At 62.7% G+C, this 57671-nt stretch carries 48 protein-coding genes and 1 pseudogene (1 of these 49 cut by a window edge); 27 read left to right on the forward strand and 22 right to left on the reverse strand.

The window, feature by feature from the left end; translation table 11 throughout:
* Positions 1-584: 584 nt before the first annotated feature.
* Positions 585-1658 carry a porin gene (locus NCS02_RS27555; protein ID WP_250520173.1) on the reverse strand — a complete coding sequence of 358 codons (1074 nt, stop codon included), beginning with the start codon at positions 1656-1658 and terminating at the stop codon, positions 585-587.
* A gap of 426 nt (positions 1659-2084) precedes the next feature.
* Between NCS02_RS27555 and NCS02_RS27560 the strand changes: the two genes are divergently transcribed.
* Genes NCS02_RS27560 through NCS02_RS27625 form a run of 14 tightly spaced genes read left to right on the forward strand, consistent with a single transcriptional unit; the run spans position 2085 to position 15246 of the window.
* Positions 2085-2402: a non-heme iron oxygenase ferredoxin subunit gene (locus NCS02_RS27560; protein ID WP_008345991.1), complete on the forward strand. Its 318-nt coding sequence runs from the start codon at positions 2085-2087 to the stop codon at positions 2400-2402.
* A 1-nt stretch (position 2403) separates the two neighbouring features.
* A complete protein-coding gene (locus NCS02_RS27565; protein ID WP_175980345.1) occupies positions 2404-2712 on the forward strand; it encodes a recombinase-like helix-turn-helix domain-containing protein in 309 nt (102 codons plus the stop codon).
* A 17-nt stretch (positions 2713-2729) separates the two neighbouring features.
* Positions 2730-3788, forward strand: coding sequence for an aromatic ring-hydroxylating dioxygenase subunit alpha (locus NCS02_RS27570; RefSeq protein ID WP_250520175.1), 1059 nt, complete (start codon positions 2730-2732; stop codon positions 3786-3788).
* On the forward strand, positions 3781-4533 hold the full coding sequence (locus NCS02_RS27575; protein WP_250520176.1) for an SDR family oxidoreductase: 753 nt from the start codon (positions 3781-3783) through the stop codon (positions 4531-4533). Before NCS02_RS27570 ends, NCS02_RS27575 begins: the two co-directional genes overlap by 8 nt.
* A 33-nt stretch (positions 4534-4566) precedes the next feature.
* Positions 4567-5094 (forward strand): cupin domain-containing protein, encoded by a 528-nt coding sequence (locus tag NCS02_RS27580; RefSeq protein WP_008345999.1) that lies wholly within the window; start codon positions 4567-4569, stop codon positions 5092-5094.
* A 7-nt stretch (positions 5095-5101) separates the two neighbouring features.
* Positions 5102-5962, forward strand: a complete 861-nt coding sequence (locus NCS02_RS27585; RefSeq protein WP_250520177.1) for an alpha/beta fold hydrolase — start codon at positions 5102-5104, stop codon at positions 5960-5962.
* Entirely contained in the window at positions 5959-6819 is an 861-nt protein-coding gene (locus tag NCS02_RS27590) for an IclR family transcriptional regulator (RefSeq protein ID WP_008346003.1), read from the forward strand. The genes NCS02_RS27585 and NCS02_RS27590 overlap by 4 nt, the downstream gene beginning before the upstream one ends.
* Complete coding sequence (locus NCS02_RS27595) at positions 6816-7631, forward strand: SDR family oxidoreductase (RefSeq protein WP_250479332.1); 816 nt, start codon at positions 6816-6818, stop codon at positions 7629-7631. Before NCS02_RS27590 ends, NCS02_RS27595 begins: the two co-directional genes overlap by 4 nt.
* Positions 7624-9291: a thiamine pyrophosphate-binding protein gene (locus tag NCS02_RS27600; RefSeq protein WP_250520178.1), complete on the forward strand. Its 1668-nt coding sequence runs from the start codon at positions 7624-7626 to the stop codon at positions 9289-9291. Before NCS02_RS27595 ends, NCS02_RS27600 begins: the two co-directional genes overlap by 8 nt.
* Complete coding sequence (locus NCS02_RS27605; protein WP_008346008.1) at positions 9284-10108, forward strand: aspartate dehydrogenase; 825 nt, start codon at positions 9284-9286, stop codon at positions 10106-10108. Before NCS02_RS27600 ends, NCS02_RS27605 begins: the two co-directional genes overlap by 8 nt.
* 14 nt (positions 10109-10122) lie before the next feature.
* Positions 10123-11613, forward strand: coding sequence for an aldehyde dehydrogenase (locus NCS02_RS27610; protein ID WP_250437496.1), 1491 nt, complete (start codon positions 10123-10125; stop codon positions 11611-11613).
* A 10-nt stretch (positions 11614-11623) separates the two neighbouring features.
* Positions 11624-12589 (forward strand): VOC family protein, encoded by a 966-nt coding sequence (locus NCS02_RS27615; protein ID WP_008346011.1) that lies wholly within the window; start codon positions 11624-11626, stop codon positions 12587-12589.
* Positions 12582-13799, forward strand: a complete 1218-nt coding sequence (locus tag NCS02_RS27620) for an NAD(P)/FAD-dependent oxidoreductase (protein WP_250523375.1) — start codon at positions 12582-12584, stop codon at positions 13797-13799. The genes NCS02_RS27615 and NCS02_RS27620 overlap by 8 nt, the downstream gene beginning before the upstream one ends.
* Positions 13800-13827: 28 nt before the next feature.
* Entirely contained in the window at positions 13828-15246 is a 1419-nt protein-coding gene (locus tag NCS02_RS27625) for an MFS transporter (RefSeq protein ID WP_250520180.1), read from the forward strand.
* A gap of 294 nt (positions 15247-15540) precedes the next feature.
* On the opposite strand, the gene NCS02_RS27630 is transcribed toward NCS02_RS27625, so the two are convergent.
* Positions 15541-17868: an ImcF-related family protein gene (locus tag NCS02_RS27630; protein WP_250520181.1), complete on the reverse strand. Its 2328-nt coding sequence runs from the start codon at positions 17866-17868 to the stop codon at positions 15541-15543.
* A gap of 836 nt (positions 17869-18704) precedes the next feature.
* Between NCS02_RS27630 and NCS02_RS27635 the strand changes: the two are divergent.
* The 4 genes and pseudogenes from NCS02_RS27635 to tssE all read left to right on the forward strand — a co-directional run.
* Positions 18705-19799: pseudogene (locus NCS02_RS27635) on the forward strand (OmpA family protein); the annotation flags it as partial.
* Between the two features lie 98 nt (positions 19800-19897).
* Positions 19898-20383 carry an Hcp family type VI secretion system effector gene (locus NCS02_RS27640; RefSeq protein ID WP_008346030.1) on the forward strand — a complete coding sequence of 162 codons (486 nt, stop codon included), beginning with the start codon at positions 19898-19900 and terminating at the stop codon, positions 20381-20383.
* Positions 20384-20507: 124 nt separating this feature from the next.
* Entirely contained in the window at positions 20508-23168 is a 2661-nt protein-coding gene (gene tssH / locus NCS02_RS27645) for a type VI secretion system ATPase TssH (RefSeq protein WP_250520182.1), read from the forward strand.
* Positions 23169-23179: 11 nt separating this feature from the next.
* Complete coding sequence (gene tssE / locus NCS02_RS27650) at positions 23180-23605, forward strand: type VI secretion system baseplate subunit TssE (RefSeq protein WP_033536886.1); 426 nt, start codon at positions 23180-23182, stop codon at positions 23603-23605.
* A 29-nt stretch (positions 23606-23634) separates the two neighbouring features.
* On the opposite strand, the gene NCS02_RS27655 is transcribed toward tssE, so the two are convergent.
* The 4 genes from NCS02_RS27655 to sauS form a co-directional block, all read right to left on the reverse strand.
* A complete protein-coding gene (locus NCS02_RS27655; protein WP_250520183.1) occupies positions 23635-25236 on the reverse strand; it encodes a tetratricopeptide repeat protein in 1602 nt (533 codons plus the stop codon).
* 82 nt (positions 25237-25318) lie between these two features.
* Entirely contained in the window at positions 25319-26659 is a 1341-nt protein-coding gene (locus NCS02_RS27660) for an MFS transporter (RefSeq protein WP_008346035.1), read from the reverse strand.
* Between the two features lie 50 nt (positions 26660-26709).
* Positions 26710-28323, reverse strand: a complete 1614-nt coding sequence (locus tag NCS02_RS27665; RefSeq protein WP_250520184.1) for an AMP-binding protein — start codon at positions 28321-28323, stop codon at positions 26710-26712.
* On the reverse strand, positions 28320-29783 hold the full coding sequence (gene sauS, locus NCS02_RS27670; protein ID WP_250523376.1) for an acylating sulfoacetaldehyde dehydrogenase: 1464 nt from the start codon (positions 29781-29783) through the stop codon (positions 28320-28322). Before sauS ends, NCS02_RS27665 begins: the two co-directional genes overlap by 4 nt.
* Before the next feature lie 189 nt (positions 29784-29972).
* Between sauS and NCS02_RS27675 the strand changes: the two genes are divergently transcribed.
* On the forward strand, positions 29973-30752 hold the full coding sequence (locus tag NCS02_RS27675; protein ID WP_008346040.1) for an IclR family transcriptional regulator: 780 nt from the start codon (positions 29973-29975) through the stop codon (positions 30750-30752).
* 42 nt (positions 30753-30794) lie between these two features.
* On the opposite strand, the gene NCS02_RS27680 is transcribed toward NCS02_RS27675, so the two are convergent.
* The 5 genes from NCS02_RS27680 to NCS02_RS27700 all read right to left on the reverse strand — a co-directional run bounded on the left by NCS02_RS27680 (position 30795) and on the right by NCS02_RS27700 (position 37421).
* Positions 30795-32234, reverse strand: a complete 1440-nt coding sequence (locus NCS02_RS27680; RefSeq protein WP_008346042.1) for an amino acid permease — start codon at positions 32232-32234, stop codon at positions 30795-30797.
* An 84-nt stretch (positions 32235-32318) separates the two neighbouring features.
* The gene (locus NCS02_RS27685; protein WP_250507851.1) at positions 32319-32708 is read right to left on the reverse strand and encodes a nuclear transport factor 2 family protein; all 390 of its coding nucleotides are present in this window, start codon (positions 32706-32708) and stop codon (positions 32319-32321) included.
* Positions 32709-32751: 43 nt separating this feature from the next.
* Positions 32752-34185, reverse strand: a complete 1434-nt coding sequence (locus NCS02_RS27690) for an NAD(P)/FAD-dependent oxidoreductase (RefSeq protein ID WP_175980327.1) — start codon at positions 34183-34185, stop codon at positions 32752-32754.
* 522 nt (positions 34186-34707) lie between these two features.
* The gene (locus NCS02_RS27695; RefSeq protein WP_250520186.1) at positions 34708-36438 is read right to left on the reverse strand and encodes a cobaltochelatase CobT-related protein; all 1731 of its coding nucleotides are present in this window, start codon (positions 36436-36438) and stop codon (positions 34708-34710) included.
* Positions 36435-37421 (reverse strand): AAA family ATPase, encoded by a 987-nt coding sequence (locus NCS02_RS27700; protein ID WP_250520187.1) that lies wholly within the window; start codon positions 37419-37421, stop codon positions 36435-36437. The genes NCS02_RS27695 and NCS02_RS27700 overlap by 4 nt, the downstream gene beginning before the upstream one ends.
* Before the next feature lie 152 nt (positions 37422-37573).
* On the opposite strand from NCS02_RS27700, the gene NCS02_RS27705 reads away from it, so the two are divergent.
* The 7 genes from NCS02_RS27705 to NCS02_RS27735 all read left to right on the forward strand — a co-directional run bounded on the left by NCS02_RS27705 (position 37574) and on the right by NCS02_RS27735 (position 46530).
* Positions 37574-38326 (forward strand): IclR family transcriptional regulator, encoded by a 753-nt coding sequence (locus tag NCS02_RS27705; RefSeq protein ID WP_008346053.1) that lies wholly within the window; start codon positions 37574-37576, stop codon positions 38324-38326.
* 122 nt (positions 38327-38448) lie between these two features.
* On the forward strand, positions 38449-39297 hold the full coding sequence (locus NCS02_RS27710) for an IclR family transcriptional regulator (RefSeq protein ID WP_250520188.1): 849 nt from the start codon (positions 38449-38451) through the stop codon (positions 39295-39297).
* 305 nt (positions 39298-39602) lie between these two features.
* The gene (gene xsc, locus NCS02_RS27715) at positions 39603-41369 is read left to right on the forward strand and encodes a sulfoacetaldehyde acetyltransferase (RefSeq protein WP_051078970.1); all 1767 of its coding nucleotides are present in this window, start codon (positions 39603-39605) and stop codon (positions 41367-41369) included.
* 65 nt (positions 41370-41434) lie between these two features.
* A complete protein-coding gene (pta, locus tag NCS02_RS27720; RefSeq protein ID WP_250520189.1) occupies positions 41435-42448 on the forward strand; it encodes a phosphate acetyltransferase in 1014 nt (337 codons plus the stop codon).
* Between the two features lie 9 nt (positions 42449-42457).
* Entirely contained in the window at positions 42458-43282 is an 825-nt protein-coding gene (locus NCS02_RS27725) for an IclR family transcriptional regulator (RefSeq protein WP_250441603.1), read from the forward strand.
* A gap of 218 nt (positions 43283-43500) precedes the next feature.
* Positions 43501-45174 (forward strand): GMC family oxidoreductase, encoded by a 1674-nt coding sequence (locus NCS02_RS27730; protein ID WP_250520190.1) that lies wholly within the window; start codon positions 43501-43503, stop codon positions 45172-45174.
* Positions 45175-45216: 42 nt separating this feature from the next.
* Positions 45217-46530, forward strand: coding sequence for an MFS transporter (locus tag NCS02_RS27735; protein ID WP_372492603.1), 1314 nt, complete (start codon positions 45217-45219; stop codon positions 46528-46530).
* Between the two features lie 8 nt (positions 46531-46538).
* On the opposite strand, the gene NCS02_RS27740 is transcribed toward NCS02_RS27735, so the two are convergent.
* From NCS02_RS27740 to NCS02_RS27755, 4 genes are all read right to left on the reverse strand, one after another.
* On the reverse strand, positions 46539-46772 hold the full coding sequence (locus NCS02_RS27740; RefSeq protein WP_250520191.1) for an ElyC/SanA/YdcF family protein: 234 nt from the start codon (positions 46770-46772) through the stop codon (positions 46539-46541).
* A gap of 162 nt (positions 46773-46934) precedes the next feature.
* Positions 46935-47561, reverse strand: a complete 627-nt coding sequence (locus NCS02_RS27745) for a dual specificity protein phosphatase family protein (RefSeq protein ID WP_250520192.1) — start codon at positions 47559-47561, stop codon at positions 46935-46937.
* Complete coding sequence (locus tag NCS02_RS27750) at positions 47554-48057, reverse strand: hypothetical protein (protein WP_250441606.1); 504 nt, start codon at positions 48055-48057, stop codon at positions 47554-47556. The genes NCS02_RS27745 and NCS02_RS27750 overlap by 8 nt, the downstream gene beginning before the upstream one ends.
* The gene (locus tag NCS02_RS27755) at positions 48054-49202 is read right to left on the reverse strand and encodes an MGDG synthase family glycosyltransferase (protein WP_250520193.1); all 1149 of its coding nucleotides are present in this window, start codon (positions 49200-49202) and stop codon (positions 48054-48056) included. The genes NCS02_RS27750 and NCS02_RS27755 overlap by 4 nt, the downstream gene beginning before the upstream one ends.
* Positions 49203-49501: 299 nt before the next feature.
* Here NCS02_RS27755 and pdxR point away from each other — a divergent pair, with 299 nt between their 5' ends.
* Complete coding sequence (gene pdxR / locus NCS02_RS27760; RefSeq protein WP_175980320.1) at positions 49502-51019, forward strand: MocR-like pyridoxine biosynthesis transcription factor PdxR; 1518 nt, start codon at positions 49502-49504, stop codon at positions 51017-51019.
* Between the two features lie 10 nt (positions 51020-51029).
* Here the strand turns inward: pdxR and NCS02_RS27765 are convergent, their stop codons facing one another.
* The 7 genes from NCS02_RS27765 to NCS02_RS27795 form a co-directional block, all read right to left on the reverse strand.
* Entirely contained in the window at positions 51030-51563 is a 534-nt protein-coding gene (locus NCS02_RS27765; protein WP_250520194.1) for a cytochrome b, read from the reverse strand.
* Positions 51560-52621 carry a catalase family peroxidase gene (locus tag NCS02_RS27770; RefSeq protein WP_008346074.1) on the reverse strand — a complete coding sequence of 354 codons (1062 nt, stop codon included), beginning with the start codon at positions 52619-52621 and terminating at the stop codon, positions 51560-51562. The genes NCS02_RS27765 and NCS02_RS27770 overlap by 4 nt, the downstream gene beginning before the upstream one ends.
* 162 nt (positions 52622-52783) lie before the next feature.
* Entirely contained in the window at positions 52784-53821 is a 1038-nt protein-coding gene (locus tag NCS02_RS27775) for a hypothetical protein (protein ID WP_008346076.1), read from the reverse strand.
* A 2-nt stretch (positions 53822-53823) separates the two neighbouring features.
* Entirely contained in the window at positions 53824-55380 is a 1557-nt protein-coding gene (locus NCS02_RS27780) for an MBOAT family O-acyltransferase (protein ID WP_250520195.1), read from the reverse strand.
* A 195-nt stretch (positions 55381-55575) separates the two neighbouring features.
* Complete coding sequence (locus NCS02_RS27785; protein WP_033536923.1) at positions 55576-55905, reverse strand: ribbon-helix-helix domain-containing protein; 330 nt, start codon at positions 55903-55905, stop codon at positions 55576-55578.
* Positions 55906-55995: 90 nt separating this feature from the next.
* A complete protein-coding gene (locus tag NCS02_RS27790; RefSeq protein ID WP_008346081.1) occupies positions 55996-57579 on the reverse strand; it encodes a GMC family oxidoreductase in 1584 nt (527 codons plus the stop codon).
* A 36-nt stretch (positions 57580-57615) separates the two neighbouring features.
* Positions 57616-57671, reverse strand: partial view of a twin-arginine translocation signal domain-containing protein gene (locus tag NCS02_RS27795; protein WP_008346083.1) — the 3' portion only. The gene runs 586 nt beyond the window's last position; 56 of the gene's 642 nt are visible here — the last part of the coding sequence; the start codon falls outside the window, past its right edge; the stop codon is at positions 57616-57618.

Here is a 57671-nt window from a genome sequence, read left to right on the forward strand (position 1 = left end):
CGATAGCTCAATTCCAAACGGCATAGCGGGCACACTGAAATCGTTGCCCGCGACATCAGCGAGTGCCACGGCCCCCGCTTGAAGATTGATAAGCCCAATCGGATATTGCGTGTCGCCTGGGTAGGTCCGCACGTTCCCCTTAATCGATAGCTTGCTGATGGTCACAGTTGCGGTCGTCGAGGAAGCGCCAACCGTGACCGCGCGCTCGTCGCTCGCGCCCGAGCTGTTGACGTTCAGAATGGCGTTACCGTCAACAACGATCGCTTGAACTGTGCATGCTGCCGCTGGCGCACACGCGACACAACCCGCAACTTCGCACTCTGCGATGGAAAGCAAGGTTGAGCGGGTCGGCTTCGCCTTCATCGGTTCGCGAGGAGATGCTCGATGTGCCCGTCGAAGCGTGCCGGGTTCGGGCCGCTGCGCGAGCCGCGCATCGCCGCCCAATCCAGAACCTGACGGACCGTACCATTTCCGTGGTAATGGTTAATTTTGCAAAGAAAGTAGGCGCCGCCCCGCACAGGGGCAGTGCCAATAGACCGACGCGAATACGGGATCCGGCGAAAACCAAAACCAAAACCAAAAAATCAAAACGAGTGATGAATCCCCGCCAGCACGATGACTTGATTCGCCGTACTCGACACCCCAGCGGTAAAGAAAGCCGCCTTCACCCCCCCAGTAGCATGCTCATAAAGCGCATTGACATAAAGCTGCGTCGACTTCGACAACATATAGATATCGCCGATTTCGAACTGCGTCCATCGTCCGCCCGCGAACGTCGTCGTCGCCGCGCCGCCCGCGATCCAGTTCCACGCGACCGGTTTAAAGGTCAACCCCGCATCGTATGACTGAAACGTATCGGACTGCCCGTTCGATTGCAGCTTCACGCGCGTATAAAGCGCATGCACGACGAACTTGCCGATCTCATACGACGCACCCGCGCCCATCTCCTCCTGCTTGTCCGCCATGTAAGTCGCCGCCGGCTGACCCTGAAACGTCGTCAGACCGGTCGTCGCGATCGCGGGCGTGCGATTGTGCTCGTTCGAATACGTGGCCGCCGCCTTGAACGGACCGTTCGCATACGTAATGCCGAAGCCGTAGTTGCGGCCCGTCGAGAAGTTCGTCGTGTTGCCGAGGCCCATCATCGCGCCCGCAGAGAAGCCATAGAAGTTCGCCGAGCGGAATTTCACCGAGTTGTCGTAGGGCACCACGCCCGTATCCGCCAATTGATCGATGTTGCCCGGATGAAACGCGTACCAGCTCGCCGCGAGATACGCGGTCGATAGCGGTCCGAGCATGTCGAAGCTGAACGGCGTCTGATGACCGAGCGTCAGCGTGCCGACGTTTTCCTGCTCGAGCCCGAGATACGCCTGCCTATTCCAAAGCGTGCCCGCCTTCGCGAAGTTGCCCGTGTTCGTGTAGAAGCCGTTCTCGAGTTGCGCGACGGTCCTGAGCCCGCCGCCCAAATCCTCGACCACGCGAAAGCCCCAGCGATCCGGCTGCATGTTGCCCTGCTCCTCCATCCACTTCGGATGGCCGCCGACGTTGTTGATATACGCGATGCCGGCATCGAGACTGCCATAGAGCGTGACCGTGCTTTGCGCGGCCGCGCCGGTCGCGACCCCGGCCCCGATGAGCCCCGCTGCGATGATGTGCTTCACCCTTCGTTCTCCTGATCGTGTGGTTCGAGCGCGGGCCTCGCCCGCTTTCCTGTTCCTGCTGATCGCAGTTGTTGCCCTTCCCCAGCAAGACGTCCCGCCACTCGTTTGCGTTCCATATATGGATCGCCGTCCTGCCTATGGAAAGTATAGTGAGCTTTCCCGCGCCAAAAAAATAAATTTGTGATGAAGCCGGGTAGACCCTGAGACGACGCGGACACGGCGCATCTGCCGGGCAAAAGGGCTTACGGATCAATGACAAACGGGCGTTCTTACTTTATCCGCGAGCTTAAAACCGCGTCGACTTAAGTGTTTTCACCTAGATATCTACTTTTATATTTTTTCCGAGCCAGTCGACTCCTATAATCACCATACACGAACTGTTGTTCCTTTAGTGGAACACAGACGAACCAGAGGAAAGGGTGAAAGATGTCTGAACAATGGCGCTGCGCCGGGCATGCCGGCGATCTGTCGGAAGACGCACCAATCGAATTCAAGCTCGATGACGGCGCGGAAATCGGAATCTACAAAGTGGGCGACGCGCTATATGCGCTCGAGAACGTCTGCCCGCACGCATATGCGTTGCTGACGCAAGGCTTCGTCGATGGCGACACCGTCGAATGTCCGCTGCACGAAGCGGTGTTTCACATCCCCACGGGCAAATGCCTGAAAGAGCCCGGCGGCCGCGACCTGAAGACGTATTCGGTGCGCCTCGCCGGCGAGGAAATTCAGATCAAGGTGGCGTGACATGGAAAAAGTCGTGAACTTCAACCCGCATCTCAAGCCGTGGCTCGCGCCGCAGCCGAACAACGTCGCCGGCAAGGGCGTGATCGAAAAGCCGGGCGAGACTGAAAACTTCATCTGGCAGACGCGCAAGGCCGAGCCGACGCAATACGAAAACGACTTCGGCGATGCGCTCGAACGCGTCTTCGAAGCGGGCGCGCTGGAACTGGAACAGGTGGTCGCGGGCTTGAACAAGGACGGTTTCCGCACGCCGGAAGGCACCGCATGGACCGCCGACCGCCTCGCCGCCGAACTGCGCACGCTCGCCGAATAAAGAAGGAGCTTCTTCCCATGACCTCCCCTCACCAAACAGTCGCCGCCGATCCCGTTCAGGCCTATCTCGATCGCGGCTTGCGCAATTACTGGTATCCCGTGGCGCCGAGCTGGCAAGTGGCGAATGCGCCCATCGGCTTGACGCGACTCGGCGATCAGATCGTGCTCTGGCGCGACAACGAAGGCAAAGTGCATGCGCTCGAAGATCGCTGTCCGCATCGCGGTGCGCGTCTGTCGCTCGGCTGGAATCTCGGCGACAGCGTCGCGTGCTGGTATCACGGCATCGAAGTCGATGGCAGCGGCACTGTGCAGAAAGTGCCCGCCGTGTCCGCGTGCCCGCTCGAAGGCCAGAAGTGCGTGAAGTCGTACCCCGTCGAAGAACGCGCGGGCGCGATCTTCCTCTGGTTCGGCGACGACGCCAACAAGGAACCCGCGCCGCTCGTGCTGCCCGAAGAACTCGTCGCCGAGGAATACGCGAGCTTCCTGTGCATGTCGCACTGGAAGTGCAATTACCAGTACGCGATCGACAACGTGATGGACCCGATGCACGGCGCGTATCTCCACGCGACATCGCATTCGATGGCCGAGGGCGACAAGCAGGCCGACATGCGCGTGCGCAAGACCGAAACTGGCTTGATGTTCGAGAAGGTCAATCAGCGCGACGTGAACTTCGACTGGGTGGAGCTCGGCGAAACCGGCTGCCTGTGGATGCGCCTCGCGATTCCGTACAAGAAGAAGTTCGGGCCCGGCGGCAACTTCGGGATCATCGGTTTTGCTACGCCCGTCGACAACGACAACTGCCAGGTCTACTTCTGGCGCACGCGCAAGGTCTCCGGATGGCAGCGCGATGCGTGGCGCTTCCTGTATCGCAATCGTCTCGAAGGACTGCACTGGGCCGTGCTCGAACAAGACCGCTATGTGCTCGAAAGCCTGGCGCCGAACGCACGCGATCACGAATTCCTCTATCAGCACGATGTCGGCATGACGCGCGTGCGTCGCATGTTGAAGCAGCGCGCGCAGCAACATCTCGCCGCGCTCGAAGCATTGCCGAAGAACACGGAGCACGCTCATGCGTGATGCGTCGAAAGCGCTCGACGGCCGTCGCGTGATCGTGACCGGCGGCGCTCGCGGACTCGGCGCGGCCTTCGTGCGCGCGCTCGTCGGGCAAGGCGCGCACGTCGCGTTCGGCGATGTGCTTAGCGAAGAAGGCGAAGCACTTGCGCGCGAACTGCGTGACGTGCACTTCTTCCCGCTCGATCTGAACGAACCGCGAAGCATCGCCGAATTCGTCGAACAAGGCACGAATGCGTTGGGCGGTCTCGATGCGCTCATCAACAACGCCGCGATCACAAACTCGGGCGGCAAGTCCGCCAGCGAGTTCACACCGCAAACATGGGATGCGGTGATGAACGTGAACGTGCGCGGCACTTGGCTGATGAGCGTCGCGTGCCTGCCGCATCTGAAGGATTCGGGACGCGGCGCGATCGTGAACATCGCATCCGATACGGCGCTGTGGGGCGCGCCGAAGCTGCTCGCATACGTCGCGAGCAAGGGCGCGGTGATCGCGATGACGCGCTCGCTCGCCCGCGAGTTCGGCGCGGACAACGTGACCGTCAACGCGATCGCGCCCGGCCTCACCGAAGTGGAAGCCACCGCATATGTGCCCGCCGAGCGTCACGAGTATTACCTCAAAGGCCGCGCATTGACGCGCGCGCAAGTCCCCGACGACGTGAACGGCCCCGTGCTGTTCCTGCTCTCGGATGCGGCGCGCTTCGTAACGGGCCAGTTGCTGCCGGTGAACGGCGGCTTCGTGATGAATTGATTCGCTCTATTTGATTGGAACCTGGAGAAAGCAATGGCCGATGCAGACATCGAACGCAAGTCGTGGGATCAGCCCGCCGAAGCGAGCTTCGCACAATGGATGGACACGCGCGTCGCGCGCCTCGAAACGCGCCGTTACGACTGGGACGCGCTCAAGTTCCAGGCCGACTACGACCCGAAGTATCGTCGCGCGCAGATGCGTTATGTCGGCACGGGCGGCACGGGTGTATCGAAGGACATGAACACGATTCCCGCAGGCAGCTTCACGTTTTCGACGATGGTCATTCCCGCCGGCAACATCGGGCCGAGCCATATTCATATCGACGTGGAAGAGATTTTCTTCGTGCTGCGCGGAAAGATGAAAGTCGTCTGCGAGAAGGACGGACAAACGTGGGAAGCCGTGCTCGGCGAGCGCGATCTCATTTCAGTGCCGCCGGGCGTGTATCGCACGGAGATCAACATCGGCGAGGAAGACGCGCTGATGTGCGTGATGCTCGGCGCGCCGAAACCCATCACGCCGACGTATCCGCCGGATTCGCCGCTGGCGAAGTTGAAGCGCTGAGGCTCGCATGAACATCCAGACGCTCGCGTGCTTTCCCGACACGCATATCGAAACCGCGCACGGCATCACGGGTTATCGCGAGGCAGGTGCGATGCATCGGCGCGCGCTGCCCGTCGTGCTGCTGCATGGGATCGGGTCGGGCGCGGCGTCGTGGGTCCGGCAGATCGGCGCGCTTGGTGTGAAGCGGCGTGTCATCGCATGGGACGCGCCGGGGTATGGCGAATCTAGTTGCATACGTAACGATTCGCCGCTTGCGCTCGATTACGCGCAAGTGTTGCGCGCGTGGCTCGATGCGCTCGATATCGATCGATGCGTGATCGTCGGCCATTCGCTCGGCGCGATCATCGCGGGATCATTCGCCGTGCATACGCCACAGCGCGTCGCGGGCCTGCTGCTGATATCGCCGGCTGCGGGTTATGGCGCTGCATCGAAGGAAGTGCGCGATTCGAAACGCGATGCACGTTTGAAGATGCTGAACGAACTCGGCCCGCAAGGACTCGCACGCGAGCGCAGCGCCAACATGCTTTCGCACTACGCCGACGATGAAGCGCGCGAATGGGTCCGCTGGAACATGGCGCGCATCGTCCCCGCAGGCTATGCGCAAGCGACGCATCTGCTTGCCAACGCCGATCTCGCAGCGGATATCGCGCGCTTTCACGGATGCATCGCGGTCGCCGTCGGCGCGGACGATGCGATCACGCCGCCCGACGCATGCGAGCGCATCGCGCAGGCCGCGCGGGTCAATCTGCAAGTGATGCCGCGTGCGGGCCATGCAGGCTACGTCGAATCACCCGCTGCATACACCGCATTGATCGATGCGTTTTGCGAAAGCATCGAATGCCACACGAAAGACGGAGTACCGCAATGACATCCCTCGCCACGGAAGAAGCCGACAAGGGCGAACCGACTTACATCGTGCCGGGACTCGAACGCGGATTGAAGATCCTCACCGAGTTCTCGCCGCGCGAACCGGTGCTTGGCGCGCCCGAATTGTCGCGACGCCTCGGCATTCCGCGCACGACGGTTTTCCGCCTGTTGCAGACGCTCGAATCGCTCGGCTTTCTGGAGCGCGCGGACAAGGACCGCAACTATCGGCTGGGCGTCGCCGTGCTGCGTCTCGGCTTCGAATATCTGAGCTCGCTCGAACTCACCGATCTCGGCCTGCCGATCATCGAAGCATTGCGCGACGCGACCGGTCTCACGAGCCACATTCTCATTCGCGATGGGCGCGATGTCGTGTTCGTCGCGAAAGCGCAGAGTCACGCGCCTATCTTCAGTTCGGTGAAGGTGAACGTCGGCACGCGCCTTCCCGCCCATGCGACGACGCACGGCCACGTTCTGATGGGCGATCTTTCGCTCGATGAACTTCGCGCGCTCTACCCGGAAGCGCATCTCGAACGCTTCACGACGTCCACGCCCGAAACGGTCGAAGAGCTCTTCGAGCGCGTGAAGGAAGACGCCGAACGCGGCTACGCGACAAGCCAGTCGTCGTTCGAGCGCGGCATATCGGTCGTCACCGCGCCCGTTCGCAACGACACGGGACGCATCGTCGCCGTCATCACGACGACGATTCCGCGTCCCGAGATCGACGCAGCGTTGCTCGACAGCGGTCTCGTCGACAAGGTTCGCGAAGCCGCCGATGCGCTCTCGATGCGTCTCAACTATCGCCCGGGCGCGCGTGCGTCCGCGTCGAACCGCTACATGAAATCTCTGGGGTTGCAATGATTCGAATCGATCTCTCGGACCAGGTCGCTGTCGTCACCGGCGGTTCGTCGGGCATCGGTCTCGCGACGGCGAAGTTGTTCTTGCAAGCGGGCGCATCGGTGGCCATTTGCGGGCGCGACAGCGAACGTCTGCAAGGCGCGCAGGCAACGCTCGCCGATGAATTCCCGCAAGCGCAACTGTTCGCCGCGCGTTGCGACGTGCTTGACGCGGACCAAGTGAACGCATTCGCATCGCAGGTAATGCAACGCTTCGGCCGCGTCGACATGCTCGTGAATAACGCGGGTCAGGGCCGCGTCTCCACATTCGCCGATACCCCCGACGACGCCTGGCGCGACGAACTGGAACTGAAGTACTTCAGCATCATTCGTCCGACGCGCGCCTTCTTGCCGATGCTGAAAGATGCGCCTTCGCCCGCGATCGTCTGCGTGAACTCGCTGCTCGCGCTGCAACCAGAGCCGCATATGGTCGCGACTTCATCGGCGCGCGCGGGCGTGTTGAGTCTCGTGAAATCGCTTGCGACGGAACTCGCGCCGCAACGCATCCGCGTGAATTCGATTCTGATCGGCATCGTCGAATCGGGGCAATGGAAGCGTCGCTATCAGAACTACTTGAACGAAAACGCCGATAACCCCACGCGCCAAAGCTGGGAAGAATGGACCGGCGAGCTCGCGCGCAAGAAAAACATTCCGCTCGCCCGCTTCGGCTTGCCCGAAGAAGCGGCGCAGGCGCTCTTCTATCTCGCAACAACGCTGTCGTCGTACACGACCGGCAGCCATATCGATGTTTCCGGAGGCTTTGCTCGTCATGTCTGAAAAAACCACGGTCGGCGAACTGATCGCCGCGTTCCTCGAACAATGCGGCGTCCGCACGGCGTTCGGCGTGATCTCGATTCACAACATGCCGATCCTCGATGCGATCGGGCGTCGCGGCAACATCCGCTATGTCGGCGCGCGCGGCGAAGCGGGCGCCCTGAACATGGCCGACGGCCTCGCGCGCGTATCCGGCGAACTCGGCGTCGCGTTCACGTCGACGGGCACGGCTGCCGGCAACGCAGCGGGCGCGATGGTCGAAGCGCTGACCGCGGGCACGGCGTTGCTGCATATCACCGGGCAGATCGAAACCGAGTATCTCGATCAGGATCTCGCGTATATCCACGAAGCGCCCGATCAGTTGTCGATGCTGCAATCCATCTCCAAGGCGGCGTTTCGCGTACGCACCGTGGACACCGCGTTGCCGACGATTCGCGAAGCCGTGCGCGTCGCGCTCACTGCGCCTGCGGGCCCGGTGAGCGTCGAGATTCCCATCGACATTCAGGCCGCTGAAATCGAATGGCCCGCCGATCTCGCCGCGCCGCACGTCGGCATGCTCACGCACGACAGTCTGCGCGTGAAGCAGCTCGCCGATGCGCTCACGAACGCGAAGCGTCCGTTGCTATGGCTCGGCGGCGGCACGCGTCATGCGCGCGGCGCGGTCGAGCGCCTCGTGAAGCTCGGCTTCGGCGTGGTGACGAGCGTGCAAGGTCGCGGCGTGCTGCCGGAAGATCATCCGGCGACGCTCGGCGCATTCAACGTGCATCCGTCCGTCGAAGCGTTCTACAAGACCTGCGATGCGCTCGTCGTCGTCGGCTCGCGTCTGCGCGGCAACGAAACGCTGAAGTACAAGCTCGCGCTGCCGCAGCCGCTTTATCGCATCGACGCCGATGCGCTCGCCGATAACCGCGGCTATCGCAACGAACTCTTCGTGCATGGCGATGCATCGCGCGTGCTCGATGAACTCGCGACGCTGCTCGAAGGCCGCATCCGCATCGATGCCGCGTTCGCGAGCGATCTCGCGGCAGCGCGCGAAACGGCCGTCGCGGAAGTGTCGAAGGGACTTGGACCGTACAAGCGTCTCGTCGATTCGCTGCAACGCGCGGTGGGCCGCGATTACAACTGGGTCCGCGACGTGACGATTTCGAACAGCACGTGGGGCAATCGCCTGCTGAAGATTTTCAATCCGCGCGCGGGCGTGCATGCGCTCGGTGGCGGCATCGGGCAAGGCACGCAGATGGCGATCGGCGCCGCGCTTTCGGGCGCGGCGAAGAAGACTGTCGCGCTCGTCGGCGATGGCGGTCTGATGGTCAATGTCGGCGAGCTCGCAACCGCCGTGCAGGAAAAGGCCAACGTCATGATCGTGCTGATGAACGATCAATGCTACGGCGTGATCCGCAACATTCAGGACGCGAACTACGGCGGACGCCGCATGTTCGTCGATCTGCATCAGCCGGATTTCGCGCAGTTCTGCGCGAGCCTCGGCCTTGCGCATCGCCGCATCACGTCGCTCGATCAGGCCGATGACATCGTGCGCGAAGGGCTCGCGATCGATGGCCCGGTGCTGGTCGAAGTGGACATGCTGTCGGTCGGCTCGTTCGCGACCGCGTTCGCCGGGCCGCCCGTCAAGAAGGAAGAGCCGAAGGAGCCGGAATATGCGTGATCCCCTCCATGCACGGCAAGCGATCGACATCGCGATGATCGGCTTCGGCGCGATCGGTTCGGCGGTGTATCGCGCGCTCGACAACGATCCGCTCGTTCGCATCTCGCATGTGATCGTGCCGGAACGCGATCGCGACAACGTGCGCGCGGTGCTCGGCGATAACGTCGATGTCGTGTCCCACGTCGATGCGCTCGCCAGTCATCCGGAATTCGCGCTCGAATGCGCGGGACACGCGGCGCTCGTCGATCATGTCGTGCCGTTGCTGAAGTCCGGCACGGATTGCGCGGTCGCATCGATCGGCGCGCTGTCGGAAGCCGGCTTGCTCGATGCCCTCGCCAATGCCGCCAATGAAGGCGCGGCCACGATCACGCTGCTCTCGGGTGCGATCGGCGGCGTCGATGCGCTCGCCGCCGCGAAGGAAGGCGGCCTGGACGACGTGCAGTACACCGGCCGCAAGCCGCCGCTCGGCTGGCTCGGCACGCCTGCTGAAACGCTCTGCGATCTGAAGTCGCTGACTGAAGAGAAGGTCATCTTCGAAGGCACTGCGCGCGATGCGGCGCGTCTCTATCCGAAGAACGCGAACGTCGCGGCGACCATTGCGTTAGCGGGACTCGGGCTCGATGGCACACGCGTGCGTCTCATCGCCGATCCGGCTGTCGAGCGCAACGTGCATCGCATCGTCGCACGCGGCGCGTTCGGCGAGATGTCGCTGGAAATGTGCGGCAAGCCGTTGCCGTCGAATCCGAAGACATCGGCGTTGACTGCATTCAGCGCGATCCGTGCGTTGCGCAATCGCGCCGCGCGTTGCGTCATCTAAGGAGCTTCAGAAAGATGAATCATCCCGACACTTCGCTCGTAGCGTCCGGCGATATCTATATCGGCGGCGAGTGGCGCAAAGGGCGCGGCAATCAGTACGCGAGCATCTATCCCGCCGATCAATCCGTCAACGCGGAGATCAGCACCGCCGATGCCGACGACGCGCGCGAAGCCGTCGAGATCGCGGATCGCGCTTACAGGCAGGCCGATTGGGCCGGACTGAAGCCGCATCAGCGTGCTGCGGTTCTGCATCGCATCGCGAATCTGATCGAAGCGCGTCATGAAGCGCTCGCGCAATTGCAGCGCCGCGACAACGGCAAGCCGATCAGCGAAACGCGCGCCCTGGTCACGAGCGCGGCCAACACGTTCCGCTACTTCGCAGCGTGCCTCGAAACGCTCGAAGAAGAACTCACGCCTTCACGCGGCGATTATCTGACGATGAGCGTGCACGAACCGCTCGGCGTCATCGCGGCAATCACGCCGTGGAATTCGCCGATCGCATCCGATGCGCAAAAGCTCGCGCCTGCGCTCGCGGCCGGCAACGCGGTCGTGCTGAAGCCCGCTGAAGTGACGCCGCTGGCATCGCTTGCGCTCGCGCGCATCTGCGAGGAAGCGGGCGTGCCGAAAGGCGTCGTGAGCGTGTTGCCCGGCAAGGGCTCGGTCATCGGCGATGCGCTCGTGCGTCATCCGCTCGTCAAGAAGGTCGCGTTCACGGGCGGCACCGAAGTCGGTCGCGGTATTGCGCGTCTTGCCGCGGAAAAGCTGATGCCGGTATCGCTCGAACTGGGCGGCAAGTCGCCGACCATCGTCTATGCCGATGCCGATCTCGATCACGCAGTGAACGGCGTGCTGTACGGCATCTTCAGTTCATCGGGCGAATCGTGCATCGCGGGATCGCGGCTCTTCGTCGAACGCAAGGTGTACGGCGAGTTCATGTCGCGTCTCGTCGATCGCGCACGCAGGCTGCGCGTCGGCGATCCCACGCGCGAAATCACGCAGATGGGTCCGCTCATCACATCGCAGCATCGCGAGAGCATCGAACGCTATGTCGCGCTCGGTCTCGAAGAAGGCGGCACGCTGTTATGCGGCGGCGAACGTCCGACGGGCGATGGCCGCGAGAAAGGCTTCTTCTATCTGCCGACGATCATCGAAGGTCTCGCGAACGATGCGCGCATGTGTCAGGAAGAAATCTTCGGCCCGGTGCTCGCCGCCCTGCCCTTCGACGACGAAGCCGCGTTGTTGCAACAAGCGAACGACAGCGTGTTCGGTCTCGCCGCCGGCATCTGGACGCGCGACTACAAGCGCGCATGGAACCTCGCGCGCGCGTTGAGCGCGGGCACGGTCTGGATCAACACGTACAAGCAGTTTTCGATTTCGACGCCTTTCGGCGGATGGAAAGACAGCGGCATGGGACGCGAGAAAGGCCGTCTCGGCCTGCGCGAATACATGCAGCAAAAGAGCCTGTACTGGGGCTTGAACGATGCCCCGCTGCCGTGGGCGAACTGAAGGAGCTGCCATGACGATCCTTGGCATTGAACGCATCACCTACGGCGTGACCGATCTCGACACCTGCCGGCGCTTTTTCGCGGACTGGGGATTGAAGGAAGTCGCGCACGATGAAGCGCGCGCGCGTTTCGAAACGCTCAACGGCTGCGAAGTGCTGCTTGCATTGGCCGACGATCCCGCGCTGCCGCCCGCATTCGAAGGCGGTCCGACGTTGCGCGAAGTGACGTGGTCCGTCGCGACGCGCGCCGAACTCGACGCATTGCGCGGACGCTTCGCGGGCCAGCCCGGTCACATCGAAACCGACGATGCGGTCGGTTGCATCGATCCGAACGGCATGGCGATTCGTGTGGAAGTGACGAAGAAGCGCGACATCGACGTGAAGGGCTCACTGTCGAACGTGTGGGGCAACGCGCAGCGCATCGATACGCCGAGCCCCGTCTATGAGCGCGCGGAACCCGTCGAAGTGGGACACGTCGTGTTCTTCACGAACTGCGTCGCGGAGCAGGAAAAGTTCTATCACGAGCTGCTCGGCTTCGAGACATCGGATCGCTATCCGGGACGCGGCGCGTTCATGCGTTGCGCGCCGCATGGCGGTCATCACGATTTGTTTCTCTTGCAACTACCCGATGGAAAACGCGGCCTGAATCACGTCGCGTTCACGGTGCGCGACATCCACGAAGTCTTCGGCGGCGGCCTGCATATCAGCCGCTGCGGATGGACCACGCAACTCGGACCGGGACGTCATCCGGTTTCGTCGGCGTACTTCTGGTACTTCAAGAATCCGGCGGGCGGTCTCATCGAGTATTACGCCGATGAAGACGTGCTCACGCCCGAATGGCAGCCGCGCGAGTTCGAGCCGGGTCCGACCGTGTTTGCGGAATGGGCCGTCGATGGAGGTCTCGACGGCAACACGCGCCGCCAGAAAGAGGCGAAGGCGCCCGAAGGCAAGTTCATGACGGAGCGGAAAAATGGCTGATCTTCAGACAGTCGTCGTGATCGGCGGCGGACAGGCGGCGGGCTGGATCGTGAAGACGTTGCGCAAGGAGGGCTTCGATGGCCGCCTCGTGATGATCGCCGACGAGATTCATCTTCCTTATGAGCGCCCGCCGTTGTCGAAGGCCGTGCTCGCGGGCGAAGCGGATATCGAAACCGTGCGTCTCGTCGATCACGATGCATTCGCCGCGTTGAACGTCGAAGCGTGGCAGCCGGAACGCGCGACGTCGATCGATCGCGACGCGCGCATCGTGCGTACCGCGAGTGGACGCAAAGTGCAGTACGACCGGCTTGTCATCGCAACGGGCGGTGCGGCGCGCCGTCTGCCGGCATCGCTCGTGAAGACTTCGCATCTTGCCTATCTGCGCACACTCGACGATGCGGTGCATATCGGCAAGCGTCTGCGCGAGAGTCATGCGAAGCGCCTCCTCGTGATCGGCGGCGGATGGATCGGCCTTGAAGTCGCGGCGACCGCGAAGAAGCTCGGCGTCGATGTGACCGTGATCGAAGGTGCGCCGCGTCTGTGCGGACGTTCGGTGCCCGCGAGCGTGTCGGACTTTCTGCTGAAGTTGCATCGCGATAACGGTGTCGATGTGCGTTTGAATGCATCGGTCGTATCGCTCGAAGACTGCGAAGGCGGCGTGCGCGCTTCGATGGCCGATGGCACGTTCATCGACGCCGGCTTTGCCGTCGCGGGCATCGGTCTCGCGCCGCACACGGCGCTCGCGGAAAGCGCGGGCATCGAAGTGAACGACGGCATCGTCGTCGATGAATTCGGCGCGACCCACGATGCACATGTGTTCGCTTGCGGCGATGTCGCCAATCATCCGAATGCGTGGCTGAAGCGCCGCGTGCGTCTCGAATCGTGGGCGAACGCGCAGAACCAGGCGATCGCGACGGCCCGCGCCGTGCTCGGCGTTCGCACGCCGTATGCGGAGATTCCGTGGTTCTGGTCGGATCAGTACGACGTGAACCTGCAGATTCTCGGCGACATTCCGCCGGGCGCGACGCCTGTCGTGCGCGGCGATCTGGACGCGCGTCGTGCATCGCTCTTCTTCTTCGAAGGCGATGTATTGCGCGGCGTCATCGCGATCAACGCGACGCGCGATCTGAAGGTCGCGAAGAAATGGATGGGCCAGGGACGCGCGGTCGATATCGCGTCGCTCGCGGATACGGCGAAGGCACTCGCATAACACATTGACGGGAGCAGGCATGAGGAGCATGAGCAACACGGCCGTTGAGCACGGCGGCACGGCCACGACAGTCGCGGACGCGAGCGCGGCCGCTCACACGGTCACGAAGGGATCGATCATCGCGCGCATCGAACGGCTGCCCGCCAATGCGATGCAGGTGCGCGCGCGGATTCTGATCGGCGCGGCGACGTTCTTCGATGGCTTCGATGTCATCGTCATCGCGGCGACCTTGCCGCTGCTCATCCAGCGTTGGGGGCTTACGCCGGGACAGGTCGGCTTTCTGATCGCGTCGGGATCGATCGGACAATTGATCGGCGCATTCCTGTTTCCTTCGCTTGCGGAACGCTTCGGCCGCGTGCGTTCGATCGCGTGGAGCTCGGGGATCATCGGACTGACGAGCATTGCATGCGGCTTCGCGCCTTCGTTCGCCGTGTTCGTCGCGTTGCGCATCGTGCAGGGCCTCGGGCTCGGCGGCGAGTTGCCGGTGGCGGCGACGTACATCAACGAGATCACGCGCGCGCATGGACGCGGGCGCTTCGTGCTGCTGTATGAGATCGTGTTTCCGATCGGCCTGCTTGCATCGAATGCGCTCGGCGCGTGGATCGTGCCGCGATTCGGATGGGAAGCGATGTATTTCATCGGCGGCATTCCGCTCGTGCTGTTCTTCATGTTGCGCGCGCTGGTGCCGGAATCGCCGCGCTGGCTCGGTGAACGCGGCCGCATGGAGGAAGCGGGCGATGCGCTTTCCGCATTCGAAGCGACCGTCAAGCAGCCGTTGCCGCCGCTCGGCAATCTCGCCGAATTCGAAGCGATGGCGAATCGGCATCCGAAGCGGCGCCGTCTCGATCTGATCGGGCCGGCGTATCTGAAGCGCACGATCGCCGTCGCGCTGCTGTGGATGACGTGCGGCGTGCTGCAGTACGGTCTCTCGACGTGGTTGCCGACGATCTACAAGACGGTTTATCACGCGCCGCTGCAGCTTGCGCTGAATCTTGCGGTGGCGGCGTCGGTGCTGGGCGTGATCGGCTCGCTGACGTGCGCGCTGATCGTCGACAAGGTCGGGCGCAAGCCGGTCATCAACTGGTCGTTCGTGTTGTGCGCGGTGTCGCTGGTATGCGCGGGCGTGTTCGTCGCGCAGTCTGTGTATGTGGTTGCGACGTTCTGCGCGCTCGCGCTCGGCTTCATGGCTTGCGGGTTTATCACCGCTTATGTTTATACGCCGGAGTTATATCCGACGAGTATCCGCGCTTTCGGTTGTGGTCTCGGTGGCGCATGGCTCAAGATCGCGGCGATCTTCGCGCCGGCGCTCGTCGGCAAGACGCTGATGGGCGGGAACATGGACATCGCGTTCTATGCGCTCGCGGTCGTGCCGGTCGTCGCGGCGGCGGCGGTGCATTTCATGGGGATCGAGACGAAGGGGAAGGTGCTGGAGCAGTTGGAGGTTTGAGAGGATGGTTGCCCCGCTTTGCGCGGGGCTTTCTCTTTCCTGTTGAGCGGAGGCCAGAGGGGGCCTCGCTCGTTCGGAGGGTTTTCTGAGTTTTTTAGGTGGAACGTCCGGGGCGATCATGCTGCCGATTTAATCGCGGTTAGCGTCGCAAAGTCTGCCTCGTCCGGCGTTTGATCCGCCAGGCTCGAGTGGGGGGCCGCTTTCGGTTGCACAGTTCGATGTATTCGCCGATGGGGCGCTTCGGACCACGCACTCGCGCGCTCCAGATCGGCGTGGACTAACGCGCCGCGTGCATCAGTTCGCCCCCGGTAACGGGACGCCAACCTTCTGCGCGGCAGCCAGCGCACCAGGTGGCAAGGGCGGCGGCGGCTGCCCGGTTGCCTTCTCGGCGAGCGTCTTCGTCACGAAGATGCGCGAGGGCAGTGTGAAGTGACGCAGCGCCAGCACGTCAAGCGGACCCGCGCCCGCTTCGGCGCGCAACTGCACCGAGAGCGAGGACCCCGCGCCCTGGTCCGGCGTCCACGACAGCAGATAGCGCGCATTATCCTGCTGCGAAACTCTCGCGCGCTCGAGCAGCCGGATGAATGCGAAGCGACCCTGCGAGTACATCGTCGAACGCAAGCCGCCTTCCTCAGTCTCCCACTGAGGCTGCGCGTTGTTATCCAGCGCCTGCGCCGGCCATTCGAACGGCACCCATTGTTCCATCTGGTTGAAGTAGTGCAGTTGCTGGCCCGACGAGATCAGCTTCATGTCCGTGATGCCCGGCGTCGCCACGCCTTGCAACTCGAAGCGCACGCGCGCATCGCCCGAAGGAAACAGCACAGTCGCGACGTGGGTGAGCTTGTTGAGCGCCGTGAGGAACGCGGGATCGAGTGTCAGCGTTCCTTGGCTTGCACCTTGCGCGGGCACCCAATGATCGCCTTGAAGCTCGATCACGCCCGCAAGCTGCGTCGAGACGAATTTCGCGATTACGCCGTTGTCCATGCGCATGAAACGCGCCATATCGGGCAGCGAGGCGTCGTTGTTCGAATCCGCAAACGGATAGCGGCCGCCGAACGCGCGGTTCCAGTCGGCGAGAATCGAGGTGCGCCAGATCTCGTTCAGACTCGATGACGCCGGTTGCACAACCACCTGCCACGTTTGATCGAGCGGCGCTTCGAAGAGACGCCCGAAACCCGACCACTGTTCGCCGAGACTCGCCGCCAGACGGCTCGCGTAGTCACGACTGTCGGCGATGTCGGAGGTTTTGCCTTGCAGCACCGCTTGAGCCGCCGCGCGCGACATCGCGTCGGGGTCGGCGCTCGCCATCATCTGCTGCGTCTTCAGGCGCATGGCAGTCACACGCTCCAGATAGCGCGGCAGACTCAGCTCGCCCAAGGCAATCGTTTGCACGGGGGTCTTGCCGTTCGCGGGCGTGGGCGCTGCGAGATCAGCACCGGTCAGGCGCAGAATCGGACCGAAGGCATTGGCCAAGGGCGCCAATGGCTGCTGCGTTTGCTTCGATGGGTCGCGCTCGTCCTTGCCCGCCCATTGCTGCGCTTTCGCGATCAGACTGTCCGAAAGCGATTGCGTCGCGGAGCCCGCGCTTGCCTGGTAGACGATCGCGTTCATCAGTGCAACCAGCGGCGAGCGCTGCGGATCGCCCAACAGCGTCAGTTGATCCACCGTGCCAGACAGCGATGACGCGTTCTGCCAGCGGATGCTGTTCAGAAACTGCGCCCAGGCGCGCGCATAGTCGTCGAAGTAGCGTTGGCGCAGCTCGGCTTTGAGCGTCGAGGGAGCGGTGTTGTCGATCTTCGCGTCGGATAACACCCAGTCGCCGGTGACGGTGCGTTGCTCGCTTGCTTCATCGATCGCCTTCGGGATGCGCTCATCCCACGCGGCGCGGGTGAACACGCCGGGAACGGTGGCGGTCGTGTTGAAGAGGCCTCGGCTCGGGTGGTCGCCCAATAGCGTCGCGAGTGTGATGGGCGGGTACTTCGGCTTCGTTTCCTCGATGATCTGCTGGTAGATCGCATCGGTGGAGTTTTGCAATCCCCGCACGCCGATGATGGTCTGGCGAGTGGCCGCCACGAGCCCGGAATCGGGATCGATCGCAGGCGCCGAAGTCGACGCCCCTGCACGCGTCAGATGGTTCGCGTAGAAGGCGATCACGTGCTGACGCACATCATCCCATGTGCCCGCGGTCACCGACGCGTTCTGCGGCCGCATCGGTGCATCGGTAGCCACCAACTGCGTGTTCAGGAATGCGGCGTCGGCATGCTCGGGATGCGCGAGCATCAAGTAGGTCTTGAGCGTATCGTAGGCGGCCTGAACCTGCGCGTTGCCGCCACTGGCGATTTCCGCGTCGGAGAGCGAGGCGAGTTGCTGGAGGCGTGCTTCGAGCTTCGCCTTGATCGGCTCGATCAGCACGCGCGAGGCAATGCGCTGATACGCGGGCCACAGGGCGTCGAAAATTGCGGCGTCGTGGTTCAGGCCGAAACGCGTGAAGAACGGCGCGCCTTCCTTACGATGGAATTCGAGCGTGTCGAGTTGCTTGTCGAGGGCGTCGAGCGCGAGCAGCGCTTGCGTCGGGTCTTGCGTGGACGAAGCTTTGGTTATGGTGGACGCGGCCTCGTGCATGGACGCGCGGTTCGATGCGCCCGAAATTAACGATCCTAATAGCCAGACTGCGGTGGCGGCGACGATCGACCAGGCGGCCGTGGCCGACCAAGAGAACCCGACGCGGCGACCATGGACCTTGCGGCTGTGCGCGGCGATGGCGGTCCATACAGCACGACGCGGCGTTTCGGGAACGCCCCTGCCTTCGCGCGCGGCCTCACGCGGAAATCCCTCCACACTTACCGATTGAGGCAGCGGTAAAAAGAACAGTCCATGCACGTTGTTGCGAACAAAGCTCGAGCGTCTCACGCCCGTCGCGAGGTCGGCCAGCGCTCCTTGGAACATCGAGATATGCTGTGAAAGCACCGCGAATGATCGGTCTCTCGGATTCCGTGATACCCGAGCCACACCGACATCTGCCAGGCTATAAGTCAGACGCTGTAACGAGGCGCGGACATCGCTGCCGCTCGGATTGGGACTGGACCACGTAAAACCGATCGCCTCGTTCAAATCGACAGCGTTCTTACCGACTTCCTCCACATTCAGAACATACACAGGTGCAGACCAGCGCAACCCGCGAGCCAATCGCGCGAGCGTTCGGGAAAGCATCTGTGCATCGAACGGTTCGTGACCGCAAGGATCGGCGCGCGTGACAGTGACCACGGCGTCCACCGGACGGCGACTGCGTAGCCGGCGAATGTCAGAAAGACGCTGAGATTCGAAATCGCCGTTCGTTTGTCGCGCATACAGAAGAATGGCTCCGCCCACGCTCGCATAGCCGAATTCAATCAGATCCGGCGCCAAACGTCCGACCAAAGCTTCATCTCCAACGAGCAAAACCCACGACTCAGGATTACGCCAGCGACGCAAACGCGGCACGCCGATGGCACTGTGTGTGGTCGGGGACGCCGCTCGTCGACGCCCGGCGCTTCGAAGCGCTGATCCGCAATGCGGAAGACGATGCCTGCCGCCATGCGGGCGATCGTTACGCGTCCGCCCATGCGGCCGCACTGGCATCCATCGTCGGCTGGACGCAACGCATGGTGTTCGGCACGCTGACCGATCCGCGCCAGCCGGCCACGCCCTGGGCGCTCTACGGCGCAGGCTGGATCGACTGCGGGCCCGCCAGCGACGCACATAAACCGTGGGAGCAGGACGTGCAGATGCAAACGCACATCGCGCCCGCGAGCGTCGAAGCAAGCCCGGCTCCGTGGCCGTTGCCGCAATCGCTGATCGAAGCAATGCCCCGCCGCATCGTGACGTCGCCGCGCGTGGCCGCCTTCGCACATGCCATCGGCATCGTGGCACTGGCGGCAGGCGCCGCGATCCTCGGCGCGGGCCGCAACAATGCGGCGCTGCTCGAGCGCCTGCAGGCGGACATGGACCGCTACGCAGCCGTCACGCCGGAGCACGACGCCGCGCGCCGCGACGCGTTGAAGGCGCTCGTCGCCGATCGCGATGAACTGGATCGCTACGCGCGCACGGGCGTGCCGCTCAGACTGTCCTTCGGGCTCTATCGCGGCGCGCAATTGCTGCCGACGTTGAATACCGCCATCGCCAGCTATCAGCCGCCTGCGCCGCCGCCCGCCGTGGTGACGCTCGACAGCATGTCGCTCTTCGACAGCGGCAAGGCGCAACTTAAACCGGGATCGACGCGCGTGCTCGTCGAAGCCGTCGAAATGATCAAGGCGCATCCGGGCAAGCGGATCCTCGTGGCGGGCCATACGGACAACGTGGGCAATGCCGCGAGCAATCTGAAGTTGTCGAACGCGCGCGCCGCGGCTCTGCGCGACTGGCTGATCGAAGCGTCCGGCATACCGGCTACGCAGTTTGCGGTTCAGGGCTACGGCGACACACGCCCCATCCTCGCGAACGACACGCCACAAGGGCGCGCGAAGAACCGTCGCGTGGAAATCACTCTCGTACCGGACACCGCGAACGTCGCGAACTGACATCGTTAATCGAATTCCCGGAGTTCTCTCTTCGGGATCTTGTCGCTCAGGAGTTGTTTTTCTGAGCATTGCTTGGCAGTACCAAAGAGGAGTAGTAAATGGCAATTCCCGCATACATGTGGCTGAAGGATGACGGCGGCGCCGACATCAAGGGTTCCGTCACCGTGCAAGGCCGCGAAGGCAGCGTCGAGATCGTCGAGTTCGGTCATGGCGTGCATATCCCGACCGATGGCAACACCGGCAAGCTCACCGGCACGCGCGTGCACGCGCCGATCACGCTGACCAAGGAAACCGATTCGTCCACGCCGTATCTGTACAAGGCGGTGACGAGCGGCCAGACGCTGAAGTCGGTCGAGATCAAGTGGTACAAGATCGACGACGCGGGCAAGGAGAAGGAATACTTCAACACCAAGCTCGACAACGTCAAGGTCGTCGCGGTCCGTCCGAAGATGCTCGACATCAAGAACCCGGCTTTCGAGAAGCACAACCATCTCGAAGAAGTCGAACTGCGCTACGAGCAGATCACCTGGTCGTTCAAGGACGGCAACATCATCCACAAGGACACGTGGAACGAGCGCGCGTAAGCGCGTGACCCAGCGGCTCATGACAACGTGAGCCGTCGAAGCCAGCCTGCTTGCGGGCTGGCTTTTCTTCTGCAATTCATCCCCACCGTACGCCCTCTTTCATTCACCTCGGCACCGACTTCATATGACAATGCGCGACTCCACTCATCTGCTTCGCCGGCTCAACCAGCACTGCGCCCGCACGCTTGAAGCGGCCGCGAGCCTGTGCCAGACGCGCCTTTCCGACGAAATCACCGTCGAGCACTGGCTGCTGAAGCTCATCGAGGCGGACGAAGGCGACATTCCCGCGATCCTGCGTCACTATGAAATCGATGTCGATGCGATCTGGAACGCACTGCTCGCCGCAATCGACCGCCTGCCGCGCAATCTGCGGGGCATGCCGTCGCTTTCCATCCAGCTCGCGAGCGTGCTGCAGGACGCGTGGAATCTCGCATCGCGCGAGGATATCGACGGTACGATCCGCTCGGCGCATCTGCTGCGCGCGCTCATCGGCGCACCGCATGTCATGCGGACGCAGGACGCGTGGCCGCTTTTTTCGCTTTCCGATGCGCAGATCGAACGGCTCGTGCCGCGTCTCGGACGCGCGTCGTGCGAGAACGCGCCCGCGCAGGAAGACGAAGGCGACGCAAGCGCACCAGTTGCAGATGCTCAAGCGCCCGTCAAGCAGGCGGCCCCGCGCTCGACCGAAGGCCAGGCGCTCGAGCGCTTCGCCATCGACCTGACGGAGAAGGCGCGTCGCGGCGAAATCGATCCGGTGTTCGGCCGCGATCGTGAGATCCAGCAGATGATCGACGTGCTCGTGCGGCGGCGCAAGAACAACCCGATCCTCGTGGGCGAGCCGGGCGTCGGCAAGACGGCGCTAGTCGAAGGGCTCGCGCTGCGCATCGCCGAAGGCTGTGTGCCGTCTCTCTTGCGCGGCGTGCGCATTCTCACGCTCGACCTCGGGCTGCTGCAAGCCGGTGCGGGCGTGAAAGGCGAATTCGAGCAGCGCCTGAAAAACGTGATCGATGAAGTCAAGGCATCGGCGACGCCGATCGTGCTGTTCATCGACGAAGCCCACACGCTGATCGGCGCGGGCAACTCGGCCGGCGGCTCGGACGCTGCGAACTTGCTGAAGCCTGCACTCGCGCGCGGCGAGTTGCGCACCATCGCCGCGACGACGTGGTCCGAATACAAGGAATACTTCGAGCGGGATGCGGCGCTCGAGCGGCGCTTCCAGATGGTCAAGGTGGAAGAGCCGGACGACGATGCCGCCTGTCTCATGTTGCGTGGCCTCGCGACGCGCTACGCACGGCATCACAACGTGCATATCCGCGACGAAGCGCTCGTTGCGGCAGTCAGACTGTCGCGCCGCTACATCCCCGCGCGCCAGTTGCCGGACAAGGCCGTCGATCTCATCGATACCGCCGCGGCGCGCGTGCGTATGGGTCTCGACGCGCCGCCCGCCGAACTGCAGCGCGCGCGCGCGGTCGTGGCCGCGCTGGAACTCGAAGGCGCGAGCATCGATGCCGACGAACGGGCGGGCATCGACGATACAGCCGCGCATCGCGACGCGCTCCGCGCCTCACTGGCGCAAGCGAATCAGGAACTCGCGGACGTTCAGGCGCGCTACGACCGCGAACTGTCGCTGGTGCGCGCGCTGCTGGAACAACGCGGCGACGGCAAGACGAAGCCGGATGCAGATGCGTTCGCCGCAGCGAAGCACGCCCTCACGGATGCGCAAGGCAAGTCGCCGCTGATCTTCGCCGATGTCGACGCACAGGCCATCGCGCGCGTGGTCGCCGAATGGACGGGCGTGCCGGTCGGCAATCTCGTCGAAGACGAGCTGCTCAATCTGCTCACGCTCGAAGATCAACTGGCGAAGCGCGTGGTCGCGCAAGACGACGCGCTCGGCATGCTCGCGCAAAGCCTGCGCACCGCGAAGGCGGGGCTCAAGAGCGAACATGCGCCGCTCGGCGTGTTCCTGCTGACCGGACCCTCGGGCGTCGGCAAGACGGAGACGGCGCTTGCGCTCGCCGATGTGCTGTTCGGCGGCGAGGCCGCGCTCACCACGATCAACATGTCGGAGTATCAGGAAGCGCACACGGTGTCGCAGTTGAAGGGCTCGCCGCCGGGTTACGTCGGCTATGGCCGCGGCGGCGTTCTGACCGAAGCGGTGCGTCAGCGCCCATATAGCGTCGTGCTGTTGGATGAAGTCGAGAAGGCGCATCGCGACGTGCTCGACATGTTCTATCAGGTGTTCGATCGTGGCTCGATGCGTGACGGCGAAGGTCGGGAAATCGACTTCCGCAACTGCGTGATTCTGATGACGTCCAACCTCGGCTCCGAACAGATTCACGATGCGACCACGGACACGCCCGGCATCGCGCACGCCGCGTTGCTCGACGCCATCCATGATCCGCTCGTGAAGCACTTCCAGCCGGCGCTGCTCGCGCGTTTCCAGACGCTCGTGTTCCGCCCGCTCGACGTAAGCGCGCTCGGCGATATCGTCCGCCTCAAGATCGCGAAGATCGCCGATCGCCTGAAGCGTCAGCACGATGTGACGCTCGCCTGCGAGGAATCGCTGATCGCATCGCTGGCTCAAATGTGCCTGTCGCGCGATTCGGGCGCCCGCAATATCGACGCTTTCCTCGACCAGCGCATTCTGCCGACTGTCTCGCGCGAACTCCTGACGCGCATGGCGAGCGGCGCCGCACCCGCGGAGATTCGTCTCGCCTATTCAGAGGAAGGCAATCTGACGATCGAGTTCATCGATCGCGACTCGTCCGTGCCCGCAACCGCCTGAAGCGAGAAAAGATGCCAGGCCCGTCCCTATATGAAATGCTGCTCGGTCAGATCGACGGCGAACCGCTCAGCGATTTCGATGACCGCACGCTCGAAGTCCTGAGCGTGCAGCAGAACGTGCGACGCATCCTGAACACGCGCGCCGGTGCCCTCAAGCATCTGCCGGACTACGGGCTGCCCGATCTGACCAACATCTACAAGGCGCTGCCGGCTTCTTCACAGGCGCTGAAGGAGCAGATGGAAGTCGCGCTGCTGAAGTACGAGCCGCGCATCCGCGCGATCGACGTCGCGATGGTCGATACGTCCGAGCCGGGCCTGCAAGTGAGCTTCGAAATGACCTGTCATCTGAAGCGCGCGGGCCTCGTGCGCTTCGGAACGTACTTCGTGCCGCCCGGCGTTTTCCGGCTGGAGCGGCGCGTGCGCGAGGGCAGGATTTGAATCAGCTTGCGCGCGGGCTGATTCGCGCGCTACACCGAAGCCCCCCGCTCGCCGACCAACTCGCGAAGATCGTGCGCGATCCGGCCGATGACCGGCTCCCAGTCATGCAGCTTCTTCTGTCGATACAGACGCACGGCGGGATACCATTCGGTTCGCTCGCCCTGCAGTCCCCAGCGCCACTCGGGCGCGGACGGCAAGATTCCCCATGTCGGCTTGCCGAGCGCGCCAGCGAGATGCAACGGCGAAGAGTCCACCGATATCACGAGATCGAGATGATCGATGAAGCCGGCGGTATCTGCAAAGTCCGTCCACTGAGACGACACGTCGTGCGCGCGAATGCCCGACTGCCTCGTCAAACTGGCGTTCGCCTGGTTCTTCTGCAGCACGAACCATTCGATACCCTCGATCTCCGACAGCGGCTTCAATGCGCGCGCAGGCACGAAGCGGTCGATGCCGCTGAAGTTGTGCGGCCCGCTATACCAGCACAGTCCCACCTTCAGCTTGCCCGCATACGGCTGCATGAAGCTGTCCCAGCGAGCGCGGGCATCAGCTGGCGCCTCGATGTATCCGCGTCGACTGTCGGAGATGGCCGCTGCTGTCTCGTGCATGTATGCGGGCAGCAAGTAGTCGAAGACCCAGTAATCGTAATTCGCCAGTTCGTCCGGCCGCCAGCCAGATGCAACGCTTTGCGCGCCGTCGAGATCGCGAAACAGCCGGTGCAGTTCCGGCCGGCAAACGAAGTGAACCGACGCGCCCGCCGCTGTCAGCCGGCTCGCGTAACGCGCGAGCATCAGATTGTCGCCGACGCCCGCATGGTAGGCGACCAAGATACGCTTGCCTTGCAGCGATTGACCCCGCCACCATTTTGAAAGATACGGGGCAATATCCGGATCAAGCGCAAGAACATACTCATCGCTCGACACCCCTTCGAGCTTGCGCCATCCCTCGCGCTCGCGTCCGAGCAGAATGAGCACGTCCCCGAGCGGACCGAAGGCATCCACTCGGTGCGGTGCAATCTCTTCGGCTCGGCTAAATGCATCCAGCGCTTCGAGATAACGGCTCTGCATGTACAGCGCTTTCCCCAACATCAGCCAGATGTCGACGTCGTCGGGTGTCTGCGCGAGCAGCGCGCCCGCACGTTCGATGACCCCGGCATAATCGGAGAGGAATCGTCCGCGAAGATGCAGCGCGCTCTTCTCGTCGGCCCGGATAAGCGCCTGCTTCGCATGGAACCGCATCAGTTCCGGTCGACCAGCGAACAGGTAAATCTGCGCGAGGGCGGAATGTGCGTCGCAGTTGTCGGGATCGAATTCGAGCGCCTCGACAAAGCACTCGATCGCGCTTTCCCGATCCCCGCATTCGTTCAGATAGATGATGCCGCGCTGTACGCGGACGATCGCGTTGTCGGGGTTCCGCGCGATCCATCGCGTACACATTTCCAGCGCGAGAAGCGGCTCACCTAATCGGATGAGGCCATTGGTGGCCTCGATCGCGTAATGAGCCTCGTGAGGTTCGATATCGAACGTCCCGTGCCACAAGGCGATTGCCTGGTCGCGTTTGCCACGCTCGATTGCAGCCTGAGCAGCGCTGGCGAGCGCCGTCGCTCGCTCCCTGATGTCATGCTCCACCATCGCTCTTCCGTCGTTCAATAAGGATGCCAGAGCGTAACAGAGCCGAGCGTCTCAACCGTAACAATGCGACGCGCGAACGCCGCTACTCATGCCACTGCCCCGCCCCTCCCGCGAACGCCGGCACGCCCATCTCCTCGCGACTGCGCGCCGCACGCGCTTCGTCGGCTTCCACGGTCTTGCTCGTATCGATGAAAAGCGCCGCGACCGCACCGACCGCGAGCAATCCCGCTGAAATCGTGAACGGCACGTTATAGCTTCCTGTCTGCTGGATCAGATAACCGAACGCGACCGGCGACACCATTCCCGCGATGCCGAAGCCCGTGTTCATCATGCCGCCCGCCGTGCCCGCATACTTACCCGCGATATCGAGCGGCAACGTCCACAGCACCGGATTCGTGATCTCGAGGAAGAAGAACGATGCCGTCAGGAACCACACCGCCATGATCGGGCTCGGCGCATTGACCATCGGCAGAAGGAAGGCGAGCGACCCGCCCATGCCCACGACGAGAATGCTGCAGCGCGCGAGCCGCAGTTTTCCCGTGATCCGGTAGATGCGGTCCGACAGCACGCCGCCGAGCGTATCGCCGATCACGCCGGCAAGCAGCGGCAATGCGGTGAACAGCGCGAGATGCTTCAGATCGAAGCCGCGCGATTCCTTCAGATACGAAGGCAGCCACGTCAGATACACCCACAGCAGCCAGCCATAGCAAAAGTCGACGAAGGTCACGAGCCACATGCGATGAATCAGCATGCGCCACGGCGTCGGCTGCTTTCTCGCGCGCGCGCATTCTCCCGCGCGATAGCCGATCTCAGCGGTTTCCTCGGGCGTCACGCGGCGGTTTTCATCGGGTGAATTGGTGAAGACGAAGAGATACAGCACCGTCCACGCAAGGCTCGCGATGCCCAGCAGAATGAATGCCTCGCGCCAGCCGCTCGCTGCGACCACGGCAAGCACGAGCGGCGGCGTCACCGCGCCGCCGAGCCGCGCGAAACTATGCGTGATGCCTTGTGCAAAGCCGCGTTCGCGCACCGGCATCCAGAACGTGAAGGCGCGCGTGGCGGTCGGAAACGCGCCGCCCTCGCCGATGCCCAACGCAAGGCGCAACAGCACGAGCATGCCGATGCTGCCCGCGAAGCCCGTCGCGAGCGTCGCCGCGCCCCATATCAACGAGAGCACGGTCAATACGAGCTTCGGGCCGAATCGATCGGCAAGCCATCCGCCGACGATCTGCATCACCGCATACGGATACGCGAACGCGGAGAACACGAGCCCGAGCTGCACGGACGTGAGGCCCATCTCCTGCCGGATCAACGGTCCTGCAACGGCGATGTTCACCCGATCGATGTACGAGATGAAGTACATCAGACACATCACGCCGAGAATGATATGGCGCGTCTTCACGCGCTGACGTTGCTTGTTCACAGTGTCTCCTTCCTTTGGTCCATCTGATGTGGAATATCGAGCCGTGTCAGCTATACGAGCTTCAGGCGCTGCACCTTGCCCGAAGGTCCGCGCGGCAATGCATCGGTGAAGCGGAATTCACGCGGCGTCTTGTAACGGCCGAGTTCGCGCAGACAGTGCGCGCGCAAGTCGGCCACATCGAGCGATGCCGCGCCGCCGTTCGGCACGATGTACGCGACGATGTCCTGGCCATACGCTGCATCGGGCACGCCGACGGCCGCTGCTTCGAGCACGCCGGGATGACGCAGCAGCGCTTCGTCGATCTCGCGCGGCGCGATGTTCTCGCCGCCCTTGATGATCAGTTCCTTCGCGCGTCCATTGATGTAGAAGAAGCCCGCCTCGTCGCGGTAGCCGAGATCGCCGCTGCGCAGCCATCCGTCTTCCGTGAACGCGTTGCGCGTTTCTTCCGGACGCTTGTAGTAGCCGCTCATCAATTGCTCGCCGCGCAGCACGAGCTCGCCGGTTTCGTTGGGCGCGCACTCACGTCCATCGATGTCGACGATCTTCGCTTCGCCGCCGGAAGGCAAGCCGATACTGCCGATTCGCCTTAACGTTTTGTCATACGGATTACTGAATATCGGCGCGGCGGTCTCCGTCATGCCCATCGTTTCGATGACGCCGATGCGAAAGCGCTTCTCGAACGCCCGATGATGATCGGCCGGCAACGCTGCCGACGCGCTGCGGCAAAATTTCAGCGCCGACAGATCGCAGCCCTCAGCGCCCTCGCCGTTCAGCAGATAAGCGACGATGGTCGGCACCACGTTGATCCATGTGCATCCGAACTGCGATGCCTCGTTCCAGAACGTGCGCGCCGAGAAACGCGGCGTCATCACCGCCGATCCGCCGTGCCACAGTGGCGACAGCAGCGCGACGACGAGACCGTTGATGTGATAGAGCGGCAACGATACGAGCACGCGATCATCATCGGATAGCCGATGTTCGTCGCTGATGTTGCGCATGTTGGCGAGCAGGCTGCGATGACTCAGCAGCACGCCTTTGGGCGCGCCCGTCGTGCCCGACGTGTACATGAGCAGCGCCGTATCGCCGGGATTCATCGCGCCCGCATCGCTCGCGACGATATGCGCGCCGGGCGTTTCGTCGCGCACGAGTCCGATCGTGCGTGACGGAAGCGTCGGGATATCGGGTAAAGCGTTCGCATCGGGCGACGTACGCACCACAGCGACGTCACGGTCCATGCCTTCGCGACGCAACACGTCCATCGCTTCGACGATGGTGTCGTGCGTGTCATCGGCGACGAAGATCGCGCGCGTCTCCGAATGCTCGACGATATAGCGCACCTGCGAAGGCTGACACAAGAGATTCAGCGGATTCGCCACCAGGCCGCTATACATCGCCGCCAGCAGCAGCCGCGCGGTCTGAATGCCGTTGCCCATGAAGACGGACACGACATCGCCCGCACGCAGGCCCGCAGCATGAAAACGCTCTTCCAGCGCGAGACATGCTTCGCGCAACGCGCCGAAGGTCAGCATGTCGTCCCCGACCGCGGACAGCAGGAAGGGTTTGTCCGGCGCGCGTCCGGCGCGAGCGTCGATCAATGCGCGCAACGTCGATGCAACGACCGGCGCACGATCGGAAGGAACGATTCGATCCGCTAACGCGCTCATCGCCCGATCCTCCTGAAGTAATCGCCGAGCAACGCGTCGACTTCCGGCACGCGCTCCGCAATCCGATACGCGATGCGCGTCACGTTCAGGTATTGCCGATAGCCGAGATTCGCCGAGAAGTTGTTGCCGCCCCAGGTGCCGCATCCCATCGACAGCGAGAACGGCAGGCCGTTGTCGAAGTTGCCGCCGGTCGCGAGGCAGTGCGCCTGATCGACGATCACGCGCGCCACCGGCAATTCTGTGCCGAGCCGGACGGCGAGGGCATCGTCCGCGCCGTGCACGCCGACCGAATGTCCCGCGCCCATGTATTCGTAGATGCCGCGCACGATGCCGATTGCGGCGTCGATGTCGCGCGCGCGATAGACCGTCAGCACGGGCGAGAGCTTTTCGCCGGAGAACGGATACTCGGCGCCGTAGCCGCTCTCCTCGACCATCAAGAACTTCGGCTCGCGCGCCGCGATATCGTCGAGGCCCGCTTCGCGCGCAATGGCCGTCGCCGAGCGCGCGGTGCAGCGCGCCGAGAGCTTGCCGTCGTGCCACATCGCCGCCTGCAACCGCGCCTTCTGCGCAGCGTCGAGCAGCACGCCGCCCTGCTTCGTCAACGCATCGAGCATGCGCGCATGGATCGCTTCTTCGATCACGACGCTGTTCTCCGATGAACAACTCGTCGCGTTGTCGAACGTCTTGGACGCGGCAATCTTGCGCGCGGCATCATCGGGAATCGCGCTCGCCGTGACGATCGATGCGACGTTGCCCGCGCCCACGCCGAACGCGGGCGTGCCGCTCGTATAGGCCATGCGGACGTTCGCCTGCGAGCCCGTCGCGACGACGAGATCCGCGAGCTTCATCAACGCGGCGGTCGCGGCCTTGCCGATCGGATGCGGCAACATCTGCACGAGATCGCGATCGAGACCGGCCTTCGCGAACTCCGCATGAATGAACTCGATGAGCAACGCGCACGACGAATAGCCCTTCGGTGAGGGCGCGACGATGACCGCGTTGCCGCACTTGAGCGCGTTGATGATCTTGTTGGCGGGCGTCGCGGCCGGATTCGTCGATGGCGTGATCGCCGCCACGACGCCGACCGCGCGCGCAATTTCGACGATGCCGTGTTCCTCGTCGCGCACGATCACGCCCGTCGTCGCGACGCCGTGAAGATCGCGCAGCAGGCCGAGCGTCTTGCGATGGTTCTTGCGGAATTTGTCGTCGGCGTTGCCGAGGCCCGTATCGCGCACGGCCAGGTCCGCGAGTTGCCGGTTGCGCTGCGGCTCCATGATGGCCCACGCAGCGGCCGATGCAGCTAAGTCGAGCGTCTCCTGGCCCGCTTGTTCGAAGCGTCGTTGCGCGGCGCGCGCTCGCGTCACGAGCGCGGCAACGATGCGCTCCACATCGGGTTCTGGTTGATTCGGCGCATCGTCGTGAGGACGTGCGAGCGTCGCGCCGCTTGCCATGTGATTCATGCGATAAACCTCGGCTGTTGGAAGATTGAAGGTGCTTTCCAATCTAGTCAGCCGCGTCCGTCGCGCGGTCCCGTTTTCTGGACTAACGCGTGCAGCGATAGCGCGAGCATCGGAAATTCAGCTTTTCGGGACTTTTTAGAGTCCCGAAAACCGGTGTTTTCGACGCACAATGAAATAAAACCGAAAAGTATGCAGACGGAGACAAGCGTGACTTCGAATCAATCGAATGCCGCCGCCGTGCGCGCGTTTCGCGTGCTCGAAACGCTCGCCGAGGCGAATCGCCCGCTTTCCATGACCGAGCTCGTCGATGCATTGGGTCTGCCCAAACAGACCGTGCATCGCATCCTGGTGCAGTTGATGGACGCATGGCTCGTCACGCGCGGCGCAAGCGACAAGCTTTATGAATGCTCGGCGCGCGTGCGTACGCTCGCCATCAACGTGCTGATGCACGCGGGTCCCGCTGCGGCGCGTCATGCGCTATTGGAACAGCTCGTCATGCGCGTCGGCGAAACATGCAATCTGACGATGCTCGCGGGCAACGACGTCGTCTATGTGGATCGCGTCGAAACGGGATGGCCGCTGCGCATGCATCTGCAGCCAGGTTCGCATGTGCCGTTGCATTGCTCCGCAAGCGGCAAGCTGCTGCTGAGCTTTTTGCCGAAGGATCGGCGCGAACGCATGATCGAACGCTTGCCGTTGCGTTCGTATTCGGAGCGCACGATCACCGATCGCGACGCACTGCGCAAGGAGCTCGCATTGACACGCCGCCGCATGCTCGCCATCAACAATCAGGAGCATTTGCAGGGACTCGTTGCGATCGCGGTGCCGGTGATGCTCGATCGCAATCGCGCGTGTGCGGCGATTGCGATTCAGGCGCCGGTGGGGCGCGTGGCACTCGATCAGTTGCTTGCGTTCGAACCCGATCTGCGCCGTGCTGCAGAAGAAACCGCGAAGACGTTCAAGGATTGAAGGCCGGTTTTCGATTCGGCAAACCGGCCTTTGCTTCAGTGCTTATCGTTCGCTGGTCTGGAGATGCCGCGTCGAATGATGTTCGTCTTCGACCTCGACTTCCTTGCGGCCGCGCTTGAACACGACATACGCGACGATCAGAATGCCGAGACTCGCGACGCCCAGCCACAGCGGCTTGCGTTGATCGGGAATGAAGGCCATCGCGACGAGAATCGCCATCATCCCGAAGATCGCGAGCCACGTGAGATAGGGAAATCCCCACATGCGTACGCGCAGGTCGCTTACTTCGAAGCTCGTCATACGGCCGCGCAAGCGCAGTTGCGAAAACGCGATCAGCAGATACACGAAGATCGCCACCGTGCCATACGAATTCACGAGGAACGCGAACACCGTATCCGGCGATACATACGACATCACCACCGACACATACCCGAAAACCGTGCCGAGCAGAATGGCGCGCGTCGGCACGCCGCGCTTGTTGACCTTCGCGAGTCCGAGCGGCGCATCGCCGTGACGCGTCAACGCGAACAGCATGCGCGATGCCGCATAGAGGCCCGAGTTCAGCGCGGACAGCACGGCGGTGAGGACGATCGCGTTCATCACGTTGGCTGCGGCGGGCATGCCCATTACTTCGAGCGCGCTGACATAAGGCGTCGCCATCTGATGCGAATTCCACGGCACCAGCGCGACGACGAGCGCCACCGATCCGACATAGAACACGAGCACTCGCGTGATGACGGAATTAGTTGCCTTCGCAACTGCCTTCGCAGGCTCCTTCGCTTCGGCCGCCGCGATCGTGACGATTTCCGCGCCGAAGTAGAAGCCGGTCGCCGCGACCGCGCCCGTCATCACGGGCCCGATGCCCTTCGGCATGAAGCCGCCATGGCCGAGGAACGTCGCGGCGACATCGGTCGTGTGCATCGATGCGGGCCAGAAGCCGCAGACGTACAGGCCGCCGAGAAACAGGAACACGATGATCGCGCCGACCTTGATCGACGAAAACCAGAACTCGAATTCGCCATAACTGCCGACCGAAATGAGATTGGTCAGCGTGAGCACGACGAGCAACACCAGGCTGATCATCCATGCAGGCACATCCGGTATCCAGAACTGCACGAGCTTCGCGCCCGCGACTGCTTCGAGCGCGATCACGATGACCCAGAAGTACCAGTACATCCAGCCCGTCAGGAACCCGGCGAGACGGCCCGGCCCGCGCTGCGTCTTGAACGCGAGCCGCGCATATTCGTAGAACGAGCCGACGGCGGGCATCGCGCAGGCCATCTCGCCGAGCATACGCATGACGAGAACCACGAGGCCGCCCGTGATGAGAAACGAGAGAATCGCCGCGGGTCCGGCCTGCTGGATCACCACGCCGCTCCCGACGAATAGTCCGGCGCCTATGACGCCGCCCAATGCGATCATCGTCATGTGGCGCTGCTTGAGGCCACACTTGAGATCGCTCTGCTCCGTACTCGATTGCATGTCGTCTCCTGATTTGCTTGTACCGATTCGGCGCTCGCCCGCGGGTTCGTTGCCGGCGGGTCGAGGCGTTCGTTCAATGACGCTTCAAAGCGCCGGACGATCCTTTCGATAGGCGTTCTTCACCGCGATCCTGCCATTGCTGAACGTGAAGACGTCCACCATGCGCGCCTCGATGCGCGAGCCGTCCGCCTTCGTGCCGCGAAACGTCGATTCCGATACGCCGCGATTGCCGCTCACGAAGTGCTCGCCGTCATTCCACGATGCATCGGGAAAGGTTTCCCACGCAAGCGTGAAGCCCTTGCGCACTTCGTCCCGGCCCTTGAACGTGCGGCCCAGCGCATCGGGTCCGGCCACGCCGTGAAAAACGCATTCGTCCGCCATGCAGTTCATCAGCGCGTCGATGTCGTGGCGGTTCCATGCATCGTTGAACGTCTGCAAGAGGCGAATGTAATCCTGATTCGTTTGTGTGCTCATGTGTCGATGTTTTCAGTGCGTTGCGAAAGAGACCAAAATGCGTTCAGCGCTTCTCGTCCTGCGCCAGATACTTGTGATACAGAAACCGTTGGCCGACGCGGCGGAACGGCGCGAAGCCTTTCCACTTCACCATGCCCATCACGTTCGGATATTCGAGCGCGGAGTCGTAGATCGGCAGATCGTCGCGGCTGTGCTGCCACTTTCCCGCGACGCGCTCGGCCATGCGCCGCCCCGCATGCGCGGAGAACGACACGCCGTTTCCGCCATAACCGACTGCATAAAAAATGCTCTGCTGCGGATCGGGTTGCGCGACGCGCGGCATCATGTCGTGACTCACATCGACCCAGCCCCACCAGGAGTAATCGATGCGAATGCCTTTGAGCGATGGAAACTTGCGATGCAAGCCCTCGATGAGCACGTCCATATGGCGAGGGTTTGCCGCATCGGCGCCGGTGATCGCGCTGCGGCTGCCGATCTGCACGCGGTTATCCGGCAACAGCCGATAGTAGAAGCGCAGCGTGCGCGTATCGGTAATGACCTGGCGCGAGAGGAAATTGGTCGATGCGAGTTCTTCCTGCGTAAGCGGCCGCGTAACGAGCGAGTTCGAGAGTATCGGCATGATCTTCGCGGATAGCGCGCGATGCATGTCGTTGCGCGTATAGCCGCCGGTCGCGAACGCGATCGCCTTCGCGCGAATCACGCCGCGCGGCGTGCGGACATGATGCACGCCGCGAATCGTCTCGACGTTGAGGACCGGCGTGCCCGGATGCACCTTCACGCCGAGCGAGCGCGCCATACGCATATAGCCGAACGCGAGCTTCAACGGATGCACGCCGATGCCATCGGGCTCCAGCAGCGCGCCGCAATTCTCGCGATCGTCGACATACGATTGCGCGACTTCCTTCGCGCTCAGCATGCGCGCGTCGTAGCCGAATACGTCGCGCATCACTTTGCATTCGTTCGCGAGAAAGTCCATCTTGCGCGCGCGATGCGCGATGTACAGATGCCCGCCCGGCTGCGGATCGCATGTGAACTCGCCGATCAATTGCTTGAAGGTGTCGAAACCTTCGCGGATCTCGGCATCGAGCCTGAGCGCCGTCTGCTTGCCCCAGCGTTCGATCCATTGCGAGCGATAGAGGCGTCCGCTCGCGTTCTGCCCTTGCCCGCCGTTGCGGCTCGTGCAGCCCCATGCCGTGCGATTCGCATCGACGATGGTCGCGCGGATGCCATGTTCGCGCGCCAGAAAGAGCGCCGTCGAAAGGCCGGTGAATCCCGCGCCGACGATCAACACGTCGACGTCGGCATCGCCGGGCAAGGGGCCGTCGTCTTCGGGCGGCTCGCCCGCGGTCGCGACCCAGTAGGTGGGCGCGTAATCCATCGGCTGACGGCCGATGGGCGAAACGAGCGGGTCGTAGAGCGGATCGTATGGGGCGCACGCGCCACGAAAGGCCGGCGCAACGTAGTCGAGAGTAGCCACCGATGACTCCTTGGAAAGTACCCTCATACTGCACCGAACTCGACGTACCGCTTAGAGCCACGCCGAAACCATCGTTAGTGCCAGGATGCCGCCGCCGCTGGCCCCAGCGATTGGTCGCGTCTGGCACTACCGCGCGCGCTTTTTGTCTGGTCATACTGAGCCGAATCCCTTCTCTCTCGCACCGAATGTCTCGGGAGGCCAATGATCATGCGGAGTGACCCATGCCGAAGCGCTCTCAGGCATCGAAGGGCAAGCATTCATGCCTTCGAGTCATCTTCCCGCCGATCTGCGCAGCATTGCCTTTCGCTCCGATGAGCGTTTCGATCGCCGCTTGCCCAAGGCCACGTGCGCGTCGATCGGCGATCGCCTCTTGCGCGCGAAGAGCATCGCGCGGCTCGTGATGGAACGTGTGCCGAGATTCACGTCGTCGGCAAGCGCTGGCAAGTCATGCCATGCCGCGATGTCGACGAAACCGCCATCGTCTTCATCGGCCTGTTCGAAACCGACGACATACATCGCGCGTTAAGTCGTGCCTCTGCGCCGCGCACCGAGCCATGCGGCGAGCTTCGCGAATAGCGTCATGTCCGGCGCAACGCTCAGATCCACTGCGAAGTGATGCCGATAGTACGTGCTCAAATCGAGGCCGACGCCAAGGCCGAGCACTTCCACAGCGCGCGATGCTTCGTGCTTCTCGACGACCTCTCTCAAGTGCTGATCGAGATAGTTCGGATCGTTGGCTTGCGCGGTCGCGCTGTCCATCGGGCTTCCATCGGAGATGACAACGAGGATGCGGCGCGCTTCGTCACGCGCGATGAGCCGCGAGCATGCCCAATCCACCGCTTCGCCGTCGATACCTTCGCGGAACAGATCGGCCTTGAACAGCGCCGCGATATCGCGTCGCGCGGCACGCCAGCCTGCCTCCCCTTCCTTGAAAATCATGTTGCAGGCTTCGTTGAGCCGGCCCGGATACTTCGGCCGGCCCTTCGCGAGCCAGTCGAGCTTCGCGCGCCCGCCATTCCATGCGCCGGTCGTGAAGCCGAGCACTTCCGTCGTGACGCCCGCCATGCCAAGAGCTCGCACGAGCACGTCGATCATCACCGTGACCGGCTCGATGCTCGCCTTCATCGAGCCCGAGCAGTCGATGAGAAAGCCCACCGCACAGTCCGCGTGCGGACGTTCGCGCTCGCGTCTGAATACGCGCCGCTCATCCGGCGATGCCACCACTTGCGCGAGCCGCCGGCCGTCGATGCGCCCGTCTTCCTCGCCGAACGACCAGCCATCGCGACGCGGCACGGTGATGGACGCCTGCAACATGCGCGCGAGACGCGGCACGTTGATATGCCGCGCGGCAATCAGAGCGTCCAGCCGCTCGCGATATTCGCGCAACAACGCGGCCCGGATCAGCGTCGATGGGCGAACGGTCTTGTCGTAACGCGTGGTGAAGATGCGATACGCCTCGCCCGTCGCCTCGCGCGCGCTGCTGTCGCCACTCGCAGCGAGCGCCAGCCGTTCGAGTTCGCCATGTTCGTCGTCGGTATCGAACCAGGTGCCGAGCATGGTGCGCGCGGCATCTTCTTCTTCGTCGTCGGATGAATCGCTCTCGACGAACGTGTGCCGCACTTCCTGCACCATTTCGCCTATCGTTCGCGCGATTTCCAGCGCATGGACCGCATACGCGCGCTGGTCGTGACGATGGCGGCGCATGCCCGCAAGCGCATTGCCGAGCGATGGCGCGAGCGCCGCACGGGTCGCTTCGATGAGCCCTTCGGTTTCTTCGAGCACGGCGCGGCCCGAAAGACGCGACTGCGCCATTTGCGCGGCGGTGTAAATCAACAAGCCGATATCGCTGTCGAGCAAGCCCGATTCGTAGCACGCGAGCGACCACGCATCGAAGCGATGCCGCACATTGCGCTTCACGCCTTCCATGCCGGAAGGCACGCGCGTTTCGCAGCGCAACTGTTCGAGCATGTCGAAGACCATGCGCGCGACGGGTTCACCGGGAGCGAGTTCGCGATGCAGCGCGGCATCCGAATGCGCGATGCGCAACGCGGACGCATCGGCCGCGCCGCGCGCCGAATCGGCGTCATCTTCCTCTCTGTGCTCGCCGCGCAAATGCGGCGCACGCAACGGCACCGGCCGCAGATGCCGATACAACTTGCCACCGCGGTAATGCAATGCGTCGTCGCCGGTCAGGGCTCGCACGGTGGCCGCGCACAGCGCATCGCGTCGCGCGCGTTCGCGCGAGTCGTTCATCGCGCCGACTCGTCGTGCCACTGCGATGGCGTATCGAGTTCCTCGCCGAACGCGCGCTGAAAATATTCCGCGACGATCGGCCGTTCCGCTTCATCGCATTTGTTCAGGAAAGTGAGACGCAGCGCGAGCTTCGTATCGCGGAAAACTTCGCGGTTTTCCGCCCAGCTAATGACGGTGCGCGGCGACATCAGCGTCGACAAATCGCCCGCCGCGAAGCCGCGCCGCGTGAGACCCGCCATGCTCACCATCGAATCGACGAGCGCGCGGCCCGCGTCGTTATCGAGCTGCGGCACGCGCGCGAGCACGATGCGGGCCTCTTCCTCGCGCGACAGATAGTTGAGCGTCGCGACGACGTTCCAGCGATCGATCTGCGCGTGATTCAACATCTGCGTGCCGTGATACATGCCGTTCAGGTTTCCGAGGCCGATCGTGTTGGTCGTCGCGAACAGCCGAAAAAAACGATGCGGCTGGATCACGCGGTTCTGGTCGAGCAGCGTAAAACTGCCGTCGCGTTCCAGAATTCGTTGAATCACGAACATCACGTCGGGACGGCCGGCGTCGTATTCGTCGAACACGAGCGCAACCGGCCGTTGCAGCGCCCAAGGCACGATGCCTTCCTGAAACTCGGTGATCTGCACGTCGTCGCGCACCACGATCGCGTCCTTGCCGACGAGATCGAGGCGGCTCACGTGGCCATCGAGATTGACGCGCATGCAAGGCCAGTTGAGCCGTGCCGCCACCTGTTCGATGTGAGTCGACTTGCCGGTGCCGTGCAGCCCCTGCACCATCACGCGCCGGTTGAATGCGAAGCCGGCGAGAATCGCCAGCGTGACCTCGGGATTGAAGCGGTACGCCTCGTCGATTTCCGGAACGTGCGGATCGCGCGTGCTGAACGCAGGAACGTCCAGATCGGTGTCGATTCCGAAAAGCGAGCGCACGGACACCTTCCGATCCGGCTCGTCCATCCATGTGTCGCGCATCATGAGGCTTCGTCTCCCGTAGCAGAGACTTCAGCATAGCAACTATTCTTTTTCGGAACAATTCATTTCGTTTATTTTCATCCGAACGGCGTATGAGGCGGCGATCGGCACCTCATTTAAAATAATGTCGACAAATTGATATGGAAATCATGCCGATGGACAAGCCCGACACGCCCACGCTGCGCGCCTTCGCGCTGCTGGAATATCTGGTCCAGGCGGGCAACCCCGTGTCGCTGACGGACATGGCCGACGACATGGGTATGCCGAAGCCTTCGCTGCATCGCATGCTCGCGTCGCTCGAAGCGGGCGGACTCGTGATTCGCGAGCCCGGCGACCGAAACGCGTATGTCGTCGGCCCGCGTCTCGCGCAACTCGGTCTCAACGTGATGACGCACGCGGGCGCACGGCGTTTGCGTCATGCGATCCTCACCCGGCTCGTCTCCGATCTCGGCGAGACCTGCAATCTGACGATGCTGCATGAAAACGAAGTGCTGTATCTGGATCGCGTGGAAGCGCCGTGGCCGCTCAGGCTCGACCTCAAGCCCGGCTCGCATGTACCCGTCTGGTGCAGCGCGAGCGGCAAGCTGCTACTCGCGCTGCAACCGCGCGAGGAACGCAATGCGCTCGTGCGCGCGATGAAACTCGAGCGCTACACCGCAAACACGATCACCGACACGGAAATGCTGGAAGCGGAATTGGACCGCATCGCGAAGAAGGGCGTGGCGATCGACAACGAGGAGTTCGTGCAGGGCATCGTGTGCGCGGCCGCGCCCATCGCCGACGCGCACGGCACATGTATCGCGGCGATCGCCGTTCACGCGCCTGTGTCGCGCACGCCGCTCTCGCGCGCGCTGGAAATGGTGCCGCGTCTGAAGGAAGCCGCGGTGGAGTTGGGCAAGACATTCTGAAGGCCCGTTCCGGATCAGCCGTATAAAAAAACGCAACCGGACGTTCTGAAAATCGTGGCGTCGCCGCCGCTTCCCGGCGTAAAGTAGTCGTAATCCGAAACCAACCGTTCCGTTTCCGATTCATGCGCGACGTCACACATCTCGATCCTTCCGAACACGCCGGCGATGAAGCACGGACGCTTCGCCCGCTTGCCGTGCTCGAACAACTGGCGGCCGCCGGCCACGCCTACACGCTGTCGCAACTGGCGGCGCGCGTACGCATTCCCAAGGCCACATTGCTCCGGCTGATCGATTCGCTCGAAGCGCAGGGCTATGTCACGCACATGCCCGACTCGCGCGGCACCGATCGCGGCATCGCGCTCGGGCCGCGCGCCGCCCAGCTTGCACTCGCCACGCTCGCCAACAATTCGTTCACGCGCGCATGCCGGTCGATCCTGCGCTCGCTCGTCGACGTGATCGGCGAAAGCTGCAATCTCACCGCGCTCGACGGCGATACCGTCCTTTACATCGAGCGCGTCGAAACGGCCGAGCCGCTGCGCTTGCACATGCAGGCCGGCATGCGCGTGCCGCTGCATTGCACGGCGAGCGGCAAGCTGTTTCTTTCGCAGATGCCGCTGGCCGAGCGCCGCCAGATTCTCGGACGCCTCACGCTCACCAAGAAGACGCATCGCACGCTGACTGACCGGTCGTTGCTCGAAGCCGAGCTCGACCGGCTCGCGGCGCGCGCGATCGGCATCGATAACGAGGAGTTCGTGCTCGGCATGGTCGCGGTCGCGGTGCCCATCACCGACGCCTCCACCGGGCGCGCGCTCGCGTGCCTCGCCGCGCATGCGCCGACCGCGCGCGCGAATCTGAACGATCTGCTGCAGGCGGTTCCGCAGTTGCGCGAAACCGCCGTGAAGCTCGCAACGCTAATCGATACGTCCGATGGACTGACGCTCATGACGCGTCAACGCCCCGCCGCACGCTGACTCCGCTTTTCGCCGAACTTGCCGCCGAACTTCCCGCCGAAGCCCGCCGCACGGGCATCGGCGGCGATTCGCCCTTCTTTTGAACGACTTCGTTCCGATTTTTTTAGAGACGAATCATTCCATTTATTCGAAAAACAGGTTGACCGCGGAATCGGCCTGTCCTACGATGTCTTCACGATACGAATTCCGGAACCGAACGTTCCGTTTTATTTCACCCGGAGACATTCATGAGCGAGCACGACCAAGCACGTCCGTCCAAGACCACCCTCGCCGCCACCGGCGCGGCGCCCAGCGGTCCGCAGGCGATGACCCCGTCCGAAGCATTCGTCGAAACGCTCGCCGCCAATGGCGTGACCGAGATGTTCGGCATCATGGGTTCGGCATTCATGGACGCGATGGACATCTTCGCGCCGGCCGGCATCCGTCTCATTCCGGTCGTGCACGAGCAGGGCGCGGGTCATATGGCCGACGGCTATTCGCGCGTTTCCGGTCGTCACGGCGTCGTCATTGGTCAGAATGGTCCGGGCATCAGCAATGCGGTGACGGCCATCGCTGCGGCGTACTGGGCGCACAGCCCGGTCGTGATCGTCACGCCGGAAGCCGGCACGATGGGCATCGGCCTCGGCGGTTTCCAGGAAGCGAAGCAACTGCCGATGTTCCAGGAATTCACGAAGTATCAGGGCCACGTCACGCATCCGGCGCGGATGGCCGAATTCACCGCGCGCTGCTTCGATCGCGCGATGTCCGAAATGGGACCGACGCAGCTCAATATTCCGCGCGACTATTTTTACGGCCAGGTGAAGGTCGAGATTCCGAAGCCGCAGCGTCTCGATCGCGGCCCCGGTGGCGACCAGAGCCTGAACGAAGCGGCCGATCTGCTCGCGCAAGCGAAATTTCCCGTCATCATCTCGGGCGGCGGCGTGGTGATGTCCGATGCCATCGAAGAGTGCAAGGCGCTCGCGGAACGTCTGGGCGCGCCGGTCGTCAACAGCTATCTGCATAACGACTCGTTCCCGGCGAATCATCCGTTGTGGTGCGGCCCGCTCGGTTATCAAGGCTCGAAGGCGGCGATGAAGCTGCTCAGTCAGGCCGATGTCGTCATCGCGCTCGGTTCGCGCCTCGGACCGTTCGGCACGCTGCCGCAGCACGGTCTCGACTACTGGCCGAAGGAAGCGAAGGTCATCCAGATCGATGCAGATCACAAGATGCTCGGCCTCGTGAAGAAGATTTCCGTCGGCATTTGCGGCGATGCGAAGGCGACTGCCATCGCGCTCACGCAACGTCTCGCGGACCGCAAGCTCGATTGCGATGCGACGAAGGATGCCCGCGCGAAAACCATCGCTTCTGAAAAAGCCGCGTGGGAGAAGGAGCTCGACGAGTGGACGCACGAGCGCGATCCGTACAGCCTCGACATGATCGAAGAGCAGAAGGGCGAGAAGCCCTTCAGCGGCGGCCAATATCTGCATCCGCGTCAGGTGTTGCGCGAACTCGAAAAGGCGATGCCGGAAGACGTGATGGTCTCGACGGACATCGGCAACATCAACTCGGTCGCGAACAGCTATCTGCGCTTCAACAAACCGCGCAGCTTCTTCGCGGCGATGAGCTGGGGTAATTGCGGCTATGCGTTCCCGACGATCATCGGCGCGAAGGTCGCGGCGCCGCATCGTCCGGCCGTGTCGTATGCGGGCGATGGCGCCTGGGGCATGAGCCTGATGGAGACCATGACATGCGTGCGCCACAACATTCCGGTGACGGCCGTCGTCTTCCATAACCGTCAATGGGGCGCGGAGAAGAAGAATCAGGTGGACTTCTATAACCGCCGCTTCGTCGCGGGCGAGCTCGACAATCAAAGCTTCGCCGAGATCGCGAAGGCGATGGGCGCGGAAGGCATCGTCGTCGACAAGCTGGAGGATGTGGGCCCGGCGCTGAAGAAGGCCATCGATCTGCAGATGAATCATGGCAAGACGACGATCATCGAAATCATGTGCACGCGTGAGCTCGGCGATCCGTTCCGCCGCGATGCGCTCTCGAAGCCGGTACGCATGCTGGACAAGTACAAGGACTACGTCTAAGTCCTGCCTCACGCCGCTGCGCGCCCGCGCAGCGGCGTTTTCCGACCGACCATCGAGAGCCCGCCATGAAAGCCATGCATCGCATCATCGATCAGGCTCGCGACCTGCCGATGCGCGTCGTCCTCTCCGAAGCCGAAGACACGCGCGTCCTTCAGGCGGCGCAACGCGCGCACAGGGAAGGTATCGCGCGCATCGTGCTCGCGGGTGCGAAAGCGCGCGCGTATCAGGTCGCGGATGGCGCGGGCATCGATCTCGAAGGCATCGAGGTGATCGATCCTTCTCAATCATCGCTTGGCGAACGCTTTTCGGAAGAGCTTTTCGCGTTGCGCGAGAAAAAGGGCATGACGCCCGATCAGGCGCGCGCCGCCGTGCGCGATCCGCTGTGCTTCGCGAACCTCATGGTGCGTATGGGCGAGGCCGACGGATCGGTCTCCGGCGCGCTCAACACGACGGCGGATGTCGTGCGTAACGCGATTCAGATCATCGGCGTTCGGCCTTCATTCAAGCTCGTTTCCAGCTTCTTTCTGATGATGCTCTGCGAGCCCTTTCATACGATGAAAGGCGGCCTCGTCTTTTCCGATTGCGCGCTCGTCGTCGAGCCGAATGCGGAGCAACTCGCCGAAATCGCGATGGCCGCGGCCGACAGCGCACGCAGTCTCCTGATGGAAGACCCGCGCGTCGCGATGCTGTCGTTTTCGACGAGCGGCAGCGCGCATCATGCGGCCGTCGACAAGGTCATCGAAGCGACGCGGCGCGTAAAGGAAGCGCGCCCCGGCCTCGCCATCGATGGCGACGTGCAGCTCGACGCCGCGATCGTCGCCGAAATCGCGATGCGCAAGGTGCATCACTCGCAGATCGAAGGACACGCCAACACGCTGATCTTCCCGAGTCTGGAAGCGGGCAACATCGGCTACAAGCTCGCGGAGCGCATCGGCGGTGCGAAGGCTATCGGCCCGTTGTTGCAAGGGCTGGCGAAGCCCGCCAACGATCTGTCGCGCGGCTGCAGCGCGGACGATATCTTTCACGTAATCGCCGTGACTTGCGTGCAGGCGCAGGCAGCGCGGCATCACCCGGCGTGAGCGCGCAACATGGACACGCGAGCCGATACGGAAGCCTTCGCTCACCCTGAATCGACGGACAGCGCGCCGCTCGCCGAAAGCGCCGCGCGCAACGAAACGCCTACGCTGCGCGCATTCAGCGTGCTCGAACATCTGGTCGCGGCGAAGGGCGCGCTGTCGCTCGCGGAGCTGGCGAACATCATCGAGCAACCGAAGGCATCGCTGCATCGCATGTTGCAATCGCTCGAAGCGGGCGGCTTCGTCGCGCGCGAGCCGGGCCAGAAGAACGCTTACGTGATCGGCCCGCGCCTCGAACGGCTCGGCGTCGACGTGATGATGCACAGCGGCGCGCGGCGCCAGCGTCATGCGATTCTGGAGCGTCTCGTCGCCGATCTCGGCGAAACGTGCAACCTGAGCACGCTGCACGACACGCAAGTGCTTTATCTCGACCGCTGCGAATCGCCGTGGGCGCTGCGACTGGAGCTCAAGCCCGGATCGCATGTTCCCGCGCATTGCAGCGCGAGCGGCAAGCTGCTTCTTTCGATGATGCCGCGCGACGAACGCAGCGCGCTCGTTCGCGCGATGCGGCTCGAACGCTTCACGCCCAACACGCTCGACGATCCGAACCTGCTCGAAGCGGAACTGGATCGCATCGCGAACAAGGGCATCGCCGTCGATAACGAAGAGTTCGTGTTGGGCATCGCCTGCGTCGCCGTGCCGGTTTTCGACTCGCGCGGCAAGTGCATCGCGGCCATCGCCGTGCATGGGCCGGTCTCGCGCATGGCGCTGTCCCGTGCGCTGACGTTCGTGCCGCGCCTGCAGGAAGCCGCCGCCGAGCTCACGGCCACTTTCTGACGCGCCGCAGCATCGTTACTTCGGATGGCGAATCAATAAATCGCGGCTCAGGGACAACCCCAATCCCCCTTCCGCTTCTGAATCGGAATTCGCACTTTCCGTTTCACTTTCGCGAGCTTCCGCGCTTTTCTCTTGGCTTCCTTGCCCGCTTCTTCCACATTGAACGAAACGCAAGCGAAACGATTCGTTCCAAAAGAAGACCTCAGGAGACAGGTGTCATGCAGCAGGAAGTCGATTACGTCATCGTCGGTGCGGGCTCGGCAGGTTGCGTGCTCGCCAACCGTCTGAGCGCCGATCCGTCCAACACCGTGCTGCTGCTCGAAGCGGGCGGGCCCGATGCGAGCCCGTGGATTCATATCCCCGTCGGCTACTTCAAGACCATGCACGATCCCGAGCTCGACTGGTGCTATCGCACGGAACCGGACGATGCCGTCGCAGGACGCAGCATCGACTGGCCGCGCGGCAAGGTGCTGGGCGGCTGCAGTTCGCTCAACGGGCTGCTCTATGTGCGCGGTCAGCGCGAGGACTACGATCGCTGGGCCGAACTCGGCAACGCGGGATGGAGTTACAAGGACGTGCTGCCCTACTTCAGGAAATCGGAAGATCAGGAGCACGGCGCGAGCGAATATCACGGCGCGGGCGGGCCGTTGAAAGTATCGGATTTGCGCTTGCGCCGTCCGATCGCCGATCACTTCATCGCGGCGGCGCAGGAAATCGGCATCCCGTTCAACGAGGATTACAACGGCGCGACGCAAGAAGGCGTCGGCTATTTTCAGCAGACGGCCTACAAGGGCTTTCGTTGGAGCACCGCGAAGGGCTTTCTCAAGCCGGTGCGCGACCGGCGCAATCTTATCGTCGAGACGCGGGCGCAAACGCGCAGGGTGCTGTTCAACGGCAAGGAAGCGGTCGGCATCGAGTACATGCATGAAGGCGTCGTGAAGAAAGTACGCGCGCGTGTCGAAGTGATTCTCGCGGCTGGCGCGATCGGCTCGCCGCAGATTCTGCAGAACTCGGGCGTCGGGCCTTCGAGCGTGTTGAACGGCGCAGGCGTGCAAGTGAGGCACGAACTGCCGGGCGTGGGCCGGAATCTGCAGGATCATCTGCAAGTGCGGCTTGTGTTCAAGACGCGCGAGCGGACGTTGAACGACGAGGTCAACAATCCGCTGAAGAAAGCGCTCATCGGCTTGCAATACGTTATCTCGCGCACCGGGCCACTGACGCTCGCGGCGAGCCAGGTTGCGATCTTCACGCGTTCGTCGCCGGATGTCGCGCGTCCCGACATCCAGTTTCACATGCAACCACTTTCCGCCGACAAGCCCGGACAAGGCGCGCATCCGTTCTCGGCGTTCACGTCTTCGGTGTGTCAGTTGCGGCCGTACAGCCGCGGCAGCGTCGAGATTCGCTCGAACGATCCGCTGCAATATCCCGCGATTCATGCGAATTATCTTTCCGACGAACGCGATCATCCCGTCGTGATCGGCGGCATCAAGGTGGCGCGACGCATCGCGGCGGCGCCTTCGCTCGCGAAGCACATCGTGTCGGAGTTCATTCCTGGTTCGGAGTATCGAACCGATGCCGATCTGCTCGACGTCGCGCGCAAGTTCAGTCAGTCGATCTATCACCCGGCGGGCACCTGCAAGATGGGCAACGATGCATCCGCGGTCGTCGATGAGCGCCTGAAGGTGCGCGGCATCGGACGACTGCGTGTGGTCGATGCGTCGATCATGCCGGAGCTCGTATCGGGCAACACGAATGCGCCTGTCATCATGATCGCGGAGAAGGCGGCCGACATGATTCTCGAAGACCAGCGCTATCAGCACGTCACGCATGTGGAAGACGTAACCCAGGTCGTTGCGGAAAAGCCCATGGCCCATGCAGGCCAAAGAGACTGAGCACAAGTCTCCAACCCATCACGGAGACAAACCATGAACGCACTGCCCCGAACCGATGGCAAACAGATGAGAAAGGTCGTCGTCGCAAGTCTGATCGGCGCGACGATCGAGTGGTACGACTTCTTTCTATACGGCGTGGTCGCCGGCATCGTCTTCAACAAGCTCTATTTTCCAGGCAGCGATCCGCTCATCTCGACGATGCTCGCTTACGGCACCTTCGCCGTCGGCTTTCTCAGCCGGCCGCTGGGCGGCGTGATCTTCGGGCACTTTGGCGACCGCGTCGGCAGAAAGAGCATGCTCGTGATGACGCTGACGATCATGGGCGTCGCGACGGTGTTGATCGGCATGGTGCCGACGTATGCGCAGATCGGCATATGGGCGCCATCGCTGCTGCTGTTTCTGCGCGTGCTGCAAGGCATCGGTCTCGGCGGCGAATGGGGCGGCGCCGTGCTGATGGCGTTCGAATACGCACCCGAGAACAAGCGCGGCTTCTATGCGAGCATTCCGCAGATCGGCCTCGCGCTCGGCTTGTGTCTGTCGTCAGGCGTCGTCGCGGGGCTCTCGCTCATGCTGACCGACGCGCAGTTCCTCGCGTGGGGCTGGCGTATCGCGTTCTTCCTGTCGTTCGCGCTTGTGCTCATCGGCATGTATATCCGCCTGAACGTGATGGAAACGCCGGAGTTCGCCCGCATCCAGAAGACGGGCAGCGAAGCGCGCATGCCGATCGTCGATGTCATCACGAAGTATCCCGGCAATACGCTTGCGGGCATGGGCGCACGCTTCATCGATGGCGTGTTCTTCAACGTGTTCGGCGTGTTTTCGATTTCTTATCTCACCGGCACGCTGCATCTGCAACGCACGGACGCGCTGCTCGGCGTAATGGTCGCCGCGTTCGTGATGATCTTCACGATTCCGTTCTTCGGACGGCTGTCGGATCGCGTTGGGCGTGCGCGCATTTACTTCTGGGGATCGCTTGCGACCGGGCTTTCCGCGTTCCTCGGCTTCTGGCTCATGAAGAATAGCGGCGGCAATACGATGCTCGCGTGGCTCGCGGTCGTGATTCCGCTCGGCGTGGTTTATGCATCGATCTATGGTCCGGAAGCCGCGCTCTTCTCCGAACTCTTCGACGCGAAAGTGCGCTACTCGGGCATCTCGTTCGTGTATCAGTTCTCGGGGATCTTCGCGAGCGGCATCAGCCCGATCATCGCGACGTGGCTCTTGCAACGCAACGGCGGCGATCCGTGGATGATCGCGGGATACTGCCTCGCAGCGGGAATCGTCAGTGCGATGTCCGCGGCGTGGGTCGGGTTGCGGCAGAGAAGGGAGATGGCGTTTTCGGTGCGGGGCGCGAGTTGACTTGCAGCTCAGAAGAAGAGACTCATCAAAAACTTCACCGGCCTGAACGACACCGGCTCGGCGTGCTCGTCGAGCGAGAGCCGGGCGAAATAGACGGCGTATGCGGGCACTTCGCGCCAAATCGAATACGCGTCCATCGCCCTGACTTCACGCGGAAACGCACCCGGCAAGACCTTTGCGCCAAGGCTCTCGAACGCGAGCTGCGCTCGTGGAAGGTGGAAATAGCGAGCAAAGACCCGCACGATGACACTTCGACGCGGTCTCGAGCCGCGCCGCGAGAATGGGCTTTGGCGTGCCGTCATCTTGGAGCGCATTTCGGAAGATCACGGCGACGTCGGCGCGTTCGAAAGGCACGGTGATACGTCGCAGGCAGATCAGCACCATGCGAATCATGGAGGCGCGCATCACGCGGGACTCCCCGCAACGCCAACCTGCCGCCTCAACCATTCGACATCGACGTGCTGCAGATAGCTTCTGATGTTTCCCCACACCGGATGAAATCCATAGCCGCCATGCAGCAACTCATCTTCGGCCTGTTGCCTGGTCCACCCTTGATACACCACGCGATACAGCGCCGATACCAGCCCCGTGCGATCCGCGCCATGCTGACAGTGAATGAGGATCGGACCATCGCGGTCGACATCGCGCAGCGCCTTGAGCGCGGCGATCATGTCCTCGTCCTCGATGTTCCATGTGTTGATACGGATGCGCTGCAGCGCGATGCCGCTGCCTTCGAGAACATCCTCATCGGAATGAAACGAACGGAAGCTGACGATCTTGCGGATACCCAGTGCGCGCAGTTGCACGATATCGGCCGCCGATATCTGCGCGCTCCGATAAAGCGAAGGCGTGATGCGATGAAGATTGTCGACGCCTGCGTACACGATCGGTTCGGCCCAGTTCAGCGGGCGTTCGACCGTCATGGATGCAGACGTGGCCGGAGCGGGCGCTGCCGCCATCTTCGACTGCAGGACGTATGCCGCAGCGATGAAGCCCGCGCCGTAAAACAAAATGCGGAAGACTTTATTCATGCGACGACCGCCCCGTGCCAGGCTCACGCGACAGATGAAACAACACGAGCGCTGCAATGCTCATGGTCCAGTAATCGGTGGGTGCGAACCCGATCCAGTGCTTGTGCCAGGGCACATGAAGCGCATCGAAGCGATCGATGCCGAACGCGGGATTGAGAACGAACCAGAGAAAGTCTTCGATCAGCCAGAACGTCATGACGCATGCGACGATGCGCGCCTCGATGCGCCATGACCATCGACCGAAAAAGATCACGGGCAGATGAAAGAACAACGCGACGAATGGAAAGACCCACGCGTGATACCCCGTCATCGGTCTGCCGCCCCAGAAGATGTCGAGCAACCAGTGATGTTCGATGCGCCATGTCGGCAAGCTCGCGGCCCAACCTGCGTTGCCTTCGATCTGTATTTCGACGTTGGCGAACAAGAAGCCCAGCAGCGCGACCCAGCCGACGAGCGCGAGCGTGCGCCCGCCAGGCACGAGGACACGTGCGTTCATGCCGCCACCTTTGTATCCGGATTGCCGAGCGCATCGCACACCGTATCCAGAACGAAACGTGCTGCATACGGACGCGAGAGCGGCGCGATTCGCTCGCGCATCGCATCGAGCCGGGCCGGATCGTCGAGCAGCGCGCGAACGCGATACTCCAGCGCCACTGCATCGACGGCTTTCAGCGCGACGCCGTGTTCGAGCAGGTAATCCGCATTGCGCTCTTCCTGCCCCGGGATCGGCGAGGTGACGATCATCGGCCGTTTCATTGCGAGGCACTCGGACGTGGTCAGCCCGCCAGGCTTCGTGATGACGAGATCGGAACACGCCATCAGGCGCTCGACGTTGGGCGTGAAGCCGGAAACGTGCAAACGTGCTGGATGGAACGCGCACAGTTTTCGCAACGCGGCGCGCATCGCTTCGTTGCGACCCGCCAAAGCGATCAACTGAAAATCGCCGTCCATGTTCAGCAGACGTTCGGCGAGTGCGTCGAGCGCGCCAAGACCTTCGCCGCCGGACATCATCAACAGAGTCATGCGCGCAGGGTCCAGGCCGCATTGCGCCGCGCACGCCGCGCGGTCGAGAGGCTCGCTGAAGGCGGGCATGACAGGTATCCCGCCGATGTGAACCGATGCCGATGAAACGCCGCGGTTCGTCATGCGCCAGGCGACTTCGTCGTTTGCGGCGAAATATCCCCGCATGCCCGGCACGACCCACATGCGATGAAGATCGAAGTCCGTGACTTGCACCCACACCGGCGTATGGATGTTGCCGAGACGACGTTCACGCGAAAGCAACTCGGCAGGCAGGAAATGCGTGCAAATGATCGCATCGGCGCGATGCCGCTCGATCTCCGTTGTCAGCGCGCGGCAGTTGAGCCGCTCGACCGCGCGTCGAAGACGTTCGCCGAATGATCGTGGCGAAGCGTTGTCCGTCTTCTGATAGAGATAACTCCAGAGGGCCGGCTGGCGAGCGACCAGTTTGATGTAGAACTCCGCGTAAAGCGCCTTGAAACTTGCGGGAACGAAGTCCATGACATCGAGATGCACGGCTTCGACACTTGCGGGATGAGTCTTTGCATACGCGCACAGCGCCTCTGCTGCGCGAACGTGGCCGGCGCCCGCGCTCACGCTTAGAACAAGAACCTTGGGCATACTTTTCGGAAAGCTCGATGGGGTGACTGTTCGATTCGGCTTGGAGATTGCGCCAGCGCGCCGCCGATATCGTCAATAGAACCAACTTACGAAGTCGTCATCCGTGAGAAAACGCAGGCGATTCTATTCAATCGTCGCGCCGCATCCGCTATCCGGGATCATTTTTTACTTCAGCGTCATCGCGCGAACGGATTCGCGGCTAACAGCTCGTCTGCCTTCGGGCTATTTTTCAACTGGCGCGACAGGCAAGCCCCACGTAATATCGACACATCCAATAAACGTTCCACAAGGAGACATGCATGCCCATCCGTCCTACCGCGATGCTTTGGGCGCAGCTCTTCGAGCGCTCGCGGGTCTCGGGGATGAGCCTGCAAAACCAGATCCGCCAGATGATCGTCAATGCGATTCTGAGCGGTCATATCGCGCCCGATTCCGCCTTGCCTTCGAGCCGCGAACTCGCCGATCAGCTCAACGTGTCGCGCAACACCGTCGTGCTCGCGTATCAGCAACTCGTCGAGGAAGGCTACCTCGTCTCGCGCGAACGCAGCGGCCATTTCGTGAATCCGGCAACCGACGAGTTGCAACGCGGCTTCACCGCAGCGGGCGTCGCGGAAACATCGAGCATCGAGACGCAGCAAGGTCATCCCGACTGGAGCGCGCGCATCCGGCACGCCCCGTCGCATCAACGCAATATCGTCAAGCCGTCGAACTGGCAGAGTTACGAATATCCCTTTATTTACGGGCAATTCGACACCGAACTCTTCCCGACGAGCGACTGGCGCGAGAGCTGCATGCACGGCTTGTCGGTGATGGAAATCCGCAACTGGGCGCCCGATCTCATCGAACGCGACGACGAAACGCTCGTCGAACAAATACGCACGCGCGTGCTGCCGCGTCGCGGTGTCTTCGCAATGCCCGAAGAGATCGTCGTCACGAACGGCTGCCAGCAGGCGCTCTATCTCATCGGCGCGTTGTTGTGCGGCACGCAGACGAAAGTCGGCATGGAGAACCCCGGCTATCCCGATGCGCGCAACATCTTCCAGCATCACAACGCGCAAATCGTGCCGCTCGAAGTGGACGGAGACGGCGCCGTCATCGACGATGAAAGCGTGATCGCGCCTTGCGATTACGTGTATGTCACGCCGAGCCATCAATGTCCGACGACCGTCACGATGCCCATCGAGCGGCGACGCAAGTTGCTCGACCTGTCGGTGAAGCATGATTTCATCGTCGTGGAGGATGACTACGAGAGCGAGAACACGTTCTCGGGCACGCCGCATCCCGCGTTGAAGAGCCTCGATACGGCAGAGCGCGTCGTCTATATCGGTTCGCTGTCGAAGACGCTCGCGCCAGGACTGCGGCTCGGTTATATCGTCGCGCCGCGCGAGCTGATACGCGAGCTGCGCGCGCTGCGCCGTCTGATGATTCGTCATCCGGCCGCGTACATCCAGCGCGCCTTCGCGACCTTTCTCGCGCTCGGTCATCACGACACGCTATTGCGCAAGCTCGGGCGCGTCTACAAGGAACGCGCCGAAGTGCTGATGGATGCGCTCGCCACGCATCTGCCGGAATTGCGCGCATCGAACGTGACGGGCGGCGCTTCGTGCTGGGTCGAAGGTCCGCCGTGGCTCGACGCGACGCGTCTCGCGAAAGACGCGCAAGCGCTCGGCGTGCTCATCGAACCGGGCAGCGTGTTCTTCGCCGATCCCGCCGATGGTCAGCGATGCTTCCGCATGGGTTTTTCAGCGATACGCGCGGAGCTGATCGAGCCGGGCGTGCGGGCGCTCGCCCAAGTCGTGCAGCAGCGGCGCCCCTGAACGTGCGCGTCTATTTCCACGGCGCCATCGCGTGAAAGACGCCATCGCGACGCACGAGCGCATGAAACAGCGCCGCCGCGAGATGCACGACGATCAGCGCGAAGAAGCACAACGCGAGGAACCGATGCGCGTTCCAGAGCAGCGTGTGCAACGAATTGCTATGCGGCAAAAGTGACGGCAGGCGATAGCCGCCTATCACGACCGGATAATCCGCCGCCGACAACATGCCATAGCCGAGCAATGGCAGCGCGATCATCAACGCATAGAACGCATAGTGCGATAGATGCGCGGCGAGCTTCATCGGCTCGGGCATGTTCGCGGGCAGCGGCGGCGCACCGCGCGCGATTCGCACGGCGAGACGGATCAGCGCGAGCACGAGTATCGCGATGCCGAGCGGCTTGTGTATCGACACGAGCGTCAGATAGCCCGGCCTCACCGTCGACACCATGCCGACGCCGATGAACAGCATCGACAGAATGCAGATCGCCATGATCCAGTGCAGGGCGCGTTGCAGCGGCGAGAACCGCTCGTTGATCGCGTTCATTGCTGCGCTCCTTGCGAAGGCGTGTGCGGATAGGCCTTGTCCTCGGCGGTGCGTCGATTGAACGATACGGAATAGGCAGCCGAGCGCGCGGCAGGAAACGGATCGTCCGATACGCGCATGCCCGAGGGCAGCACGGTCGGATCGAAGTTGAGATCGCGGCAAGGGCCGTCCGGCTCCGGTTCGATGGCTTTCACGACGAGCGTGCCCACTTCGACCGTATGCCGGTCTTCCGGCCACGCCTTGCTCGGGTCCGCGGTCGGATCGCCGGGATTCGCGACGGTGACGACCATCGCCCAGCGTTGCGGCGCGCCTTGCACGCGCTGCGTGATCTCGGCATCGAGAAAATTCGCGCCCTTCTGCTTCAATTCGTCCGGCGTCAGCGTCTCGGGCTTCGCGGCGGGAACGAAGGACCAGCGCACCGTCTGATCCTGTCCCTCCGCGTTCGTGAAGACGAAGCTGTTGAGGCTGTTGTAACGCTCGTCCGCATACGATGCCGTCCACGGCGCACTGCCGGCCCACGCGCCGAACGCAGCGATCTCCGGGTGCGCGGCGGCGAACTTCTGCATCGACTCGGGATCGCTCTTGTTCGCGAGCGCGCGTTGCAGGTCGAAAAAGGCCTGCGGTGTCGCAACGGGGAAGAACGGCGCATCGATCATCGCGGAGCGCCACTCGCTGCCGTCGGGCATCACGATGCGCAGGCTCAGGCCGCGCACGCGCGCCATCGCATCCGATGCTTTCGGGTCCGGCGTCGCGAGATTGAAGCGCCCCGTGACGGGATACGTACCCGGCATGAACATCCTGGCTTTGGAGATTGCCGCGCCCGAGCCGTTGGATTCGAAATCGCCGCTGAAGCAGATGCCCTTCGCATGATTGCGTCTGAAGCCCGGCACCGCGCCGCCTGGTGGCGCGAGGCTGCCCACGATCTTCGCCGGTGTGAGGCGATTCGGCGTGAGCCAGCCCGCCGTGTAGGCGAAGGCCGCGACCAGCACGGCGACGATGGCCGCGATGAGGATCAGCGCGGGAAGAGGCGAACGCGGGGAAGCGGATTTGTCAGGCATCGTAGTCTCTCGATCAACGATTCTGTTGCACGGTAATCTAGCAGCGTGACGGAAATCGTGCCAGCAACGCGCAAAATTCGCAGATACCCCCGCTTCGCATCGTCTCCTGGTTCGAAAAAGGAAGTTATGGCCTGCCGATAGCCGCTCGCGACAACTTCGCGTTCATCGCAAGTCGAGCCATTGCTTCAATGCGGGATGGCTTTTGATCGAGTCTTCGAGCAATCCGGTTCTCAATGTCCTGCCTTCGGTGTTCATGTGGAGGTCGGTGTTCAGAAACAGTTTGCGGTTGAAGAGAAGCTGGTTCCGGTCGTCGAGCACGGTTCCGAGCGGAGAAATGGCGCTGGCGAATTGCTTCGATGCCTCTTCGACCCGATCCGCGCGCGTCGTGCTCGTCTGCACATAGGGCGTATTGGCGAAGTAGACCGACACGCCCTTGTCGTGCATCGCATGGACGAATCGCTTCAGCACGAGAAAGCTATCCGGGCAGATTTCCGTTTCCTGTTCCGCCGATTCCGGACGTCCCGTGTAATTCGAGCCATCGATCTGCTGCATGTTGCCCAGGCCGTCGAGGTGATACGCGGAATAGGCGAATGATGTCGGCGGCGGCGCATCGATGAATCTCGTCACGATTTCCTGATCGTGAAATGCGCGAAGCCTGTCTTCGATGGATTTCGGAAACCATGTCTCGCGAATTCGAGCCTGCGCGAGTTCGAAGATGAGTCCAGGACCCATCGATGTAATTGCGTCCAGCCGCCGGAATATCGACCACGTCCGCCAGCGGTCGTGATCCCAGGCGATGGCGTTTCGCGCTCTCCAGGTGGCATTCTCCTTGTTGGCATCGTCGCAATAGTATTCGCGCTCCAGTGCGAGAATCACGGTGTCGTCGTTCTCGGCGACGGATGTCACTTCGCCAAGGATTTCATCGAGCGCGAGTCCCGCGTGAAATCCGTAATTCAAAACCGGAATGCCGAGATCCTTGCTCAGTTGCGTCGTGTCCACGCTGAAAAGCACGTTCGATCCGGCCGCTACGATCAGCTTTCGCTGTCCCTTGTAATGCTGCGCGATGCTCCGCTTCACGACCGTCATTTCCCGTACCCAATACTCGCCGGCAATTGGCGCGGGCGCGAGCATCAATGCCGCCGAGAACCAGGCGATCGCGATAATGGCCAGCGACGTCGCGAAGATTTTCAAGTACGTCATGGTCAGAACTCGAAATAGAGAAACTCCGATGGACCCGCTGATCCAATAGCCAGAACCACGACGAAAAAGAGCAACGCCGAAAGACTTGCGGCCAATAACGTGGCGTCGACCCGGCGCGGCAATATCCGGTTCCGGACGCGCGTGAATGAAAGTTCAGCCGACCTGTAGCGCTCCAGCAAACGCTGCAGGTTCGGAAATCCCCACACGAGAACGAAGCCGAACAGCAGCGTGACGAACACCATCGACGGAATGCCGACGGATGGCAGAAAGCCGTCGAAACGCAGCTTCGAACCGAGAACGGGAGCGATATGCCGTTCCAAAGACGCGGGTAGCGAAACACCGTGAAAGCCCGCCATGCCCGCGAGCATGTTCCAGGCGGTCTGAAAGTTCTCGGCCCTGAAGAATACCCATCCCACGACGACGGCTAAAAAGGTCAGCGCTACGCCTGCGATTCGCGCGAACCGGCTCGAACCATCTATTCCCAGACGCGGAGACACGGCGCGCCAGCCGTGATTCACGATCAGATACGCGCCATGCAATCCGCCCCACGCGATGAACGTCCATCCGGCGCCGTGCCACAAGCCGCCCAATAGCATCGTTATCATCAGATTGACGTAGCGGCGCAGCGGGCCGCCGTGTTTGCTTCCGCCGAGCGGTACATACAGGTAATCCCGCAGAAACGCGGATAACGTCATGTGCCAGCGCCGCCAGAAGTCGATGATGCTGGCCGCCTTATAGGGCGAATCGAAATTGATCGGAAGTTTGACGTTGAAGAGCAGTGAGATGCCCACGGCCATATCGCAATAGCCGGAAAAGTCGAAATACAACTGGAGCGTGTACGCGAGCGCGCCCGTCCAGGCTTCGAAGAAAGTCAGCGGCACGCCCGCACTCGCCGCGCTGAAAAGCGGCACGGCGCCTTTGGCTAGCGTGTCTGCAATCAGAACTTTCTTCGCGAGCCCCAGCACGAAAACCGTCAATCCGGCGGATATGTTCTCCGGATTCATCCGGAAGGTTTTCGGATTGCCGAACTGCGGCATCATCTGACTGTGATGCAGCACCGGTCCTGCGATCAGATGCGGGAAATACGTGACGAACAGTAAGTAGTTGACGAAGTTATATTCGCGCGCGATGCCGCGATAGACATCGACGAGAAAGGCGATCTGCGTGAACGTAAAGAACGAGATTCCCAACGGCAGAATGATGTCGAGCGCCGCAAGATTCATCCCCAGCAGATGATTCGATGAATCGATGAGAAAGTTGGCGTATTTGTAGTAGCCGAGCAGACCCAGATCGATTGTTATGGCGCCGATAAGAATCAGCTTCGGATGGCCGCTTTTCCTTTCGCTTTCCCTGCCGATCCACCACGCGGCGGCATAGTTGAACAGGATGGAACCGAGCAAGAGCACGACAAAGCGTGGCGTCCATATTGCATAAAACCAAAGCGACGCCAGCCCGAGCCAGAGCGCAGCGAGCCGATGGCTATAACGCCCGAGCAGAAACGCGCCGACGAAAACCACGGGAAGAAACGCGAAGATGAACGAATAGGAATTGAAAAGCATGCTCGAGACTCCGCGGCAAACGGCGTCCGGGCGTGCATCACCGCGGATGCGTCGTCGTTCGTTGTCGGTCGAACAGGATGCTAGATGCTGAATGGGACGGCGGGCGGCGCTTGGCCGATGTCACCATCGCTTTGGCTGACGGAAAGGGGCACGCCGAAGCCCGGCGCGCTCGCGTTCAATGAGGAATGCGTCGAACTAGCCCGCTTTCAGCACACGCAGGGCCACCGCGCCCGCCGCCTCGCCTTCGGCCGCCTGCTTCGCCTCGCGCATCGACAGATAGCGCAAACAGCACACGCGCAGAAACGACGCGAAGTTGGTCGGCGCTTCGCCGCGCAGCGCGATCAGTTCGTCGTAGAGCTTGACGGCGAACTGGCTCGTCGTGAGATTTTCGCGCCCGGCGATTTCGTGCAGCACGTCCCAGAAGAGATTTTCGAGCCGGACGGTAGTGATCACACCATGAATGCGCAGCGAACGCGTGCGCGATTCATAAAGGATCGGATCGGCGTTGATGTACACCCGACACATGACGTTGATCTCCAGGAAACGGGCCGCCATGCTCGTCGCACGACGGCCGACCGAACAAACTACTCCGCTACGCGATCATCGGCAATCACGTCAAACCCTGCGCTGCTTCATCTGGCCGGCGATGTAGTCGGCCTGACGGATCGCCAGCGTGACGATGGTGAGCGTCGGGTTTTCCGCCGCGCCCGTCGTGAACTGGCTGCCATCGGAGATGAACAGGTTCGCCACTTCGTGCGTCTGGCCATGCGAATTGCAGACGCCGTCGGCGGCTTTCGCGCTCATGCGCGCGGTGCCGAGATTGTGCGTCGACGGATACGGCGGCACGAGATACGTCGCCTTCGCGCCCGCCGCTTCGTACACCGCGCTGCCCTGCTTGTACGCGTGCTGGCGCATCGCTTCGTCATTCGGATGATCGTCGAAGTGGACGTTCGGCACCGGCAAGCCGTACTGATCCTTCACGTCGGTGTTGAGCGTGATGCGGTTCTGTTCGCGCGGCATGTCCTCGCCGACGATCCACATGCCCGCCGTGTACTGATACTGATCCATCGCCGCCGCGAAGTTCGGCCCCCACGAGCCGGGATCGAGAAACGCCGCATAGAAGGGCAGCCCGAGCGAAAGCGTCTCCATGTGATAGCCGCCCGCGAAGCCGCGCTTCGGATCGAACACGGATTCATCCTCGATGATGCCGGCCATCGTCGTGCCCTTGAACATCTCGACCTTGTCGTTGAACACGCCGTAGACCGAGCCTGTCGTGTGCCGCATGTAGTTGCGGCCGACCTGGCCCGAGCCGTTCGCGAGGCCATCGGGGAACTTGCTCGACTGCGAGTTGAGCAGGAGCCGCGGCGTCTCGATCGCATTGCCCGCCACCGCGACGACGCGCGCCCTCTGCCGTTGCAGCTTGCCGTCCTTGTCGTAATAGACGACGCCCGTCGCCTTGCCGCGCGCATCGTGCTCGATCTTCACGACATGCGATTGCGGGCGCAATTCCATGCGGCCCGTCGCCTGCGCGCGCGGCAGTTCGGTATAGAGCGTCGACCACTTCGCGCCCATGCGGCAGCCCTGAAAGCAGAAGCCGCGCTGGAAGCAGTGCGTGCGATCGTCGCGGACCGTGCTGTTGATCGCCATATGGCCGGTGTTGCACTCCTTGTAGCCGAGCTTCGCCGCGCCCGCCGACATCACTTTGAAGTTGTTGTTGCCCGGCAGGCCCGGATTGCCGTTCGTGCGCGTGACGCCCATCTTCTTTTCGGCGCGGTCGTAGTAAGGATCGAGCTCCGCGCGCGTCACCGGCCAGTCGAGCAGATTGGCGCCCTGCACGTCGCCGTAAGTCGTCTTGGCCTTGAACTCGTGCGGCTGAATGCGCAGGCTCGCGCCCGCCCAGTGGACCGTCGTGCCGCCCACGGTCTTGCAGATCCACGCGGGCAGGTTGGGGAAATCTTTCGCGACGCGCCAGTTGCCCGATGTCGTGCGATTGTCGAGCCATGAAAGCTGCTTGAACGCGCTCCACTCTTCCGTCGCGAAATCGCCTTGCGTGTGCATCGCGCCTGCTTCGAGCACGACCACGTCGACGCCCTTCTGCGCGAGTTCGTTGGCGAGCGTCCCGCCGCCCGCGCCCGATCCGATGATCACCACGACGTGATCGTCGTTGTGCCTGAACTGCACCTTGTTGTCCGTGTACATGTCTGTCTCCGTTTTCCATCGGATCGCTCGAATGGGTTAGCTGTCTTTCGGAATCGGACCGCTGTTCGCGAGAGGCGGATCGGGCAGCCATG

Origin of the sequence: Caballeronia sp. NCF2 (assembly GCF_023631205.1) — a bacterium.
GTDB classification, from domain to species: Bacteria; Pseudomonadota; Gammaproteobacteria; order Burkholderiales; family Burkholderiaceae; genus Caballeronia; species Caballeronia zhejiangensis.

Coding starts and splice junctions, on each gene's coding strand:
- NCS02_RS27560 (WP_008345991.1), top strand. CDS start 2,085: ATGTCTGAACAATGGCGCTGCGCCGGGCATGCCGGCGATCTGTCGGAA.
- NCS02_RS27565 (WP_175980345.1), top strand. CDS start 2,404: ATGGAAAAAGTCGTGAACTTCAACCCGCATCTCAAGCCGTGGCTCGCG.
- NCS02_RS27570 (WP_250520175.1), top strand. CDS start 2,730: ATGACCTCCCCTCACCAAACAGTCGCCGCCGATCCCGTTCAGGCCTAT.
- NCS02_RS27575 (WP_250520176.1), top strand. CDS start 3,781: ATGCGTGATGCGTCGAAAGCGCTCGACGGCCGTCGCGTGATCGTGACC.
- NCS02_RS27580 (WP_008345999.1), top strand. CDS start 4,567: ATGGCCGATGCAGACATCGAACGCAAGTCGTGGGATCAGCCCGCCGAA.
- NCS02_RS27585 (WP_250520177.1), top strand. CDS start 5,102: ATGAACATCCAGACGCTCGCGTGCTTTCCCGACACGCATATCGAAACC.
- NCS02_RS27590 (WP_008346003.1), top strand. CDS start 5,959: ATGACATCCCTCGCCACGGAAGAAGCCGACAAGGGCGAACCGACTTAC.
- NCS02_RS27595 (WP_250479332.1), top strand. CDS start 6,816: ATGATTCGAATCGATCTCTCGGACCAGGTCGCTGTCGTCACCGGCGGT.
- NCS02_RS27600 (WP_250520178.1), top strand. CDS start 7,624: ATGTCTGAAAAAACCACGGTCGGCGAACTGATCGCCGCGTTCCTCGAA.
- NCS02_RS27605 (WP_008346008.1), top strand. CDS start 9,284: ATGCGTGATCCCCTCCATGCACGGCAAGCGATCGACATCGCGATGATC.
- NCS02_RS27610 (WP_250437496.1), top strand. CDS start 10,123: ATGAATCATCCCGACACTTCGCTCGTAGCGTCCGGCGATATCTATATC.
- NCS02_RS27615 (WP_008346011.1), top strand. CDS start 11,624: ATGACGATCCTTGGCATTGAACGCATCACCTACGGCGTGACCGATCTC.
- NCS02_RS27620 (WP_250523375.1), top strand. CDS start 12,582: ATGGCTGATCTTCAGACAGTCGTCGTGATCGGCGGCGGACAGGCGGCG.
- NCS02_RS27625 (WP_250520180.1), top strand. CDS start 13,828: ATGAGCAACACGGCCGTTGAGCACGGCGGCACGGCCACGACAGTCGCG.
- NCS02_RS27630 (WP_250520181.1), bottom strand. CDS start 17,868: ATGCACGAGGCCGCGTCCACCATAACCAAAGCTTCGTCCACGCAAGAC.
- NCS02_RS27640 (WP_008346030.1), top strand. CDS start 19,898: ATGGCAATTCCCGCATACATGTGGCTGAAGGATGACGGCGGCGCCGAC.
- tssH (WP_250520182.1), top strand. CDS start 20,508: ATGACAATGCGCGACTCCACTCATCTGCTTCGCCGGCTCAACCAGCAC.
- tssE (WP_033536886.1), top strand. CDS start 23,180: ATGCCAGGCCCGTCCCTATATGAAATGCTGCTCGGTCAGATCGACGGC.
- NCS02_RS27655 (WP_250520183.1), bottom strand. CDS start 25,236: ATGGTGGAGCATGACATCAGGGAGCGAGCGACGGCGCTCGCCAGCGCT.
- NCS02_RS27665 (WP_250520184.1), bottom strand. CDS start 28,323: ATGAGCGCGTTAGCGGATCGAATCGTTCCTTCCGATCGTGCGCCGGTC.
- sauS (WP_250523376.1), bottom strand. CDS start 29,783: ATGAATCACATGGCAAGCGGCGCGACGCTCGCACGTCCTCACGACGAT.
- NCS02_RS27675 (WP_008346040.1), top strand. CDS start 29,973: ATGCAGACGGAGACAAGCGTGACTTCGAATCAATCGAATGCCGCCGCC.
- NCS02_RS27680 (WP_008346042.1), bottom strand. CDS start 32,234: ATGCAATCGAGTACGGAGCAGAGCGATCTCAAGTGTGGCCTCAAGCAG.
- NCS02_RS27685 (WP_250507851.1), bottom strand. CDS start 32,708: ATGAGCACACAAACGAATCAGGATTACATTCGCCTCTTGCAGACGTTC.
- NCS02_RS27695 (WP_250520186.1), bottom strand. CDS start 36,438: ATGAACGACTCGCGCGAACGCGCGCGACGCGATGCGCTGTGCGCGGCC.
- NCS02_RS27700 (WP_250520187.1), bottom strand. CDS start 37,421: ATGATGCGCGACACATGGATGGACGAGCCGGATCGGAAGGTGTCCGTG.
- NCS02_RS27705 (WP_008346053.1), top strand. CDS start 37,574: ATGGACAAGCCCGACACGCCCACGCTGCGCGCCTTCGCGCTGCTGGAA.
- NCS02_RS27710 (WP_250520188.1), top strand. CDS start 38,449: ATGCGCGACGTCACACATCTCGATCCTTCCGAACACGCCGGCGATGAA.
- xsc (WP_051078970.1), top strand. CDS start 39,603: ATGACCCCGTCCGAAGCATTCGTCGAAACGCTCGCCGCCAATGGCGTG.
- pta (WP_250520189.1), top strand. CDS start 41,435: ATGAAAGCCATGCATCGCATCATCGATCAGGCTCGCGACCTGCCGATG.
- NCS02_RS27725 (WP_250441603.1), top strand. CDS start 42,458: ATGGACACGCGAGCCGATACGGAAGCCTTCGCTCACCCTGAATCGACG.
- NCS02_RS27730 (WP_250520190.1), top strand. CDS start 43,501: ATGCAGCAGGAAGTCGATTACGTCATCGTCGGTGCGGGCTCGGCAGGT.
- NCS02_RS27745 (WP_250520192.1), bottom strand. CDS start 47,561: ATGAATAAAGTCTTCCGCATTTTGTTTTACGGCGCGGGCTTCATCGCT.
- NCS02_RS27750 (WP_250441606.1), bottom strand. CDS start 48,057: ATGAACGCACGTGTCCTCGTGCCTGGCGGGCGCACGCTCGCGCTCGTC.
- NCS02_RS27755 (WP_250520193.1), bottom strand. CDS start 49,202: ATGCCCAAGGTTCTTGTTCTAAGCGTGAGCGCGGGCGCCGGCCACGTT.
- pdxR (WP_175980320.1), top strand. CDS start 49,502: ATGCCCATCCGTCCTACCGCGATGCTTTGGGCGCAGCTCTTCGAGCGC.
- NCS02_RS27765 (WP_250520194.1), bottom strand. CDS start 51,563: ATGAACGCGATCAACGAGCGGTTCTCGCCGCTGCAACGCGCCCTGCAC.
- NCS02_RS27770 (WP_008346074.1), bottom strand. CDS start 52,621: ATGCCTGACAAATCCGCTTCCCCGCGTTCGCCTCTTCCCGCGCTGATC.
- NCS02_RS27775 (WP_008346076.1), bottom strand. CDS start 53,821: ATGACGTACTTGAAAATCTTCGCGACGTCGCTGGCCATTATCGCGATC.
- NCS02_RS27780 (WP_250520195.1), bottom strand. CDS start 55,380: ATGCTTTTCAATTCCTATTCGTTCATCTTCGCGTTTCTTCCCGTGGTT.
- NCS02_RS27785 (WP_033536923.1), bottom strand. CDS start 55,905: ATGTGTCGGGTGTACATCAACGCCGATCCGATCCTTTATGAATCGCGC.
- NCS02_RS27790 (WP_008346081.1), bottom strand. CDS start 57,579: ATGTACACGGACAACAAGGTGCAGTTCAGGCACAACGACGATCACGTC.